Here is a 56306-nt window from a genome sequence, read left to right as displayed (position 1 = left end):
TCGGCATCCCAAATGATCGGCAGCGACCTGGCATCGATGCCTAGCACAGCCATCATTTGCGGCGTCCACCCGGTTTCCATATTGGTCCGCAGCGCCTGAAACGGTTCGGCCGTAGCGGGATGCATTATCCGCGGCCCTGGTTGCGCAGCCTCGGAATCTGGCCCTTCAGGAGGTGGTGGGATTAGGGCCTTGATGAACTGGTGGCCAAAGCCGACCACCTTGTCGGCGCCCATGTAACAGCGGATCATCCCGTCGGGTAAACGCGGTTGGAATGGCTGATCCACGATGCAGCCATCGGGTGTCAAATACACCTCGCAGCGCGCCATGAAATCCGGCAGTGCGAGTTCTTCCGGCGTACTGCCGCGTCGCGCGTGCAGCACCCGAACCGCCGGCTCTCCGCCAGGAAACGAACCGATCAGCTCGACCTTCCATACTCCCTGGCCGCCATTGCCGCGGTTCTGCTTCAGCACCCGTGGACCGGCCGTTCGAAGCCGCTCCGGAAACGCCTCGCGAAAAGCCTCGGCGGAGCCGTAGAGGTAAGTATCGGTTCCCCATCCGAGATGCTTCGTACGGTGCAGAACTTCCTTCACGCCCATTTTCAGGATCACGTCTGGATGTGCACTCACCCAGGGGCCGCGTGCCGCCACGTCGCGCAGCAGCGGGTCAAGCACCGCACGGGTTTTTCCCTCGTGCAAGGGATCGACCCAGACCAGCACGCCGTCCGTCGCCAGGAGCTGGGTCCGAACCTCCTCGGCAAACTCTTCGTCATAAACGGCCGGATCGGCGTGAACACCGATCGCAGCGAGTTCCTCGAACACGCGATGAAACCGGTTGTTCTGCGGTGTCGCCGTGCGACGCGCCTCCCGGTTACCGCGCCAGACCACAGCCACTCGCCTCGTGCCCATTATACCTCGCCTCCTACTTGCTCGCCCATCAGACAGCCCCGATACGAAATAGACTGCGATGCTCGCATCCGAGCAGAAAGATCGGCCTAGATCGAGCCCGCCGCGACGCCGAAAAGCACGCCCAGGATCGAACATGCCGCTAGCACCGGGATCACGCCGACCTTGAAGCGGAATACCGCCAGCATACCACATGAAACCAACGAATTGAGTGACCGAAGCCGGCGGCGGCCTGGGCAACGAGGGCAGATCAAGTCGGCACTCAAATCACCGGCCGCCGCTCGCCGTCGGCCAGGTGGCAGGCCGCGACCCCGCCATGCGGCACCGAGCGCAACATCGGCTCCTCGGCCCGGCAGACATCGATCGCCACAGGACAGCGGGTGTTGAAGCGGCATCCCGGTGGCGGCGCGCTGGGGCTTGGAGGATCGCCCGCGAGGATGATTCGGCGACGGCCGGCCTCGATACGAGGATCCGGCGAAGGAACTGCCGAAAGCAGTGCCTGGCTGTAGGGATGGGCCGGCTCGCGAAACAGCGGCCGCGTCACGCCGGCTTCCGCGATGCGGCCAAGATACATCACCGTCACGTTTGAGCAGACCTCGCGCACGATCGCCAGGTCATGCGCAACGATGACGATGGTAAGGCCAAGCTGTTTCTGCAATGATGTGAACAGGTTGACGATCTGCGCCCGGATCGAAACGTCAAGCGCGCTGAGCGGTTCGTCGCAAACCAGGATCGATGGCTTCAGCGCAAGCGCGCGAGCGATCGAAACGCGCTGGCGCTGGCCGCCGGAAAGCGAACGCGGCAGGCGGTCGAGCACGGTCGCTGGCAGCGCCACCAGATCCAGCAGCTCGCCGATACGGCGCCGGCGCTCGGCCGAAGATCCGAGGCGATGGATCTGCAGCGGCTCTTCCAGCGTCTGGTAGACGGTCTGGCGACGGCTCATCGAGCCCAGCGGATCCTGGAAGACGAACTGGACCTCGCGGCTGAACGATTTGCGGTCCGACTTCAGCCACTGGGCGCGATCCCGCCCCGAGATCAGCACCGTACCCTCAGTCTCCTTCTGCAGGCCGACGACGCTGCGAGCCAGCGTGGTCTTGCCACAACCGGATTCGCCAACGATGCCATGGAAGGCACCACGCGGAATGGTCAGGTTGATGCCGTCGACCGCCCGCACGGCGCCTGTGCCGGAGCGGTTGGCGAAATGGACCTTCAGGCCCTTGACCTCAATCGCCGCAATGTCAGCCATGGACCGCTATCCCTTCCCGCCTCAGCACCACCGGGCATCCCACCTTGTGCGGCGTCCCGCCCGTCGAGATCGTCTGGAGCGGCGGCCGATGCACGTGGCATTCGGGCTCAACCAGTTCGCAGCGGGCGGCGAAACGGCAGCCCGGCTCCAGCCTGATCTGGTTCGGCGGCAAACCTGGTATTTCCTTGGTCGCGGCGCGTTCGTCGGCGCGGAAATCCGGTACAGAGGCAAGCAGCCCGCGTGTATAGGGATGCGTCGGCCGCGTCAGCACATCCATCGCGGTCCCCTCCTCCGCCACCTGCCCGGCATAGAGCACCATGACCCGGTCCGCGACCGAGGCGACGACGCCGATGTCGTGCGTGATCAGCACGACCGCGATGCCTTCCTCGCGCTGGATCTCGCGGATGAGCTCCAGGATCTGCGCCTGCACCGTGGCGTCCAGCGCAGTGGTCGGCTCGTCGGCGATCAGCACGCGCGGCCGGCTTGCCAGGGCCAGTGCGATCATGGCGCGCTGCAGCATGCCGCCAGACATTTCATGCGGATAGCGATCGTAGCGGTCTTCCGGATCAGGGATGCCGGTGCGGGCGAGCAGCGAGACTGCTTCCTTGCGGGCATCCGCATGCGACAGATTGGCAAAGCGGCGCGCCTGGCGCGCCAGTTGCGGTCCGATCTTCAGCATCGGGTTCAGCGCGCTCATCGGGTCCTGGAAAATGACGCCGAAATAGCGGCCGCGAAGGTCAGACAAGCGCCTGGACTCCATTCCGACCAGTTCGCTCGCTTCGGCTCGCGCCGATCCCTTGATATCAACGGTGACGCCCTCGGGCAGCAGGCCGAGCGGCCCAAGCGTCATGACGGTCTTGCCCGAACCGCTCTCGCCGACGACGGCGACTGTCTCGCCGGGACGGACGTTGAACGACACCCCATCGACCGCGCGCACGGAAACGGTCGTGGCGTAGAGATCAATGACCATGTTTTCTATGGAGTAGATCGGCTCGTCGCTCATGGCGCGGCTGTTCCCGTTTCGACGGCGTTCCGCTCCGCTTCCTCAACGGCGCGCGCCTTGCGACGCTTGCGCAGCAAACCGCCGCGCACCGGCCTCGGCACCTTTTGCAACGCGAAGGTCTCGCCCAGCAGATTGAAGCTGACCACCACCAAAGTGAGCGCAAGGCCCGGAAGGACGACCAGCCTTGGGTATTCCTCGATGTAGCTCATGCCGTCGACCAGCATCTGGCCCCATTCCGGCGCCGGCGGCGCGACGCCCAGGCCGAGGAAGCTCAGCGTCGCGATGGCCAGGACAAGGGCGCCAGCATCGGCGCTGGCATAGACCACGACGAGGGCCAGGACATGCGGCAGGATATGGCGCACAAAGATCCACAGATGGCTGGCGCCCATCACCCTTGCCGCTTCGATATAGGGCTGTTGCAATTCGGCGGTGACCACGGCGCGGCTCATGCGGGCATAGTTCGCCCACCACGCCAGCGTCAGCGCCGTGATCATCGACCAGTAGCCGGTGCCGAGAATGCCGATCAGTGCCAGCGCGATCACCAGGCTTGGCAGCGCCAGCGCGATGTCGATGAGGCTGATCAACACCAGCTCGACGCGCCCGCCGACATAACCGGCGAACGAACCGATGCTGACGCCGATGGCAAGTGCGGCCACCAGCACGATCACCATCGCCACCAGCGATATGCGGGCGCCGCCGATGATGCGGCTCAGAATATCGCGGCCGAGATAGTCGGTGCCCAGCCAGTGAGCCCAGCTCGGTCCCGCAAGCGTGACGTCGTAGTCTTGCGCGCCGGGATCGTAAGGCATGATCGAGGGACCGAGCACACCGACCGCGACAAAGAAGACGACTGGCAGCAGCACCAGCCAGGGCCAGTCCTTCATGCTCCTGAACAAGGACGTGTTCATCGGATCAAGCTCCTCTCGCCCTACGCATGCGCGGGTCGACAAACATGCAGATCACGTCAACCATCAGGTTGACGACAACGAAGAACACCACGAACAGCAACAGAACCGACTGCATGCCGACGAAGTCGCGGAAGCGGATTGCATCGATAAAGAAGGCGCCGACGCCGCGCAGCGCAAACACCGTTTCAACCACGATCGAACCGATGATCATCAGCGTGAACTGGGCGCCGAAGGTGGTCAGGAACGGGATGGCGATGTTGGGCAGAGCCTCGCGCATCAGCACCTGTGTCCTCGTGTAGCCCTTCGCGAAGCCCGTCGTGGCGAAGGGTCGCGACATGGCCTCCTGGAGGTTGACGCGGACGACGCGGCTCAGCACCGATGCCGGAAACAGGGCGATTGTCACCCACGGCAAGAGCCACGAGGTGAAGCCGCTGACGCCGAAGGTGGGCAGCCAGCCCAGCATCACCGAAAAGACGATGACCAGCAGCGCCGCCACGAAGAAGTTCGGCGTCGAGGCGCCGACCAGCGAGAAGGCGTGGAGGAACCGGTCCAACGCGCCACCATTGCTGACCGCACCGGCAACGCCGAGCGCCAGCGACAGGAAAAAGGCGAGAATGCCGCCGCCCGCAAGCAGCGCCGCCGTCATCGGGATTCTGGCGGCGAATTCCTGCGCGATCGGCTTGCCGGTGCGCAGCGAGACGCCGAGATCGCCGGTGATGGCGCTGAAAAGCCATCGGCCGTAGCGGACCGGCAGCGGATCATAGAGCCCGAGGTCCTCGCCGATCTTCTTGATCATTTCGGCATCCGCGCCCGGGCCTGCCGCACGCTCGGCCATGAGCGCGGCGACGTTGCCCGGCGCCGCGGCAACCAGGGTAAAGGTCAATGCCGATGCCGCCACGACAAGCAGACAGGCAAGCAACATCCTTCGCAGAATCGTGCGTCTCATCGGAACTCCCCCAGGAGGTTCGAGGCGTTCAGGCCTTCAGCGTGATCGCCTTGAACGGCAGGTCGTAGTCCGTCGCGGGAAGCGCGAAGTTCTCGACGCGAGGATTGTGCGCCCACAGCCGCTGGCTGACAACGAGCGGGCAGATCGCCCGGTTGTCGTGCAGCCAGTCGTAGAGCGCCTGCATCTTGGCTTCGCGTTCGTCGCCGCTCGCTTCGAGCGCGGCCTTGACCACGCCATCAAGCTCCGGGGAAACATAGATCTTGCCGTCCGGCCCGCTGTCGGCGGTGGATACGAACGCGTTGCCGAGCGTGCCGTGCGGATCATAGGGCGCGCCATAGGTGGTGAAGAAGGCAAGATCATATTCGAACGCCGGGCGACGGTCGTGCATGGTGGCGTTGTCGACTGACGAGACCTGAACCTGGAAGCCGACCTCGGACAGCTGCCCCTGGATCATCTCGGCGATGCGGCGCGAACCCGGCAGCGATTCCTCCGATACGAGGAAATCGATCGCCAGCGGCGCGCCCTCCTTGCTCCAGGCGCCTCCGCTTTCGCTCCAACCGCCATCGGCAAGGATTTTCCTGGCCGCGGCGACGTCGCGTACCGGCACGTCATGCCGCTTGCCCGACGAAGGCACGTTGGCCGGGAAGAGATCCGCCGCCGGATCTGCGTAGCCTTCGAACAACACCTTGGCGATCGCGGCGCGGTCGACCGAGACATAGATGGCCTCGCGCACGGCCTTGTCGGCCATCATCTTGGCCTTCGGCGAATAACCGAGCAGCATGGTTGCGGTGCCGGCCTCGGCCACCACTTTCATACCGTCCTTTTCAAGCGCGCGGGCGCGGCGTGGCGACAGCGTCGCCACCCAGTCGCCGCCGATCACGTCGAGGTCGCCGGAACGCAGGGCGTTGGCGCGGGCGAGTTCGTCGGGAACCACCTTCAGCTCCATGCGAGCAAACAGTGGCTTCTCGCCCCAGTATTTGTCGTTGCGCACCAGCACGGTGCCGGAGGAATCGTAGCTTTCGACGATCCACGGTCCGGTGCCGACCGGAGCGGTCTGCTTGCCGCCGGCGTCGACAGCCTTCGGCGATAGGAAGCGCACCGGACGCACGATGGTGAGCTCCAGCAAGGCGGCGGGCACCGGACGCTTCAGCTTGATCGTCAACTTGCTGGGTCCATCGGTGACGATGCTGTCGAATCCGTCGGACACACCGATCCATGAGAAATCCGCGACGCCCAGCCAGCGTTTGAGATTCCATTCGGCGGCGGTCGAATCGAAGGGCGTGCCGTCACTGAAGGCAACACCTTCGCGCAGGTCGAAGGCGATCGAAAGCTGGTCGTCGGCGACAGCCCACTTGGTGGCGAGCCCGGGCTCGAGCGCGCCGTCCTGGCCATAGTGTATGAGGGCGTCGAACACGACCGTGTAGGAACTCAGCGTGGAGACGTTTTGCAGCAGGTCGAGATCGCCGGTTTCGGCGGCAATGGCGACCTTCAACGTTTCATGCCCCTCCGAGTACGCGGCGCGCGGAAACGCGGCAATGAAGGCCAGGCCGGCTGTGGAGGCCAGGAAATTGCGGCGGTCGAGAGTCATCATGTTAGTTCCCCTTTTTGTTTGATTGGCAACGATCATGTGCACGCTTGCTAATTTGTATAGACATAAGACATAAAGTCGGAAAACCGTTTGAGAGTTTTACCCCAGCGACCCACTTGGTCGCGGTTGCGGCCTACAGCCAGTTCAGCACCGCCGCCGAGAGCGCGAGATAGCGGCCGGCTTTCGCCATCGTGACGATCGCAACGAAGCTCCAGAGCGGCTCGCGCAGAACACCGGCCATCATCGTCAGCGGATCGCCGATGACGGGAACCCAGCTCAGCAACAGGCTCCATCGTCCGTAACGGCGGTAGCGCGCCGCGGCGCGATCGAGCGCAGTGGGCTTGACCGGAAACCATTTGCGGTCGCGAAAGCGGTCGATGCAGCGGCCGAGCAGCCAGTTGACAACCGAACCAAGCACGTTGCCGATCGTCGCGACCAGGATCAGTGCCGCCGGTGACTGGCTTCCGGTCAGCAGCAGGCCGGCCAGCACCGCCTCTGACTGCAGCGGCAGAATTGTCGCTGCGGCGAACGAGGTGAGGAACAGCGCGCCGAAGGCACCAACATCTCCCAGCATTGGGGCCGCTCAGCTCGCTTTCGGCCATTTTGGGTGCCTATCGTTAACGACATAACCATGCGCATGCTCGAAGCCTGCTTCGGTCCAGACGGCGTCCTCGAGGTGCGAATGCCCGTCAGACAGATCGTCATGGGCGTGGCTGAGAACGTCGGGATCGTGACGCGGCCACAACCACATCGCGGCAAAGAGTGCCGCGGCGCCAATGACGCCAAGCAGGATAAAGGTGAAGGGCAGGCCCATCGCCGCGCCGACGATTCCGGCGATCGGATAGGTGATGAGCCAGCAGGCGTGCGAAAGCGCGAATTGCGCGGCAAACAATGCCGGCCGGTCGACGGGATCGGCCGAGCGCTTGATCAGCCGCCCAGACGGGGTCTGCGCCAGCGAATAGCCGAGCCCGAGCACGAACCAGAGCGGCAAGAGCAGCTGATAGCTGATGGCGAACGGCCCTGCGAACACGCCGGCAACCAGCAGGCCGGCGCCTGACAACATCGCAACCCGATCCGGGATGCTGTCCAGCAGCCGCGGCAGGACCAGCGCCGCGATCATCGAGCCGCCACCGAAGGCGGCAAGGGCAAATGCCGTGTCGCTCTGGGAAAGGCCGAATTTTGCCTGCACCAGGACCACCGTGTTGACGATCACCATGGCGCTGGCCGCCGCGACGGCAAGATTAAGGGCCAGCAAACCGCGCAAACGCGGCGTCGTCAGATAGATGCGGATCCCGCGCGTCGTGCGTTCATAGATGCCGCGCGGCTCGGAGGGCTGCGGGCTGGGCAGCACCACGGAGACGACCAGCGCCGCTGACGCCAGGAACCCGACAACCGTGCCGGCGAACAGGCTATGGAAGCTTATGACCGAAAGCAGCGCCGCCGCGAGGATGGGGCTGACGACGCTTTCCAGGTCGTAGGCCAGTCGCGAGAGCGACAAGGCCCGTGTGTAGTCCTTCTCTTCGGGCAGCACGTCAGGGATCGAAGCCTGGAAGGTCGGGGTGAAGCCGGCTGACGCCGACTGCAGGATCAAGATGAGAAGATATATCTGCCAGACTTCGGTGACGAAGGGCAGGAATACGGCAACTCCTGCCCTGATGAGGTCGAGCGAAACCAGCATGGTACGGCGTGGTAGGCGCTCGGCGAACGCGGCGGCAACGGGCGCCACGCCGACATAGGCGATCATCTTGATGGCAAGCGCCGTGCCGAGCACCGCGCCGGCATCGGCGCCGGCAAGGTCATAGGCCAGCAGCCCGAGCGCCACGGTGGCAAGGCCAGTGCCAATCAGGGCGATGACCTGGGCCAGGAAAAGATGGCGATAAGTGCGATTGGCAAGGACTTGCAGCACATGTCTGTCTTCTTGGAGGAGCGATGGGTCGTTGATCCGTGGCGATTGAATGGCGGGCCTGATCTCAGTGATGGTGGCCTTCCGGCTCGACCATTTTGAACGGCAGCACCTGCTCGCGACCCTTCGCGGCCAAGACCAGCCTCGCCTGGAACTCATGCGGCTCAGCAGGAGCCACGGTGCTCTCAAGGCGATGATGGTTGTCGGCGACGGGTTCGAGGCGAAGCGTCTCCGGCCCGCCAGGCCTATCGATGATCACCGTTGCCATCAGATCGTCGGCATGCCGGTCGATGGTCAGCCGCATCCGCTCGCCAGCCGGCGTGTCGACGATTTCCAATGTCCCGGCAGCCAGATCGCAGTCGACCTTGAAGGGCTCCGGCGCATGATGACCATGTGAGTGAGAGGGTTCCGTGCCCGTCGCGGCAGACCCGGCCGAACTCTCCAGACGAACATTCGCTTCAGCCAACGCCGGCAAGTGGGCGAACAGTTCCTCCTTGAGGGCTTCGGTGACGCCCATCACGTCCTTGGCCGTCGCCGCGTCGGCGACACTGATAGCGACGTCGGCATGCAGGCGATGGCCGATCCAGCGCGCCTGCACGCTTTGGACACGTTCGATACCGGACACATGCTCGGCGGCATGATGGATTTCATCGACGATGCCGGGCTCGACACCGTCGAGCATGCGCGTGAGGACTGCCTTCGAAGACTGCCAGACGATCGCGAAGATGGCCACCGTGATCAAGAGCCCGATGATCGGATCGGCCAGCGGAAACCCCAGCCATACGCCGATAGCACCCAGCACAACCGCCAGACTGGTAAAGCCGTCGGTGCGCGCATGGTAGCCGTCGGCGATCAGCGCCGCGCTGTTGATCTCGCGGCCGACCCGGATACGGAACACTGCAACGGCCTCGTTGCCTAAGAAACCTATAATGCCGGCTATGGCGACCCAGCCAAGAAATGCGATCGGCTGCGGATTGATCAACCGGTCGATCGCCTCGTAGCCGGCAACGATGGCGCTGAACAAGATGATGAGGACAATCAGAATGCCGGCCAGATCTTCGACGCGGCCCAGCCCGTAGGTGAACGTCTTGCTCGGTTTGCGACGGGCCAGCATGAAGGCGACCCACAATGGGATGGCGGTGACCGCGTCGCCGACATTGTGGATCGTGTCGGCCAGCAGCGCCACGCTGCCGGAGAGGAACACGACCACCAACTGCAGCGCCGCCGTGATGGCCAGAACGACGAATGACCATTTGATCGCCCAGATGCCGCGCGTCGTCGTGGCGATCGTCGGGTCGATGACGCCATGCGTGTGGCCATGGCCGCCCTCGCCGTGATCATGTCCGTGGCCGCCCATGCCTTGCGTCATCGGGCCGAACCCGAACCAATCGCGAACTTTGTCCATCATGGCGCTTCTCACAGGTACTTGGTGATATCCTTGAACTCGTCGATCGAGCGGCGCTGCTCGAGCGCCAGCGGTCCGACGACGTCCTCAAGGCAGTGGTTGAGGTGGTCCTGGATCAGTGTCTTCTTGGCCTGGGCGATGGCCTTCTCCACGGCATGAAGTTGCTGGGCGATGTCGAGGCACGGTCGCCCGGCCTCTATCATCTCGACGATCCCGCGCAGATGGCCGTCGGCGCGCTTCAGCCGCTTGATGATGGCAGGATGGGTTTCGTGGACGTGGGGACGCTCATTCATGCCCCTGATGCTATCCCCCCAGAGAGGATATTCCAAGCCTCAAAGTGGCCTCGATTCTGGTGCATGCCACCATTCGTTAGGATTTTAGAGAATAATCGCTAAGCATGCCGAATTGGATCCCTAGCACAGCCTTTCGTCTCATCGTCGCGTTCGCGATGACTCTCGGCGTGCTGCTCTCCCCAGTGGGTAGTTCGGCCTCGCATAGCCCGATTGCGCTCGCTGCCGCCGAGGCAGCGCGTCACGCAGAGCTGACAGCACAGATCGAAAAACACGGCCACAGCCATGACGATGGCGAAGCCGATGAGCAGAGCTTTGGTCATACCCACGGCCACAATCCGGCCGACCACACCCATGAAACGGCGAGCACGCTTCCGGGCTTCGCGCAGCCAGCACCGCCGATAGGCCGGAGCTGGCTGGTTTACCCGCCTTCGTTTGCCGACCTCGAAATCCGTTTCCGGCTTGAGCGCCCTCCCAGGCAGATCGTCATCGCATGATCGCGGCCGCACGCGCGGCCATCCTCAACGACGACGATTGGAATTCTCATGCAAGGATCCTTCTACAAGGGTCCGCCACGCACGCCTTGCGCGCGCTGGCGGTTGGCCCTTCCTGTGCTCATTGCTCTCCTGACCCTCCCATTGCTTGGGGGGACTGCCCTCGCCCATGCCGTTGCCGAAGGCGACAAGGGCTATATCCAGGAGATCACGGGCATCAATCTGCTGCCCTTCATCTATCTCGGCGCCAAGCACATGGTGACGGGATACGACCACGTCCTGTTCCTGTTCGGCGTGATCTTCTTCCTCTACCGGATGAAGCACATTGGCATCTATGTGAGCCTGTTCGCGCTCGGCCATTCCACGACCATGCTGCTTGGCGTCTATTTCAACGTTGGCATCAACAGCTACATCATCGACGCGATCATCGGCCTGTCGGTCGTCTACAAGGCGCTCGACAATATGGGTGCCTTCCAGAGGTGGCTCGGCTTCCAGCCGAACACCAAGATCGCGACGCTGATCTTCGGCTTTTTCCACGGCTTCGGCCTGTCGACGAAGATCATCGAATACAACATCTCGCCCGACGGGCTCGTGCCCAACCTACTTGCCTTCAACGTCGGCGTTGAGGTCGGTCAGCTTCTGGCGCTCGCTGCTATCCTTATCGTCATGGGCTACTGGCGCCGGACCGACAGTTTCTGGCGCCACGCATACACCGCCAACACCATCATGATGACCGCCGGGTTTGTGCTGATCGGCTATCAGCTCACCGGCTGGGTCGTCTCCTGAACCTCCAAGTAAAGATCAAAAAAGGAATTCTCCCATGTACAACACAGACATCCCGACCCGCGCTGAACTGCCGACATCCATGCAGCTCCTCCGATCTACCCTCATCGCCATTGTCGCGGCAGCGGCCATCCTTGTGACCATCGTGCTGCCGGCCGAATACGCCATCGATCCCACCGGCGTTGGGCGAGCGCTCGAGCTCACCGAGATGGGCGAGATCAAGACACAACTCGCCGAAGAGGCCGAGCAAGACCGCCTTCGCGAATTGCAAAACGGCACGCCGACCGCAGTGCCAGGCCAAGATCAGCAGTCGAGTCTTCTGGAGCGCGTCTTCGCTGAACTGGTGATTGGTTCCGCCTCTGCCCAGGAACTGCGGACGGACGAAATGTCGGTCACCCTCAAGCCCGGCGAAGGAGCTGAGATCAAGCTCGTCATGGCCAAGGGCGCAAAGGCAAACTACTCTTGGACAGCCAATGGCGCGGCGGTGAACTTCGACACCCATGGTGACGGCGGCGGCGAAAACATCTCATACGAGAAGGGACGCGGTGCTGCAGAGGACGAGGGCGTACTTGAGGCAGCCTTTGACGGCAATCACGGTTGGTTCTGGCGCAACCGCACCGGTGCCGACGTCACCGTGACGCTGAAGACGAATGGCGCGTACACCGACATCAAACGCATGATGTGATCGATACGGCACGTCTTATCCGGCGCCGTTTGGCGCCGGGGGAGATCAAGCAGGTGAAATAGCCAACTCGGACCAACACAGTTTGATAATATCCAACCTGTGTTGGTCCCCTTCGGATGTCGTTGGTTAGAATCAGCTCGCAATGATGTAACAGGAGCGTCGCGCTAGCTTCCCCAAAGCGTAATCACGCCGCATTGGCCGCGAGCGCGCTCAAAACCCCTTGCGGCAAAGGGCTTCAAGATCCGTCTTTGTCATTTTCTCGATGCCGAGCCCAGGAAGAATATCATTATCTCCCTTGAGATCCCGGCCATAAGCCGCCGACAATATGGAAATTCCGGATTCATGGAGAACCGCCGGATTTCCGCTGATCTTCCCCAGGACTGCGGTTGGTAACAGGCCGAACGGAACGTCCTCGAGAATATAGCGGCTCTCGATGGTCGTCGGGCCAAAGCCGCCACGACCTTGGCGATCCATCTCCAGGTTCATTTCCGAAACGGTGCTCATGGGGACGTGGAACGACAATGAAAAATGTTCCTGGACGGTACGAACCGCGATACCGAAATTGCCAGCTATGGCCAATCGTTCGGCATCCAGAGCCTCGATGAAGCGACCAACGGCAGGAGTGACATTTCCCCCCTGGCTCCATCGCTCGGCCTTCTCCATTCGTGTGAGATTGAGAAGGGCAATTCCCAGATGGTTCTGCGGATTGAGGTTGCTGAGCGCAATTGCCAGCAGACCATCGCGCTTGACGAAACGATCGCCGAACAAGGCCGTGCAAAGCTTGTACCCTTGATCGAGCGCATCGAAAGGCAGCGTCGCAACATCAAGCTTCTGGCGAATGGAAGTGACCTGGACTTCTGTTGGTCCGAGCTGGCGGCCGGTCAAGAGCGTTGTGCCCCAAACGACGATCGGCAACCTGACCTTGCGCTCGGCTAACCGCTTGGAGAGATACAGCGCGCCGAACGAACTGTGCGAACTGACGATGACAGGAATACCATCTGCCAGGTGAGGGACGGCGGCATCCATCACCATCTTGTGGCCGTAAGCGGGAAGCGCGATCACCACCACATCCGCGTGATCGATGGCATCTTTACAATCATTGGCAATACGCACCGGCACCGTCGCCTCGATATCCCCCGTCGCCTTCAATAATTCGCCAGTCGCCAACGTTCTGGTGCGGTCTCCCGACGGTGACCAAAGTGTTGGCGTATGTCCCGATTGTGCCAAATAGGCCGCAAGGCCATAGGCAATTGCTCCAGCGCCCAGAATACTCACGCGCATAACATTCCTCCTGTCGCCGGCTTTATGGTTCGAGAATCCTTGCCGTCCCCGCCTACAAGTTTTTTCATCGGGAGGATCCGAATTGAAGTCACGTCGGTTGCCATCAGCCGTTTCGATCAGGACTCCGGCTCTGAGCCGGCAAACGCCGCAACGACTATTAGTTTCCGCTTGACATATATCAAAAATGAATGAGACGATGTCAATCATACGAATTACGCATGTAGGGAGAACATGGAAACCCGGGACCTTCAGACCTTCCTTGCGGTTGCTGCCAGCGGCAGCATTACCAAGGCGGCTGACATGCTCGGGCGTTCCCAACCTTCGGTGACACGCACCATTCAGGAGCTCGAGGCCGAACTTGGCTTCGAATTGCTGCATCGGATCGGTCGACGGGTGCAGCTGTCTGAAGAGGGTGTCGCATTCGAGGAGGAAGCGCGGCGATTGTTGATGTCTTTCACCGAACTTGCAGCGCGGGCCAAGATGATCGCCGCCGGCCGTGGGCGGATCCTGCAGATTGTCACAACTTCCGCGATCGGCACCGGCTTGATCCCGGCGGCCCTGGCCGAGCTCAAGGGTGTCGAGCTTCCGCACGAGACGCATCTCGGGCAGTTTCTTCCCTCGATCGTCGCCCAGGAAGTGCGCAGCGGACGTGCCGAGATCGGGTTTTCAAGCCTGCCGCTCGATACGCCCGGTCTGGATGTCCTACGGCTCTATTCGGCGCCTGATGTTGCTGCCGTGCGGGAGGACGATGCGCTGGCTGAACTTGATGTCATACCGCTTTCGGCTTTTGCGGGTCGTCGCGTGGCTACGTTGCTCAATCCGCTGCGGTTTCAGTTGCATGTCGCCAAGGCACTCGCTGCCCGGGGCATCGACACCGGCCCGGTGATCCGGACCAATACTGCCTACGGCGCGTTGCAGATCGTGCGCCATACTGGTGTCGCGGCCGTCATCGATCCCCTCACGGCCTATGGCGTCGCCCTGCCTGGGGTCGTCATTCGCCCGATCGATGTAACCGTTCTCTTTTATTGGGGCGTTGTGGCTGCCTCAAAACGTCCCCTTCGCCCAGTCGCGCAGGCGCTGATGGATGCGGTCGAAGCGGTGGCTGAACGGTCGATCGTCGGTTTCAAGAAGCTCGATCCAGCTTTGGCCAGCCAATTGGTGAACGATCCCGCGTCGGGCACAAATAACGGAACTGGAATATGAAGCATACTCCCACCCCGGCAGCATCGACGGGCCTTGCCGCGTTGGAAGCCCAGCTCGCGCAGGATCTCGACTTTGTCGAGCTGCCCGCCAAGCCCTGGGTCCCCACACGCATGCATGAGGGCGCCCCGGTCCGTGATGTCGTGGTCATTGGCGCTGGCATGTGCGGACTTGCTGCCACGGCAAAGCTGGTGCTGGCAGGGATCACCAATGTCGTCGCCTATGATGCGGCGCCGGCTGGGCTCGAAGGACCGTGGATAACGTTTGCCCGCATGCAAACACTCCGGTCGCCGAAGACCCTGCACGGTCCGTCGCTCGGCTTGCCGCAATTGACGTTCCGCGCCTGGTTCACGGCGCAATGGGGCGTCGACGCCTGGCGGTCGCTGGACAAAATCCCCAAGGGCCAGTGGATGGATTACCTGGTCTGGTACCGCAAGGTTCTTGCTCTGCCTGTGCGCAACGGCGTGCGCATGACCGGCGTCGCACCGGTTGGTGATCTGATTGCGATCGATATCGAAGGCGCGGAATCCGGCCGGGTTCTCACCCGTCATCTCGTTCTGGCCACCGGCCGCTCTGGTCTGGGCGGTTTTGCCGTGCCCGATTTCCTCAGGGGCATCGATCGCGCTTATTGGGCCCATTCTGCGGACGAGATCGATTTCGACGCGCTGCAAGGTAAGCGTGTGGCGGTCATCGGCGCCGGTGCCTCGTCCATGGACAATGCCGCAACCGCACTCGAGGCGGGCGCCGGATCTGTGGACATGTTGATCCGGCGCAAGGAAATGCCGCGCATCAACAAGCTGACCGGAATCGGCAGTCCGGGTGTTGTACTCGGCATGCATCAATTGCCCGATGCCTGGAAGTGGAAGTTCTTCGACTACACCGCCTCAACCCAGACGCCGCCGCCTCGTTCATCGACGCTTCGCGTTTCTCGCCACCCCAATGCCCGGTTCTTTCTCGACTGCGGCATCGTCGCGGTCACGGAAGATGCGGGAGGCCTGCTTATCGAAACCACCCAGGGGCTGATGCGCTACGACTTCCTGATCGCGGCAACCGGCTTTTCAAACGACTTCAACGGCCGCCCGGAATTTGCAGCCATCGCGCCACATATCCGCACCTGGTCGGATGGCCGATATACACCGGACATGGGGCCGGCGCGTGCAGGCATGTCCGACGCACCGGACCTAGGTCCCGCCTTCGAGTTTCGTGAGCGCGTCCCCGGCTCCTGCCCGATGCTGTCGCATATCCACTGCTTCAACGACGCCGCCATGCTGACGCACGGCAAGGTCTCCGGTGATATCCCAGCCGTCAGCGCGGGTGCCGACCGTTTGGTCCGCGGCATTGCCGCATCGCTGTTTGCCGAAGATGTCGAAACCCACTTCGCCAACCTGATCGCTTACGACACGCCCGAACTTCTGGGCGACGAATGGGTCGATTCAACACCCTTGTTGGAGAAGGAGGCCGCGCTGTGATCGACGCAATGGACAAGGCCGCCGGTCTATCACCGCACGATGCGCTTTTCAGCGCGCGTCGGTTTCGGCCTGAATTCGTGCTGGGGGCGGAGGAATGTCGCCTCTCCGTCCTGCAGCCAGCAAACGACCAAGGGCTTGCGCCTAATTTGCGGGTTGCTCTGGCCCGTCGCATGGCCGCTCTGAATGCCGATCCGGTCCTGATGGCCGAATTTGATGTGCAGCTGGCTCAGCTCGATCCGACTGAGCAGCTTCTGGCCTTAGCCCAGGGGGAAACGGATTTGGAAGAGCCATTGGCGACCATCGCACGTCATGTGGACCTGATTACGCTGACACCGAAAAAGGCGGAAGCGGGCCACATCGCCCTGCTCGCCCAAGCTGGATTGAACAATCCTCAGATCGTCGCCCTTTCCGAGCTCATCGCCTTCGTCAATTTCCAGACGCGGGTGGCAACCGGCCTGCGATTGTTGAGGACGGCATGATTTCCGCGGTGCGCCTGAAGCCATTGAATTGGCATCCGTACATAGCGCCGGTCGAGCTATCCGAGGCCACGCCGGAACAGCTTGAAGCGATGAAGGTCACGCCATCAGCCAAGAAAGTTTCGGAATATGTGCGCACCCTTGCGCATGACCCTGAGAGCTACCTTGCCCGCACCATCTTGTTCAACGCCATCATGTATGTCGAAGGCGGGCTTGCCCGCCCTGACCGCGAGCTTGGTGCATTAGGTGCGTCCATCGTCAATGGCTGCAAATTCTGCGCCGTTGTTCACGCCCGCAGGCATGCAGAGCTGACCAAGAACGACGAAGTGGTCACCGCGCTCTATCTCGATAAACCTGAAGCGCTCGGCCCACGCGATGCGGCAATCTACAGTTTTGCCCGCCGCCTGTCGGCGGCCCCGTCGGAAGCGACGACAGACGATATCGCCGCGCTTCGATCAGTCGGCATGGACGACCGCGAGATTATCGACCTGATCCACGCCATATCGATCTTCGGCTGGGCAAACCGGCTGATGCACGTTCTCGGCCATGCGGAGAGCGGGTGATGATGTCGCATGCGGTCGAAGCAGTCCGTCTCACACTTTCCGAAGGGACAACCAGCAATGCTTGAACTCAAAGATGTAAAGCTGTCTTACGGAAGCACGCAGGTTCTGAACGGCGTCAATCTCTCGGTAAAGCGGGGTGACGTGGTTTCGATCATCGGCCCCAGCGGCACCGGCAAGACCACGTTGCTGAAATGCATCAACTACCTGGCCAAGCCGTCGTCAGGAACCATCGCGTTCGATCAGATCCGGATGGATTACCAGCGTGCCGACAAGGTCGCTGTCCAGGCGATCCGGTTGCGAACGGCGATGGTCTTTCAACAATTCAACGTCTTCAAGAACATGACGGTCCTGCAGAACGTGATGGATCCACTGGTCGTCGTGCAGCGCAAGTCCGCGGACGAGGCGCGGGAGATCGCCTTGCGGGAGCTCGAGCGGGTCGGCCTCACCCCGAAGCGAGACAGCTATCCCTCCCAACTGTCGGGCGGCCAGCTCCAGCGCACCGGCATTGCGCGCGCCCTGGCGGTTCGTCCCGACGTGATACTCTTCGATGAGCCTACGTCATCGCTGGATCCAGAACTCGTCGGTGAAGTCCTGAAGGTGATCAAGGACGTCACCTCGTCAGGGATCACTTCGCTGCTTGTGACCCACGAGATGCAATTCGCAAGGAACATCTCCAACCGGATCGTCTTCATGGACCGTGGCGTGGTCGCCGCCGATGGCAGCCCGGCTGATATCTTCGACGCGCCTTCCAGCCCACGACTTGCTCAATTCCTGCAGTCAGAACTCGCTTTTCAATAATCCAACAACAAGGGAACCTAAGAAATGTCTGTAATCACATCCCGCTTTTCCCGTCGTCATGCCCTGGCTGTCGTCGGCGGCATCGCAATAGCCCTTGCAACCGCAGGAGTCAGTTATGGTCAGACCGTTCGGACAATCAAGATCGCGACGTCTGCCGAATCCAAGCCGCTGGCATGGGGCGCGATCGGCGTCGAGCCGCAAGGCTATGAGCCCGATCTCCTGAGGGCGATCAACGCAAAGCTGCCGCAATACAAGTTCGAGATGGAAGGTGTCTCTGACATCGCGCAGGAAACTGGCCTCGCCACGGGCAAGTACGACATCGCGGTGGGTGGCTACTACAAGTCGCCCGAGCGCTCCAAGCAGTTCTTCATTCCGGAAAATCCCATGGGCGCCAGCCTGATGAAGATCTACAGCAAGAAAGACAGCGGCATCAAGGAAATGAAAGACCTGGTCGGCAAGAGGATCGTTCCGACCACGGCCGGCGGTGGAACCTACAAGTTCATCATGAACTGGCAGAAAGAAAACCCGCAATACAAGCTCGATGTCACGGCATCGAGTGCAGGCATTCCCTACCCGAACCGGCTGGACGAAGTTCAGAACGGCAAGTTCGACGCTCTCGTCTTGCCGTCCAATCTCGGTGAGCAGACCGTCATCGAGCAAAAGAAACTCGATATCGTGGCGTCCGAACCAGTGTTCAGCAACAACACCTACATGCTGATCCACAGATCAGACGAGAACAAGGTTCTGGCTGACGATGTGAACAAGGTTCTCAAGGAATTGAAAGACGACGGCACGATCGAGAAGCTCTCGCAGAAGTGGTTCGGCGAGGGCATCGTCCAGTACATGAAATAGCACGGCCGTTGAGGGCCATATTCGCTAGTCAGCGGCAAGGCTGAATTGCAAGAAGGAGCGTTTCAAAGTGGATGTATCTGCTATGATTCCCGAGTTGCTCTCGGCACTGCCGCTGACGCTCGCCATCACGTTTACGGCCCTCATTTCCGGGTTCTGTCTGGCTCTTATCGCGACAACACTCCGTGTTCGCAGGGTGCCACTGATCAGTCACCTGGTGGACCTCTACGTGTCCTATGCCCGGAGCGTTCCTGTCGTCCTGCAGCTGTTCGTCGCGTTTTATGGGCTTCCGCTGTTGGTGATCCTGTTCGGCGCCAAAGATTTTATTTCGCCGACGATGGCTGCCATGGTGGGGTTGAGCCTCTACCATGGAGGATATCTGTCGGAAGTCATGCGGCCTGCATATCTTGCCGTCGATCGCGGCCAGCACGATGCGGCCGATAGCCTTGGATATACGTTCCGGCAGAAAATTACTCGCGTCGTCGGCCCGCAAGCGGTGCACTTCGCACTACCGGGCTACGGGAACTCCGTCATCTACCTGATCCATAACGTTGCGCTGGTCATGTACATCGGCGCCGCCGACGTCATGGCGACTGCGCATTTGATCATGGAGCGCGACTACAATCAGTTCCAGTTCGAAACCTACCTCGTCCTGGCGATCATCTATTCGCTGATGTGCCTGGTCGCATGGCTCATCGTGCGCTTCTTCGAGCTTCGATCACCGATGCAAGCGCCAGAGGCAACGACAACAACTCCGATCAAGAACGAGCTCCTCGCGAGCGTCTGACGTAAGGGTATTCAACCATGTTTGATACCGATATTTTGCTCCAGGACACGCAGGAAATTCTGAGTGCCGTACCCGTGACCGTTGGAATGGCACTCTTGATTTTCGTCCTGTCGACGATAGTCGGCAGCATATTCGCGCTGATCGAATACAGACGGGTGCCGGTGCTGCGAGAGCTCATCATGACTTACAAGATCGTCTTCAAGGGCGTTCCGATGGTCATCGTGATTTTCCTCGCCTATTTCGGTCTGCCGCCCGCATTCCAGTTCCTGTTCTCATTGCTGGGGATCAACTTTAACGCCCACGAAACCCCCAATTGGGTCATCCTTGTAGTTGCGATTACCGGCTGTGTCGCCGCGTTCCAATCGGAGATTATCAAGGGAGCCCTGAATGCATTCGACACCGGTCAGTCGGACGCAGCCCATTCGCTGGGCTATACGGGCGGCCAACTGTTCCGACGTATCCTATTTCCCCAGGTGGCCCTCACGGCAATTCCCGACCTGACGACTTCGATGATGGTCATCATGAAGGCGCTTTCTCTCGGATTCGCCATCGAGGTCGTCGATATCTTCGCCCAGTCCCAGCTGACCGCCGCCCTGAACTACTACTACCTCGAAGCCTTCGTGATTGCCGTCGTGATCTACATGGTGATTGCCTATATCGTCACACAGATTGCCGACAGGCTGGAGCAGGCGCTGAGGGTGCGGACGTGAGGCGGATGTGGGATAGAATCGTCAAGCTTCGGATATCGAGCCGCACCTGGGAGGCAATTCTTTCGGGGATGAAAAGCTTGAGGAGAAACCCAAGTAGCCGATGCATGTACCGCTGAATGCCGACTGAAGCACCGATCGCGCCGACGCAACGTTGCGACTGTGCCGACCAGAGGAATCCGGTCTCCGGCTACTGGCATGGAGATCCCCAAGCCGTATTCGGCGCCGCGAGTACGCATCAATATTGGAGAACCTGGGCCTCTCCGTCTCCCACGCCGGTTTATCCGACTTGTCTCACGTCGTATTCCTGCAGGATACCCGCTTTGATCCGACCAGCGAAATGACAACTTGCGAGATGCGATTCCGACAAGCTGTTGACCGGAGGCGATGTCTCACAAACACTTTGCACGGCAGGGCAGCGCGTACGAAAACGGCATCCGGTCGGCGGATTCACAGGGCTTGGCACATCTCCCTTTAGAATGATCCGCTGACGTTCGCGCTCCTCAACTGGATTTGTCGACGGGACCGCGCTGAGCAGCGCCTGTGTATACGGATGTGCGGGCTGGCTATAGAGCGCGCCGCTCTCACCTTCTTCCATGACGCGGCCGAGATACATCACGTAGACGCGCTGTGCGGCCTGGCGAACGATGGCCAGATCGTGCGCAATGAGAAGACATGACATTCCGAAATCATCGCGCAGCTTCAGAAACAGGTTCATGATCTGCGCTCTGATGGAGACATCGAGCGAACTGACAGGCTCATCGCATATGAGTACGGTTGGGTTGGCAGCAAGCGATCGCGCGATACACACGCGTTGACGTTGGCCACCCGACATCTCGCGCGGATAGCGCTCCAATATCTGTTCGGGCAGCCCCACTTGGTCCAAGAGTTCTTTGACACGTGCCGCCCGCGCGGAATGGTTGTTCTCCCCATTGATGAGCAGCGCTTCATCGATCGCCTGACCAATCGTCTGTCGGGAACTCAGCGAGGAAAGCGGATCCTGAAAGATGTATTGGATCTTGCGCCTTCGTTCGAACAAATGCTTGCCGCTCATAGCCAGGAAATTTTCGCCCTTGAATCGGATCTCTCCGGATTTGGCGCTCTCGAGACCGACGATCGTGCGACCCAGTGTCGATTTTCCGCATCCCGACTCCCCGACCAATCCTACAATCTCGCCCGCGCCAATCTTCAGGCTCACGCCATCACAGGCCTTAATCTCAGCCCCTGTGTGGCGGTCGCGAAAGTGAGTTTTGAGATCGACGATCTCAATGAGGTTCTCAGGCATCTTCCATCACTCGCGCAAGCTTGTTGATGATGACCGGGCATGCGGCGACGTGCGTCGACGACTCTCCTGGTACGGAAAGCAAGTGCGGTTGAGTGGCGCTGCAGCTCTGCAGCGCCGAAGCGCAGCGTGGCGTGAACGCACAACCGCGTATCAACCGAGACAGATCTGGCGGCTGGCCAGGAAGACCAATAAATTTCGAACCAATGTCTGCATTTAGCGATGGAACTGAACCGAGCAGACCTTTGGTGTAGGGGTGGACCGGCGTCATCAGCACGTCGTCCACCGGACCCAGTTCTGACAGCCGGCCGGCGTACATCACCGCCACCTTGGTCGCCATGCCGGAGACCACACCAAAATCGTGAGTGATGATGACGATGGCCATCTGCAGGCGCCTCTGTAGGTCTTTCAGCAGCTCCACGATCTGAGCCTGAACCGTGACATCGAGCGCGGTGGTAGGCTCATCCGCTATGAGGAGCTTGGGCTCGCCGGCAATGCTCATCGCTATGCCAACGCGCTGGCGCATACCCCCGGAAAGCTCGTGCGGATACTGCTGCAGTCGGCTTAGTGGATCGGGTAGCCCGACCAACGCCAGCAGTTCGGCGGCTCGTTTGTCGGCCTGCGCCGCAGTCATGCCAAGGTGCAATTCCGAGACCTCGGCGATCTGCCTTCCAATGCGTCGGACCGGGTTGAGAGAACTCAACGGATCCTGAAATATGACGCCGATCTCGCCGCCACGCAGTTTGCGCATTTGTTGCTCAGGCGCTCGCAGGATGTCGAGGCCGTTGAATTTCACCGTCCCCTCTATTTCAGCGTCGAGTCCCGTCGGAAGCAGAGATAGCGGCGCCATGTTGAGGATGGTCTTGCCGCTGCCGCTTTCGCCGACAATCGCCAGGACCTCGCCTTCGTCCACACGGTAGCTCACGCCATCGACCGGCTTGACGCTGGTTCTCGCCGTATGGAGCGTCACCGACAGATTGGAGACTTCGAGCAATGCAGGTGTTGGGGAACTCCCAGTGCTCATGTCGCGATCTCCTTCATGAACAGTTTCTTGCGGGCGGCCAAGCTCCGCTTGGTCATCCGGCGCGGGTTCTTGGACAGCGCGATCTTCTCGCCGAACAGGTTGAAACCTACGACCATGATGGTAAGCGCGAGCCCCGGAAGGATCACCAGGCGCGGTGCTTCTTCAAGATAGGGTAGGCTCGAAACCAGCATCTGTCCCCACTCCGCTTGCGGCGGCTGCACACCGAGCCCCAGAAAGCTCAAGTTAGCGATCGCGAGGGCCAAAATACCGACGTCCGCGCTTGCGTAGATCAGCACGGATCCCAATGCGACCGGCACCAGATGTTTGAATATGATCCTGAGTCGGCTGGCGCCCAAAACGCGAAGGCTTTCGATATGCGGCTGGTTTACTGCCGCCGCCACCACACCTCGCGTCAGCCGGGCATAGATTGGCGTCCAGGCGATCGCCAGCGCAATGATCATATTCCAATAGCTAGGGCCGAATACACCAACGATCGCCAGCGCCACCACGAGACTAGGCACACTGAGGCCGAAGTCGACCATACGCATGAGGATTTCGTCGATCCAGCCACCGAAATAGCCGGATATGGTCCCAACCAACATTCCAAATATGCCGGCAAGAAACAGGACAATGGTCACACCCACGAGCGTGGTCTGGGCACCCGCAATAAGTCGGCTGAGCACGTCGCGCCCGAGGTTGTCGGTGCCCAGCCAATAGACTCCTGAAAACGATTCAGTTGGAGCAAGGAGGTTTTGCGTATTCGGGTCATAAGGGCTGACCAGCGAGCCGAAGATCGCGATGAAGACAAAGAACCCGATCATCAGCGAGATCGGCCAGCCGACGCTGCGAAAGAATGATTTTATCGAACTCATGATCAGGCCCTCGCAGCCCGACGTTGAAGCGGATCGACGACAATGACGATCAGGTCGACGACGAGATTCACCACAATGAACAGCACGGAGAAGATCAGCAGGCACGCCTGCAGTACTGGGAGATCCCGGAAGCGAGCTGCCTCAACAAAATAGGCGCCAAGACCTTGCCACGAAAAAATCGGTTCGATGATGAACGCGTTAGGCACCATCTGGGCCAGCGCCATTCCAAACGCTGTCAAAACGACCGGGACGATATTCGGCAAGGCGTCGCGAAACAGAATTCTTCGTCTGCTGAAGCCTTTGCTGATCGCGGTAATGACATAAGGCTTGCTCATAGTTTCCTCCAGCACGACCCGCGCGACGCGGCTGAGGAGCGCACCTGGAACAACCCCAATGGCGATGCTCGGCAAAATCCAACTGGAAAGTCCCCTGAAGCCGAAAGTGGGAAACACGTTCCACGTCACGCCGAACGCATAAATGAGCATTGAGGCTAGGAAAAATTTTGGGATCGACACGTTCAAAACGGCGAAGGCGCGGATCATCCGGTCTGTCGTTCCGTTAGGCCACATGGCACCCATGAAGCTGAGCCCGACACCAACGATCAGCATGACAATGCCGCCGCCAGCAATAAGAACCAGAGTGGGCTCAAGGCGTTCCATTATGGCTTCTGAGACCGGCTGACCGGTTCGCAGCGACCTTCCGAAATCGCCCTGCAACACATCGCCGAGCCAGTGCACATATCGCAATGGCAGCGGATCGTTCAGGCCGTATTCGATCGCCACCTGCTCAACGACCTTGTGCGACACAAAGCCGCCTCTCAACTCAGCTATGAGCGCGGCCACGTTTCCGGGAAACGCTGCGATCAAGATGAAAGAGAACACAGAGGCGATGGCGATGAGGATGGCGGCGGAAACACCGCGCTTCATGGCTATTCTCAGCATGGCGAACCTTTGGCTTTCCTGAGACTGCGGGTGCCTCGGCGCGAAGCCGAGGCAGTACAGCTTAAAGAGATATGCCTTTCAGCGGCATCTCGTATTCTGTCGCGGGTATGGCAAAAGCCTTGACGCGATCATTGTGCGCCCAGATTCGCTGGGCGTGGAACAGCGGCATCATCGCCCAGTTGTCATGCAGCCAGGTGAAAACGGCCTGGAATGCCTCAGCCCGCTCGGGCTCCGGAGCCGAGAGTGCCTTGAGGATCAGTGGGTCAACCGCCTTGTCCTCGTAGATCTTTCCATCCGTTCCCGGTTCGATCGTCGAGAGGACCATCAAACCAATTGAATTGAAGGGGTCATACGGCGCGCCGTTGGTTATAAACAGCGAGAGATCATACTTGAACTCCGGAATATCACCGTGACGCGTAGCGTGGTCGACGTTGCGCAACTTCACACCGATACCGGCTTCCGAAAGCAACGCCTGTATAACCTCGCCTAGGGCCCGGGAGCTCGGGACCGCGTCTTCGGATATGACAAGATCGATGTTCAGCTGCTTGCCGTCCTTGGATCGGACAGGCTCTCCAACCCAACCGGCCTCGTCGAGCAGGCTCTTAGCTTTTTCCAGGTCACGCTTCGGAACTTCAAATCGGGTTCCCGAATAGGCGATCACCTCGGGATAAAGGTTCATCGTAGGCGTGGCAAAACCCTTCATCACTGCCTTGCAGATGCCCTCGCGGTCGATAAGCAGGTTGAACGCCTCGCGAACACGCACATCCTTAAAAGTATCGATGCGCGGGTTGAAGCCGAGCACAATCGTATCCGTGCCCGTGTCGGTCACCACGGTCATGCCGGAAGACTCAAGGGTCTTCGCATCCTGAGGACTGACGGGAGCGATGAACTGTCCGCCCACCGCGTCGATGTCGCCTGCTCGTAGCGCCGACATCCGACTGCGTGCGTCCGGCATGACAATCAGCGAAACCTTGTCAACAGAAGGCTTTGCCCCCCAGTACTTTTCGTTGGGAATGAGGTCGGTGCCCTCAGGCGCGTCCTTCTCGATCTTCCACGGACCGGTTCCCACAGGAGATGCGTACTTACCCTCTCCATCAACTGCTTTAGGACTCAGGAACCTTACGGGCCTGACATAGGAAAACTCTACGAGAGCCGTGGGAGTCGGCTGCTTGAAATGGATTGCGATCGTCATCGGGTCGACGATCTCGATCTTGTCGAGATTCGCGCTGATACGCATCCAGTTGTAGTCTTCCTTCGGAAGCCAGCGATCCAGATTCCACTTTGCCGCTTCGGCGTTCCAAGGCTCGCCATCCGTGAACGCCACCTCGGGGCGAAGCTTGAACGTGTATACTTTGTCATCGGGTGACTTGTCCCACGAGGCAGCCAGAGCCGGTTCGATCTTGCCGCCTGAAGAGTAGTGCACGAGCGGGTCGAAGATCATATCCTGCACGGCGAAGATGCCGACATAACGCTGCGGATCGAGATTTCCCGCTGCGCGACCGATCGGCAGTCGCAACGTGTTGCCTTCTTCTGCCGAAGCTTGATTCGTACCAACACCGGTGACCAAGAGGCCGCCAATGGCCGCCGATCCCAGCAATAGAGTTCTGCGTGAAAGAAGTGTCATCTGAGTTCCCCTGTTATGGTTATGACCTGTCTTCTGCGTAGCCTTCGACCCTTGCGCTTCCTTTTGATTGTCGCCCCTTTCCGAGGCTGCGCTCATTTTGTTCGATTCGAATTCCGGACTGGTTGATCTCCTACGGCAGCGCCACATCTCGGTGCTTGACATGCCTGAATGCTCAGTCGTGGCTGGGGCCGGCAACCGCGGATTTGGGTACGACGCTGCCAGGGGCTCCGCCGAAGAAGCGCGCTGGTCTGAACATGGCGAGTTCTTCGCGGATGTTCCCGTGAACAATCTCATCGGCCAGCAACCGGGCCATCTGCGGGGCGATCGTGACACCGCTATGTGTCACGCCAACATAATACCCATCGACTTGCGGCATCGGGCCGGCGCAGGTCAATCCGTCGCCGGGAATCGGACGAACCGTCGTCCTGACGGCCTCGATGCTGACTGCCTCGAGCGCTGGAAGTAGCTCACGTGCAGCATTGAGAATGGTGGTCGCTTCGATGCCATCGGGCCGAAGCAGTTTCGGTTCGGAGAGCTGATCGTCGACTGATATCTTATGAAGCATCAGGCGGCCTGCGCCGTCGGGACGGACATCGAGATCGTCAGCGTGGAACTGCCGTCTCAAGGTCATCGCCACTGGCTGAGTGAACGCCAGAACGCCGATTGACGACTTCATTGGGATGCCGGGAATCTCGCCCAAGCTTTCTTTGGATGCCCCCCCTGCGCAATTCACCACAATGTCAGCTTCGAATCGTTCGCCGGCCGCCGTGCGCACGCCTGAAACGCGTCCAGACCGCGTCTCCAACGACTTGACTTGCGTGCCGGTGTACACCTGCGCGCCCCAGCGTTCGCACGCACTGCGCAACAGGCAAGCTGCGTACAGAACGGGATCGATCCAGCCCTCTTCGGGGTAATAGACGATAGGCGCCTCACCTATCGCCCGAACATCGAGGTCAGGCTCCATCGCGGCAACGTGATCCCGGGAGATGAAATCGACGCCATACCCCCATTCCTGTTCAAGCTTTACTCCCGCCAGCTGCTTTGCCTGTGCAGCCTCCGTGGTCCACCATTCGAAACTGCCTGTTTGGTTGAACCAGCCCGCGCCCTCGAACTCACGGGCGAGATCGATATAGGCGCGCATACCAGCGACATTGAGCGCATGGTATTCGCGAGGTCTTTTGCCGTTGGCATTGGTCCAAGCAAAACTTACCGCGGAAGCACCAGAAGCAACTCTACCCTGCTCAAGGACAGAAACTTTCGCTCCCGCTTTCGCCAACTCGTATGCAACGGAGGTACCAATAACTCCGGATCCTATAACGATAGCACGCATATATTATTGCTCCGAGCGCTTTATCCCAGCAATGCTTTCGGCATCTCAGCATGCAGCCGAGTTCGTCTTGGAAGCGGCTGTCTCTGCTGGCGTATTCTGCTGAGAGCGACATGCATCGTCAACGATCCAGCGACGTGTGGTTTATGCTTTAAAGTTATGAACTTCGCGGATGAGTCCGGGAGTGCCGGTGATAGGCTGCACGAAAATTGCCCGGGGACGCATGCATCATGAGTGCCGATCATCAAGCACCAGCTTTTATGGTGCTCGACAAAAATGCCATTCGAGCTGCGCTCTCGATCGAACTGTCGCTCGAGATCGCAGAAGCAGCGCTACGCAAGACGTCGAACGGCGTTGCGAGCCAAGATGTCCGACGAACGCTGACGCTGCCTGGGTCGGAAGGAACTTGCCTATCCGTAATGTACGCGGCGCTCTCCGACCGCGACCTGTTTGGTGCGAAAGTCCTCTCTATCTTTCCTGACAACTTCGCCCTGGGGCTGCCTTCTCATCGAGGAGCTATCATCCTCTTTGATAAGGAAAATGGCAGTCCGGTTGCACTGGTCGATGGCGGGGAATTGACCGCCTGGCGCACAGCGGCAGCGAGTGCCGTCGCTACCAGAGCACTATCTCGCGCCGACTCCTCAATCCTTGCGATCTTTGGATATGGCGAACAGGCGCGACGCCACATAGAAACGATCTCGAAGGTGCGGCCTATCAAGCGGCTTCACATCTGGGGGCGAAATCCTGGGAAGGCGTCGCGTTTCGCCGAAGAACAGGCGAGCGCAGGCTTTCAGACATTGGTCTTCCCATCCGCAAGAGACGCCCTGGTAGAAGCGGACATTGTCTGCACCACAACCTCGGCGCAGGAGCCGGTACTGTTCGGCGAATGGCTGCCTCCGGGGATTCACATCAACGCCGTCGGCGCAAGCGTGTCTCAATGCCGCGAACTCGACCTGGAATGCGTGCGCAGATCGAGCATTTGGGTCGACTACATGCCAATGGCGCTCATCGCGGCCGGAGAGATGGTCGAAGCTTTCAAGCTCGGGGTTGCTAGCCGAGACGACATCCGCGGAGAAGTCGGCGCGATGTTGGAAGGCGCCATCCCCGGCCGCACTACCGATGCGGAGATCACTCTATACCGTTCTCTCGGCGTCCCGGCGCAGGATATCGAACTTGCGAATTTCGTTTACTGCGTTGCCCGCGAAAAGTCGCTTGGCACGCCCATTGATTTCGAGGTGTGATCGTATGCTGGACTGCCAACGTAATCTTTTCGATCTCCCAAGGTCGATCTCCTATCTCGACGCCGCATACATGTCTCCAATCCCGAAAATATCGCTGCAGGCTGGCATAGCCGGGACGGCGGTGAAGGCGTCGCCCTGGAAGATGTCCATCGGGTCGTACTACGACGAGGTCGAGGATGCACGGACACTGGCCGCTTCGATGATCAACGCGGATGCGGACGATATCGCAATCGTTGCTGCCACAAGCTACGGTACAGCAGTTGCCGCGGCCAACGTGCCTGTGGAGCCCGGCTCGACGATCATCCTCATGGAGAACGAACATCCGTCGCATCGGTATGTCTGGTACGAACTGGCGGAGAAAAAAGGTGCGTCGATCACAATCGCGAAACGGCCCGCCGACAATGACTGGACGTCTGCGATCATCTCGACGATCGGGTCGTCCAGCGTGCCGGTCGCTGTCGTCGCAGGTACGATGGTGCACTGGTTCGAGGGAATGTCGGTTGACCTGGAGGCAATCGCATCCGCCGCACGGGAGGTTGGCGCCTGTGTCGTCGTCGATGGAACCCAGTGGGTCGGAGCGCTGCCTTTCGATGTCAAGACGGTGCGTCCGGATTTTCTCGTTTTCGCGACCTACAAATTCCTTCTCGGGCCATATCGGCTTGCGTTTCTTTACGCGGACCGCCGATGGCATTCGACAGGCAAGCCTCTCGAACACCATTCGTGGAACCGTGTAGGCGGCGATAAATCGGACTTCTATGCGGTAGATGTGGCTGAGTTTCTACCAGGCGCCCGGCGATTTGACATGGGCGAACGCTCCGATTTCGCGGTACTGCCAGTTGCGACCGCTTCTCTTCGCCTCTTGAGTGAGTGGAGCGTCCCAACCGTGTTTTCCCGGCTTGATTACCTCAACCAATTGATCTGGGACGAAGCTGCGAAGCTCGATCTAACGGTGTCTGACAACCGCTTTCGAGCCCCGCATATTGCAATCGTCGATCTTGGCGACAGGCCGATAGAGGGACTTTCCGAGCACCTCAAGAGCCAGGGAATTTTTGCGACCGTGCGTGGAAAGAAACTACGGATCTCTCCTCACGTCTATAACGACGAAGAGGATGTGAAGCGCCTCTTCGCAGCTATTGCATGAATTGCGGGGCCGCAAGACCCCTCCCCTTCGCTGACACGGTCAGACGGCGGCAGTGAATTGGATTTCCACACGGATGTCCGGGAGCGCGAAGGTCGCGCCCACGGTAGCGCGTGCGGGAGGAACCGTGCCTTCGAGCCACGTGATCCACGCCCTGTTCATCTCATCAAACTCGTTGATGTCGCGCATCCAAATTTGCGCTGACAGAATTTTCGATTTGTCCGACTGAGCCTTGCCAAGAAGCGCGTCAGCCTTCCGCAGCACCTGTAGAGTCTGCCCGAAAGCATCGGCACTTCTGTCATCGGCTGTCAGGCCCGAGAGATATGCCACCCCCTGATGGATAACCACACGGCTCAATTTTTCGTTTGTTTCTAGCCTTTGGATGTCTGACATCAATTTGGTTTCCATTGCTGTTGCATCGGCGGCCAGAGCTTGCTGAACTAGCTTTTTGCTGCCGCCAGATGCGGCGACAGTCGCTTCGGGATCAAAATCGGTCAATTGAGTTGGGGCCGCACGCATCGGGCGAAAAGTTATGAACTCAGCGCACGAGGTTCAGGATGCCTTCCTCTACCCCGTTCATATAGCTGCGCGTGCCCTGGATGAGATGTTCGGTGAACGCATCGGCTGCCGTGGATGCGATCACGCCCCATGGTCGATAGACACTGAGATTGAGATCGAGATGAGGCCGGAAATCCCTGATCTCGATCGGTAGGTCGCGCGCCGTCCAGGCGGACAAGCGATCAACGACGGTTACGCCCATGCCGCACGCTACAAGACTGATGCAGGTACTTGAAAGGCTCGACTCCACTTTGAGTGAACGGTTCACCCCACGCTCCACGCACAAGGCGTCGAGTTGCCGCCGCATTGGATCTGATGATCCCATCGAAATGAAGTTGATGCCGTCGAGATCGTCCGCCTGAATGACCTGCAATTGTGAGAGCTTGTGGCCGGCAGGCATCACGCAAACCGGCGGAGTTGCCGTCAAGGCGCGGCGAACGATTGATGGGTTCTCTTCCGATGAGGTAACGCCGATTCCGATGTCCAACTGGTTACGGCTCGCCCGCTGGATAACGGTTATCGAGCTCCGGATCTCCAGCGAGATCGAGACTGATGGATGAAGTTGGGAAAAGCTGGTGATCAGCGACGGAAGTAGCGTGAGTCCAAAGGCTGGTAATGCACATACGTTCAGCCGGCCGCTGCGTAGTTCACGGATATCTCTAGCCGCACGCGAAATACCTCGTGCCGACTCAAAAACCCGTTGCACTTCAGCGTGCAGCATATGCGCCTCCGGCGTCGGAATGAGACGTTGCCGGGTCTTCCTGAAAAGCTGGAAGCCGGCCTTCTCCGCAAGGTGCTGCAGCATCTTGCTAACGGCCGGTTGCGTGATGTCCAGAGCGTCCGCTGCCTTCGTCGTTGTTCCGTGCAGCATAACCGAGGCGAACACCTCGATTTCGCGGGGAGTGAATTCCTCGTGTTTCCCTGGATCAGTGGCACTTCGATTGCCCATCCAGAACCACCCTTGTTATCAAAAACCAGATACTTGACGCTAAGGCCAGGCGAGTGTCTCTACTAATAACTTTGGGGAATAATCTCATGCAAGCAGTTCATAGATAATGAGATCATTGCCAGCCGTTCGTATTTTTGGCCCTTTTTGCAGGCGAACATGAGGGTGCGTTGTGGCCGCGCTGCCTCAAGGATGCGCCCGCAAGCCTTCCGATCCTGATCGGCGATCACACAAAATCGGAGAAAACCTCACGGGCGCTTGGCGCGATGCCTCGCCATTTCGCCTGCCCGTTACCTCGGAGAGCGGGCGGAGGGAGGCCAATCATCCCTGCGGTATGGGAGATTCTGCCAGGGTAAACGCAACCTCATTGCCCCGACTTTATGAACGTCGATGATCCCATCCTATAACCCTCGAGAATAGCTCATGCTGATAAAAATATTAGACGGCATGATCTGCGCCATGTCACCTTCCTTAAAATTACATGTGACAGCTGGAGTGGATACCGGCCGTGCCGAATTGGAAAGAGGTTCTGCCCCTTGGTTCGGACGGCGTTTGCGGAAACGATCGCGGCAACACCACTTCGGCGACTCACCAAAATAATCCGGCAAGAGGAAAGATCGGAACCGCGCGGAGGCAGCCCGTCCGGCTCGCGAGGTAAAATGGGGAAAAGGGCGATGGAGAAAGCTCAATGACACTTACGCGTCGCAACATTCTAACGTCTTTCGCCACTGCACCACTCCTGTTGGGGTTGGACGGCCTGATCAGGTCTGCCATGGCCGACAACCACACGGGAACCTTGCGTGTCGCGGTGGCCAAAGCGTCCGCCAATCTGGACGCGCGTGACTATGTCGCCCAGTTCCAACTGCAAGATCTCATTTACGAGCCATTGATCAGATATGGGGAAAGGGGTGCTCCGGTACCCTGCCTCGCAGAATCCTGGAGCCTTTCCGACAACGACACTCGATTGACGCTGAATTTGCGGAAGAATGTAAGCTTTACCGACGGGCATCCCTTCGACGCGGATTCGGCTATCTGGAACCTGAAACTCTGGATGGGTGTTGCGGACAATTCCTGGATCAACGCCTCCAAGTTTTTCTCGGGTGTCCAGAAGATCGACGAGCACACGATCGAGATCAAGTTTACGCAGCCCGTACCGGGGCTCATGTATGAACTCAGCTATGTTCGGCCCGTACGTTTCCTGTCTCCCATTTCCGTCAAAGAGGACGGAACCCTCAAGGCACCGGTTGGAACTGGGCCGTGGATTGTTCAAGCAAATTCGACCTCCGGCAGTTCTTTCATCCGCAATGATAAATATTGGGGAGATAAGCCATCTTTTTCCGGGATCGAGATTACCGTTATGCCGGATTCTCGTTCCCGTGTTGATGCCATGCGTTCTGATGAACTGGACATTGTCGGCGGCGGAGCCGCTGCGCTGACATCGCAGGAGGCGGACACCTTGCGGCGGGCGGGAATCAACGTCATCACCGCGCAGGGCTCGATGACGATGGTGCTTTCCTTCAATACTCAAAGGAACCCCGCCCTTGCGGAGAAGGCCGTACGACAGGCGATTGATGTTGGCTACGACCGGACTGCCGTATCGGCTGTGCTCTTCAATGGCGACGCCGCTCCGGCTGGTGATCTTCTCGGGCCCACCGTGCCCTTGTCTGGCACGAGGCATGACGCACCCGTTCGCGACGTCGAGAAAGCGAAGCAACTGCTCGAGAACGCCGGTTGGACGGGCGCGCCGTACCGCTCGAAGAGTGGCAAGAACTTGTCCCTGGAGCTTCTAGTTTCAGACGATTTTATCGCCGGCTCCAAGGTGTTTGGCGAAATTCTTCAGCAGCAGCTTGGTGAAATAGGCATAAACGTCACGGTGCATTCCGTCGACCATGCCTCCCGTCATTCCGAGATTCCTAAGCGCGAATATGACATCGCAATCTTTCAGACCTATGGCGCTCCCTATGATCCATTCGGCTCGGTGACACTTCTGTTCCTATCCACGATAGAAAGCGGGTCCGACGGCAAGGTCGCGCTCGATCCAAGTCTGGATCCACTCATCGCAGCTGCCACTGAAGCGGTGGGAGGTGAAGCTCAGTTGGCCGCATTGCAGGTCTTCTACGACAAGCTTCGTGAAGATGTCCTATATTCACCAGTCCTCTACCCGCCGACATATTGGGCAGCTTCGAGTCGGGTCGAAGGCTTCAAGGTCCCTCCCACCGATACAGAATTCCCCTATCGAGGTATCGTGTTGAAGTCTTAGTTCCGGGGAGGTGGCTTGTTCATGTTTATTTATCTGAGGCGCCGATTGCGAAACTCAGCACTGCTGCTGCTGATGGCGTCAGTATTGTGTTTCGGGCTCGTCGTGGCTGCCCCGGGAAACGTCGCGCAGCTCATCGCCGAGCTGCGCTTTCCGGGCGCATCCAAGGCTATGGTAGACCAGGTCGCGCAGGAGCTCGGGCTGAACGATCCTGTTCCTGTTCGCTATTGGCACTGGTTGCAAGGCGTCGCTCAAGGTGACTTCGGCATTGCCTATATAACAGGCGAAGATGTCGGCAACGCCATCAGAGACAGGGTTCCGACCACGATGAAACTCATTCTCGGGGGGAGCATCGTGACGATAGTCTTATCGGCAGCGATGGGACTGATCGGTGCGGCTTGGCCAGGACGTTTCCCCGACCACATAGTGCGGCTCATGGCTCTGCTAGGCGCGTCGACACCGGTGTTTTTCGGAGGCGCAGTTCTGATCCTGATTTTCGCCGTCAATTTGCGATGGTTGCCTTCGTTTGGCGACAGCTCCATTTTGAGTTGGGTACTCCCATCAATCGCGATGGCGGCGCCTTCCGCTGCTGTGCTTTCTCGTGTGCTCCGGATCGGCATTTCCGAAGCGATGACACGGCCTTATGCCCTGACGGCGCGCGCGAAGGGGTTCTCGGTCCTGCATATCATGCTCCGCGATGCCTTACCCAATGCAGTTCCCGCATATGTCAGCGCGCTGGGCAACATGATCGGCTCGATGACTATCGGAGCGATCATCGTCGAACCGCTTTTCGCCCTTCACGGCATAGGCGAGCTCTTTGTATCAGGCGTTCGCACCAGAGATTTCATGGTCATGCAGGCCTGTCTCCTGGCGTTTGTACTGTATGTCTCGCTGGTGAACCTGATAGCCGACTTGCTGATGATTGCGGCGGACCCTAAGCTGCGGAGGCAGGTGGCATGAAGCGCTTTTGGCATTCCGTTGGAGAGGCGTTCAGCAACTTTCCAAAGTCCGCGCTGATTGGGGTAGGTCTGTTTCTCTTTCTAGGAGCATTCGGTCCGTGGCTGGTCCCCCACGACCCCAACCTACAGGATCTTACTGCTCGCTTCGCCGGTCCCTCAGCCGATCATTGGCTCGGGACGGACCATATCGGCCGCGATGTCTTCTCGCGCTTGATTGTATCGGCTCGAACAACAGTCGTCGCAATGACCATTGTCGTGACGTTCAAGCTCCTTATCGGAGTCACGCTGGGTACTTTCGCCGGCTTCGTCAAAGGTCGGACCGAAGAGATCCTGATGCGCTTCGTGGAACTCTTCATGGCGCTTCCGTCGCTCATCATAGCTCTCGCAATCATCGGCATGCTCGGAACGGGCTACTGGAACATGGTGCTGGCGCTGATCCTGGCGTTCTGGGCAGGTTCCACTCGCGTCGCCCGCGGCGTGGCGATCGGGATATTGAACCGGCCGCATATCGAAGCACTCCGGGTTCTTGGGGCCAGCCCGCTGCGAATCTATTTCCGTCATCTGCTTCCATCAACGCTAGGAATGGTGCTGGTCTATGTTTCAGCGGATGCAGGAGGGATTGCACTATCAATTGCGACTCTTTCGTTTCTCGGACTGGGCATACAACCGCCCACTCCGGAGTGGGGGCAGATGCTCGTTGATGCGTTGCCGTACCTCGATCTCAATCCGTGGATGGTATTGCTTCCCGGCTTTGCGATCACAGGAGTCGTCGTCAGCTTCAACTTGCTTGGCGAAGCGATTGCACTGAACCGTGTGCCGCGCGACTTGCGACGTTCGGTTTTGCGGCGCGGCCGGCTTGTCGCTGCCTCATGGGAACGAGCACCAATCGAAGATCCGAAAAAGCGGATTGCGACATGAGCACAGATAAAGTTCTGGAGGTAAGAGACCTCAGTGTCGATCTCTTCACCAAGAATGGTGCACTTAGGCCTGTTGACCGGGTCAGCTACAGCGTGCGCAGGGGAGAGACGCTAGCCATTGTCGGCGAGAGCGGCTCCGGCAAGACTGTGATGAACTTCGCGCCACTCGACCTTATGCCAGTTGGGCTGGCGGTCCAGATCAGCGGTTCATTCAACATCGCCGGTACTAATATTGCAGCCTTGCCGCCTTCCAGCCTGCGCCATGTTCGTGGGAAATCGGTTGGAGTGATTTTCCAAGATCCGATGAGCGCCCTGAATCCGGTCAGGCGGGTGGGCCGACAGATCGCGGAGGTGGCGCAAAAGCAGCTAGGCTTGACCACCCGGCAAGCTGAGAAGCGCGCTGAGGAATTGCTCTCCCTGGTAGGAATGTCGGACCCAGTCCAGCGCATGAGACAATATCCTCATGAACTGTCGGGGGGTCTACGACAGCGCGTCATGATTGCGATTGCGGTTGCGAGCGAGCCGCCTCTGCTAATCGCGGACGAGCCGACAACGGCGCTGGACGTGACGATCCAAGCGCAAATACTCAAGCTCCTGCAAAGCCTTCAGAAAAGATTGAACATGGGTATCGTGCTGATCACGCACGATATGGGCGTCGTTGCCGCCATCGCGCATCAGGTCGCCGTGATGTATGCGGGACGTATTGTGGAGTACGGCCCCGTAGCGGACGTACTAGTGTCACCCTCCCATCCTTATACCTGTGGTTTGGTCGACGCGATTCCAAGAGAGGAAGATCCTTCCGGGTCACCCTTCAGGGGAATTGCCGGGCTTCCGCCGATCATGGGAGCGCCTCTGGAGGCATGCGCATTCGCCGAGCGGTGCGCATTTACCCAGCCGGTTTGTCTCAACGGCCGGCCCCAACTGCACTCCATTCCGCAATCATCTGTTTCGATGGCGTGCACTGTAAAATACGAGCAACTGAGGTAGGGACAGTGAAAAGCATCCTCGAGGTAAAGGACCTGACCACCCGCTATAAAAGCGGGGAACGGGACAAATGGATCACCGCTGTCGATAACGTTTCAGTTCACCTAAATGCCGGCGAGATCGTTGGACTTGTCGGCGAATCCGGGTGCGGCAAATCCTCTCTCGGACGAACCATAGTTGGTCTCGAGAATCATCAGCATGGCAGCGTAGTGCTGGACGGCACCGATCTTTCAACCCTCCGGGGGCGCGCGCTACGAGATCGGCGACGTACAATCCAGTACATCTTTCAAGATCCCTATGCCAGCCTATCCGAACGTCAGACCGTCGGTGAGACCCTGGCCGAGGCACTTGTCATTGCCGGCAAGGTTTCGGCCAAGCAAATCGACACCAAGGTCGGCAAGTTGCTCGATCAGGTTGGGTTACCCTCCCAAATGAATAGCCGGTTTCCTCGCGAACTGTCGGGTGGACAAAGGCAGCGGGTCGCAATCGCCAGGGCCTTGGCGGTCGAACCGAAGGTGTTGATATGCGATGAGCCTGTGTCCGCTCTTGACCTGTCAATCCGGGCTCAAGTCATGAATCTTTTCTTGGAGCTGCAGCGTGATCTGGGGGTGGCGATGCTTTTCATTGCTCACGACCTAGCGCTGGTTCGACAGGCCGTGACGCGGCTCTATGTGATGTATCTCGGGAAAATCGTCGAGGAGGGTACGAGCGAGGAGGTCTATCGGACACCTCAGCACCCTTACACCCGGGCTCTGTTAGCTTCGGTTCTGCAATCGGATCCTCGTGTTGCCGCTGAACGGGGACTTGTCACGCTGGCGGGCGAAATCCCCAGCCCGATCAATCCTCCCTCCGGTTGCCGGTTCCACTCGCGATGTCCGATTGCGCAGAGCATTTGTTCGCAGACCCCTCCTGAGATGAAGAGTGGTGGCCGCGGACGTCAGTTCGCGTGTCATTTCGGCACCGATTTGAAGGCGGCGTGACCGACAGGAACTGTGCGCTTCCAGAATGGATCGCAAATGGGGAGCGGCCTGCTGGCTCCGGTCTCGCCTCGATCGCGTTGTCATGCCTGCGGAGAAAGTCAGGGCGCACCAGCTTTCTCCCCTCTCTCCATGAGTCACGTCGACGACCGGAAACAACTAGCCGTGGACGGCGCTGCGCGGTTCATTTCTCTCGCCGTCGATCAACACCGCGAAGAAGCGCTGCAAATCTTCCTCAAGATCGTCAGGGTGTTCAAGCCCGACATTCAAGCGAAAGAGGTAGTCCGGACCCGTCCAAGGCCGAACCGTTCGCAGTGCCTTCACGGTTGATGGCGCGATCAGGCTCTTGGTTCCTCCCCAAGAAGCGCCAATGGAAATTATCTGTAAGGCGTCCAATGCAGCGAATGCTTGGCCCGCATACTGTTCCTTCAGTATGAACGTGAAGACACCGCAGGAGCCGCTGAAATCTCGCTTCCAGATTTCGTGGCCAGGGCTGCCAGGCAGCGCAGGGTGGATCACCGTTTCCACGCATGGATGTTCGGCTAGCCAAGCCGCGATGCGAAGGCCGGATGTGTCGGATCTTGCGAGGCGTATTGCCAAGGTCTCCAGTCCGCGAGCCAGAAGCACACAGTCGTCAGGCGACGTGCCGATGCCCAGTCTTCCAAGAGAGGCTTTGATTTTCAGGCCTAAGGCGTCGTCCCTTGTGGTGATCGAGCCCAAGACCAGGTCGGAGTGACCGGAGAAATGTTTGCTGAGAGCTTCCGCAACAATATCCACGCCATGGCGGATCGGCCTGAAATTGAGGGGAGAAGCCCATGTGTTATCGCACCCGACGAGTGCGCCTTTGGCGTGAGCTATCAGGACAATCGCCGGAATGTCTTGCATCTCCAGCGTTATTGACCCTGGAGACTCTGTCCAGACGAGGCGCGTGCGCGCATCAATCAGGGAATCCAGTGCGCGCAAGTCGACGGGATCGTAGAAGACGGCCTCAATGCCAAGCGACGCCAACTCATGGGTGGCAAAATCGCGCACGGGGCCATACACGGTGTCGGGTATGAGTACTTTCTCGTGTGCGGCAACAAGGGCCAGCATGGAACAAGCGACAGCAGCTTGACCGGAAGGCACCAGCAGTGTGCGGGCGCCCTCTTCCAGTTCGGTGATCTTCTTCTCCAAGTACCGATGAGTGGGCGTTCCATAGAGCCCGTAAACATATCCATCAGCACTGCGCTCGAACCGGGCGGCGAAGGACGCGGCATCCGGATACCGGATTGTCGAGGCGCGATGTATCGGAACGGTCAGGCTGTCATAGCCTTCCAGGCTCACCGCGAACCTCGCCACCGATCTTGTGTCATCATGCATTCGATCCCGTCTCCGTTAATGACGCCATTGTTGACATGCGGGGATGTATCCCGTCCAATAGCAACAAATGGCGCTGCTATTCTCTTAGGTTATGGGCCTACGGAGTTCTCTGGAGCGCGGGTCGGCTTCAAGTCCGCCATTCGGCGCTTTGCCGTCGCAACATGAGCATGCGATGCATGCGAGTGCTGCACTTAGCAGAAGGCATCATTTCGAGACCTGTTCGCAACAGCTTGAGAGACGCAATTCGAGGTCATCCAGAAGACCTTGCGTGCGGCCCGAGCCAATTGTGAGCCACGATGGGGCACCGTTGGTGTGCCTTCCATTGTCGAGCGCCGAGCCCGTGTAGGAGGTCGTGATCGCGCATCCCGGTGAGGCGACGCTTTCTCAGCCGCCGGCCACCCAATAACCTGACGGAATAGGAGGCCTAAATCTTACCATTGGACGAACCTGTGCGTCCTTCCCATGATGCAGTCGATGGACGAGTGGTGGGAATACTTTCAAGCTTGAGCAGCCGATACTCGCAACGGCACGCCGCTTCTCTTCATCAACTAGTTGGATGCATCTCAGCCGGGAAGCGTGTTGGTGAAAGGTGGGTTGCAGGGTTTCGTGGAGCGGGATGTGAGCCGTGGAAGTGTGATGGAGGGAACTCTTCACGTAAAGGACTGGTCATCGGAGCAGGCAAGAGCCGATGCAGATCCACTCACCCGGAAGCAACCTGACGCACGAGTGTGTTCGACCATTTCAGATCGCGGCTCGCAAATCCTCGAGGAACTCCGCAATAATACGAGAGGGGAGACGATTGGGCGGCCTGATCAAGAGGGTTCGAAAGTAAAGTGCGGGCTCGAACGGCCGCAAGGTCAGCCCGCGGCCCTCATACGGCTGTGCGGTCAAAGGATCGACAAGGCCGACGCCGACACCAGCAGCCACCATCGCACAGATCGTTGTCGAATAGGGCGTTTCCATCACAGTTCGCACCGCGACGCCGGCTTCCTTGAGAACGTGCTCGGCGTCGCGTCGGGTCGTGTCTTCCGGGGCGAGAGCGATAAATGGACAGCCGGCAAGATCGATTGGGCGGATGATGTCCAAGGACTCGAGTGGATGTCCCTTGGGCACCGCCACGGCTACTGGAAACTGCGCAAACTCGCTCACCTCAACACCCGTGCGATCGATCTCGTCAGCGACAATCCCGAGGTCGAACTGGCCGGAAGCGACGAGGTCGCGCACATTAGAGGACATGCGCGTCTGGAAGGTGACGGCGATGTTCGGATTTCGATCCATAAAGGCGCGAAGGGCGCGCGGAAGAACATTGGTCGAGAGCGCCGAAAGACAAGCGATCCTGAGTTCGCCGGAGCCGTAGTCTCGAATGCGGGCGGCCGCCCCCCTGAGATGGCTGAGGCCAACAAAAGCCTGTTCGACCTCGCGGAAGAAAAGCTGTCCCTCGGGAGTAGGGTGGAGTCTACCCTTGATCCGCTGGAAGAGATCGAAACCAAGCGAGCGTTCCAGCTCTTGGATCATCTTGCTGACCGCTGGCTGGGACACATGCAAAACGTCAGCCGCGCGGGCCGTGGTACCGTTGGTCATCACTACCCGGAAGACCTCAACCTGCCGAAAATTCATCGATGCCGCCACTTCAATTCAATAACTCACGCGAATAGATGTGCGGAAAATTCGCGTCCTTTTCGATCGAAATCCGTACAGCGTTCACAGTGGTTTGGAAAGGCGCTCTCATCCAATTCGTTGTTACACCCGAAGGGCCAACCGAGGACTTTGCATCTCTTGGTGTTGGAGTGCATCCAGCGCCTGTCCATCGACGGCTTCCGAAGCGCGACGTCATGGCCAGGGGCCCGACGCAACATTGCGCCTGAGTATCGGCCTGGAGGACGAAGGCGAGCTCTGGGGCGATATCAAGCGCCTCCTGGCAACAAGCATGGGATCAACGGGAACGAAAAGCGCGAGCGAAGGATCTCTCAAGGTCGTCCGCTGCGTCTGACGGCGTCCGCGATATAAATTTTTGCGCACTTAAGGTGATCAACATGCCGGATGTGGAAAATGTGCTCCGTGACATTGACGACAATTTTGAGGTTTCAGTCCGCAAACTTCTGGAGTTAATCTCTATCCCGTCGGTTTCGAACGAGATTTCGGGCGAACCAGAAATTCTTCGCGCGGCTCACTGGCTCAAGTCGGAGTTGTCAGCGATCGGGCTTTCCGCGGAGATCATCCAGACCAACGGTCACCCGGTTGTCCTCGCCAGTTCTCCCGCAGGCTCCATGATCGAGCGCCCACGTTTGCTGTTTTACGGACATTACGATGTGCAGCCGGTCGGCGACTTGAAACAATGGACGCATTCGCCGTTTGAGCCGCGCGTGATCGAGGAAGAAGATGGCGCTCATCGCTTTTATGGCCGAGGTGCATCGGACAGCAAAAGCCAGCTCTGGACGTTCATCGAGGCTCTCCGTGCATGGAAAAGTATCGAGTGCAGTTTTCCAGCCGACATCATCGTGATGCTGGAAGGGGAAGAGGAGTCGGGGTCGGCAAGTTTGCCTGCCTTCATCGAAGCGCATCGGCATGATCTTCAATGCGACGTCGCGTTCATCTGCGATGCAGAGATGTGGTCGCCCACCCAGCCAGCCATCACGACACGACTCAAGGGGCTGGTCCACGAGCGAGTGACCATCTCGGCGCCCAATCCCGATCTTCATTCAGGTCACTACGGTGCCGTAGCCGCGAACCCCATCCGCATACTGAGCAACATTCTGACAGACATTCATGACAAAGCTGGGCGAGTGCGCATTGAGGGGTTTTACGACGGAGTTCGCGAGATTCCGGATAATCTGCGTCGGCGATGGCGGGGGCTCGAACAAGACGCAGGCCGGTTTGAAGAGGTCAACCTGAGCGGGGGCATAACGGAAGAAGGATATACCACGCTGGAAGCAATGTGGGCACGCCCCACCGTCGACATGAACGGCATCACGGGGGGCAATCAAGGACCGGGCGGACGGTCAGTTTTGCCTGGAAGTGCAACAGCACGTCTCAGCTTCCGGCTCGTCGATGCACAGGAACCGGGGAAGATCCGTGCCGGGTTCAGGGCCTACGTTGAATCGAAGCTTCCGAATGGTTGCACTGTGGAATTTGAGGGTGATGACGGCAGTCCGGCGGTAGTCCTTTCGCACGACAGCCCTTTCGTAGCTGCCGCTGCGCACGGACTGGAACGCGAGTGGGAAACACCTGCCATTCTGAGAGGGACAGGTGGTGCGATACCCTTAGTCCACCAGCTAAGCGAGGTTCTTGGCGTTGAGTGCGTCGTCATCGGCTTCATCTTGCCCGGTGACGCCATCCATGCGCCAGACGAACACTACGATACGCGACGTCTACGAAAGGGCGTTCGCAGCTGGGTTAGGATCTTTGAAGAAATCCAACTGCGGATCGCAGGATAGACGCCGGAACGCGTGAAAGCGCCGGTAGCGGTCCTCCGCCGCCGGTTCTCAAAATGATCGCAGTGGGGCCTCAAACGGACTGGCCGTTTCGAGGCTCGGATTGGCAAGAGCGGACCTTCAAGGCGGCGACCCCCTGATGCTTGCGTGCTGCCCTCGAAGAACTGTAGCGCCATGTTTTTCGCGAAGCGATAAACACTACTCTTCTTTGTGACAAGGCGTGCTGTTACTGTCGCCGCAGCGTTCTAGCAAAGCGGAGGGGGCATGCGTGCATGGAATAGCAACGGGCCGATCGCGGTCACGGCGGTCGCTGGCACCTACGTGGTCACGCTGGGCTTCGACCTTGCCGAACTCGAGTGCGAGGGCCTGCTGGGCTTTTCTGTCCACCGGATCGATCACGAGGAAAACGGGGCCTATTTCCTCGAGGGCATGAAGTGTTTCGCCGAGACCGATCCCGGATTTCCGGCGGGCGCTACCTACCCCACCAATGAGCAGCCCATCCAGAGCTTCCAATGGGCCGACTACACAGCAAAACCCGGACACCGCTACACCTACACGATCACCGCGCTCAAAGGGGCGCCGCCCTCCCTCACCGCGTCGGCCGATGTCGCGGTGGAGGTAACGACGGAAGGCCCTGAGAATGGCGACCACGATGTCTACTTCAATCGCGGCGTGGCCGCCTCACAGGCTTACGTCGACCGTTTCGGCAATCGCCGGCCGGAACAGGTCCAGAATGGGCAAGCCTGGATCTGGCTGTCTCGAGGCCTCTATGAGGCTATGACCGCCTTCGTCGAGGCGGCGGTGCCCGGCACGCACACGCTGCGCGTCGCAGCCTACGAGTTTCACTACGAACCCTTCCTGAAATTGCTGAAGGACGCCATCAACCGCGGCGTGGATGTCAAAATCGTCTACGATGGCCGCAAGGCCAAGCCGGGGGACAATAACCGCGAGGCTATCGCCAAGGTCGACGAAAACGGCGGCGAGGCGCTCGCCGATCACTGCAAGGAGCGTAGGAGCAACAAGTCGTACATCTCCCACAACAAGTTCATCGTGAAGCTGGAGAACGGCGCTCCCGTGTCGGTCTGGACAGGCGGCACGAACTTTTCGGATGGCGGCATCTTCGGCCACTCCAACGTCGCGCACGTAGTCGAAGATCCCGATACGGCCGACCTCTATCTCAAATACTGGACGGCCCTGCGCGAGGATCCGACCAATGGCAAGCTCAACGATATCACGGAGGATCTGACGCCCCTTCCCGCCATGCCGCCGCCGAGCGGAACGAGCGTCATCTTCAGCCCGCGCTCCGACCTCACCGCGCTGCAGTGGTATGCAGACCTTGCCATGATTGGCCGCGAAGGCGTGTTCATGACATTTGCGTTCGGCATGCACGATCTGTTCAAGGACGTCTATCGCAACAGCGCGGCCCCGTTTCGTCTCGCCTTGCTCGAGAAGGCGACCCGACCGTTGAAGGAAGGCAGTCCGGAGCGCGAAGCGGAGGAGGAAGCTATCCAGCTCCTGCGCAACATGCCCGCGAATACCTTCGCCATCGGGTCGCTGATCGCCACCAACAAGATCGACGGCTGGGTCCAGGAGCACCTGTCCGGATTGAACCGCAATGTCAAATATGTGCACAACAAGTTCATGCTGGTCGACCCGATGTCGGACAAACCCATGGTGGTCGCCGGCTCGGCGAACTTCAGCGACGCCTCGACTGACCAGAATGACGAGAACATGCTCGTCATCGTTGGCAACACGCGCGTCGCCGACATTTACCTCGGCGAGTTCATGCGCCTCTATTCCCATCACGCCTTTCGCGAGTCGCTGGCCTGGCGCGATCCCAGCGATCCACCCAAGCCTTTGCGGACCGATCGGTGGTGGTCGGACTACTTTGGAAACACGGAACGTTCGGTTCGCCGCCAATTCTTCGCCCGTCGATTCTAGGAGGTTCTCGTGACACATGCCCGGTTGGCCGCCGTTTCGGTCGCCATGCTCATCGCCTGTATCGGCCAGGTCTCGGCAGCCCAAATCCGCATCGCGAACTGGAACATCCAGACGCTGGTCTATGCCGGAGATCCCCACACCGTCTTCCCGGGCGACCACGTGCGCCAGCCAGGCGACTTCGCTGATTTGCGTGCATGGCGCGACAAGGTCGACGCGCCGGTCTTCTTCCTCCAGGAGGTGACAAGCCCCGCCGCGCTCGATGAGGTGTTTCCGGTCGTGAATGGGTGGGAACACTGCATCAGTGGCCAATTCGCCGAGGACGAGAAGCTGGCGCCGGGTCCGATCTGCACTAAGGCTGGGGGTTCCCTCGTCAAGCCGGCGGGAGAGACACGGACACAGTACACGGGCGTTGCGTGGCGCCCCTCGGCTGGAGTTTCCATCGACTCAGTCGTTGACGTTGCCGATCTGAATGTTCGCTCCGACGACCCTGACGGGATCCGCAACGTCAGATGGGGGCTCGACGTCACCCTTCACAGCGGAGGAACGGCACTGCGGGTGCTCATCGTTCATCTCAAGTCCGGCTGTTTCGACGATTTCATGGATTTCCGGTTCTTCACCGTCGATCCGGCCACCACGTCGCCCGAGCGCAACAGCTGCAACACGCTCGCGAGGCAGATGTACCCGCTTCACAAGTGGCTTCGCGCCCGGGAGGAGGCAGGCAATGCCTGGATGATCGTGGGCGATTTTAATCGTCGGCTCGACGCCGGCGCCGGGACGTTCCAGGATGAGATGTGGCAGGCGTTGTCGGCCTATTCCCCCGGCTCAAGCGGGATCGATCGAGACACCCGTCCGGACACCGAGTTGTTCCGCGCTCCCTACAAGAAATCGTCGCAGTGCTGGGCCGACATGGCCACCGCCTATCCCGCAACGCTCGCGGCGGCAGACAAATACAACATGGTTCCGATCGAATTCTTTGTCTTTGGGAAGAGAGCCGTTGAACTAGTCGCCCGAGGGACTGAGGAACAAATAGTGTGGACGCCCGCGACGCCCGCCGATCCAAAACGCCTCTCTGATCACTGTCCAGCACGAATGACACTCGATACGAATTAGAGCCGAGCAGACTCCTTGGTTTGTTCGTTCGAAGCGTGATCTCCCATGAGCCTAATTGGCGTCCGAACACTCGCTGCCGCCTTTTGACGCCACGGCATTGCTACGCGCTGCTCCCGGCGCCTGCCACTCGTTACATACTCGCACGTTCGGAGGCATGTCGAGGGCTGGACGGCTGCATGCTATCACGCGGCGCGAAATGTCCTTCCCCCAAGCCGGGAGAAATCTGATTTGTGCCTTGCGGAGTGTTTAGGGGCCGATTGCCAACCCGCCACATGCTCTCTGACCACCGGCACGGCGTAGTGCGGCAGGGCGACGTCCACGTCGGCGGTGCCCGGAAGGGAGCCGAAAGGACTTGTGCTGCTGCCGCCGTGTTAGCTGGATCTCAATCCCTTCAGAGGGCACCTAAGGGCTGACAGGGCTCCAGCGCGGAGAAAACTCAGGCCTGCTGCGCGATAGCTCGTGCCGCCGTCTCTAGGCTAGCACACGCTCCGTCAAAGTCCGCGAAAGCTCGGATTAAGGCGATACGCGTTCGCTCGGCCGAAAGCATGGCCTCGCTGACCGCCGGAGGAAATGACTGCGCAGTGTTGTCAAGATCCAATGAACTCAATTGTGCAACAACGAATTGGTTCTGTTTCCGGAACTGCCCTGTCCTTTGCGCCACCGCGAAGCAGGCTTGGCGCAAGGCTGGAGGAACAACATGTGGAACGTCCATTGCCGCAGTAAGTTCGAGACCCCGATCAGCAAGCGCTGCCAAATCCGGCAACGCTTCACCCCCGCGGCTCGGCAATGAAAGCGACAGCACCGACTGACCGTCAACCGGCACACAGCTGTTGAGATCGATCGCTCCACTCGGCTTAAGGTTACAGACATGGAGCCTGCCTCTAATAATGACTTGGACCTTTCCGCGATCGCCATCCGCACCAGCCATCTCGATGACGGAAGCTGCGGCACTTCGTTTGCGGGGCTTCTTGGGTGCTTCGCTGTCCTGCGGCATTACGGGCTAATCCTCCCCGAATTGATTTGCGAGTTAATTTGTGAGGCGAGGGACGAGAATTGGCCGGCTGGCCCTAACGCGCTCGGATCAGTGAGATCGGCCGGTGCCATTGTGATCACCAGCTGCTGCACCCGGTCGCGTTGACCGAAAACCAATGGATTCTGTCCCGTACCAAACTCGACCAGCTTCCACACCGGCGCGACGCCGCCTGACGACACGATCAGAAACTTCACGTCGTGAGAGATTGTGTCGGCCTTGCCCCCGAATTTGGGGTGCACGGGGAACTTACTCGACGGGCCGTTGCTAACAGCAACATTCAGAGATGCAGATAGCCAATCCTCAATCTTGAGATTGCTTTTTACAAAAAGCGTCCCTCTGTAGGTTCCGCCGTACTCACAGCGTTCGAATTTCTTGCCGACAAAATCCTTGATCCTGTAGGTCATACTGACCTTGTCGATACGCGTCGCCTGATTCTTGTAGTTGCCGGACAGCCCAAGAGTAAACGTTTCGCTGTCGACGAGCGGGTGGAGTTTGCTGACAAATGAGGGAGTCGGATTAACACTGGATTGCTCATCCACCTGAAAAGTGAGCGCGACCTGTGCATTCCATTTGTTGAGAAAACCGTAGTCACCGGCCAATTGAGGGTTCTTATCTACCACGGTAGAGATGTTACTGACCGCGTGACCGAGCTCACAGGCGACGAGGGTCATGACCTCAGACTCCATCGCTTCGGCGTTGAGAGGGCTACCCCAGAATTCTTGAATATTCGGCGTTACCGTACCGCAAGCTGAGAGGCATGCTGCGGAAGCGATAAGGAAAGGAAGAGTTTCGAGTATTTTGAACATTGCCCCCGCCCATGATCGACGCCTTTTCAGTCATATACGCACGACTCCGCCACGCGGCCCGCGAAGTAAGCGACCACAGCAAGACTGGTATATCTAACTGCCGAATTGAAACCCCATCTTAGGCGAGGAGAGGCTCGGATGACTTGATAGTCAACACGTGTGCTTGACATTGACTGTGCGAGAATAACTTATGCACAGAAATTTGTGCTACGTCGTTCTTCAAGAACTGGAAATCAAGTATTGTGGGAAAGCGATGATTTTTTCCGGCCCCGCGACCCGCTCATCAAACTTCGGTGCTCATTCACATCAACGATGCCATTGTTCACCCAGCTGTACCGATGACCTGAACGAATGACAGCCTGCGGCATCAGCATTTGCGGTATTGAACGGCTGGTATGAAGCGCGTTACTGCCCGGCCGCTACTCGCCTCGTTGCGGTCGTTAGCCCTTCGCTCCGGCACGGAATGCTCCTGGCTTAAGCTACCACTCGAACGAGCATTCAATGCCGCATCGGGGGCCTCCGATCCCGACTGCATTCACGATGGCCAAAGCGGCTTCGCCCGCTCAATGCGATATCTTTTCTCGAACTCACGGAGCAACATTTCGAGCGTTGCCTCAAAAGCTCCCTGATCAAACATCATCGATTTCTTCGCCTCATGAAGGTAGCGCCAGTCGGTGAAGGCATCTTGGTGCTGATGCAGAATGTGACGAATGCCGTAGTCGATGTAGAACGCATTGGGATGATACGGGACCACTGACCTTTTGAACTCAGCGTCGAGTTTCTCTTGGCTTTCGGGCTTAAGGCGATCAAACAGCTTCATCAGGTTGTGCGATTTGACAACTCTTGGATCGTCGTGGTCGAAGACGAACCACGCTTTGAGTGCCAGCTCCATCGAAAGCGCCAAAAGCATCGGTTCAACACCGACGTGTTCGCGTTCGCTCAGGTCTGCATGCTCTCCGAATTCTCGACTTGGAAAGCTCTGAGTTTTTCGAAAGATCGCCTTTGCGGCTTCCCCGATCCTAATGGCAGTCGATAAGCGCGCACCCATTAGAGATCCATTGGTGGAAACTGGCTCTGGAACTTGACCTGAGATATTGCAAGTACGCAGTCGCTTAGGCTAGGTGGCAGGAATTACAACCTAGCGGCAAGTTAGAGTTGAGTTAACTGCCGGCGACCTGTTTTTCCTACCTCTTTGGGGCGCGAATGCTATCTGGTTGTGGTCCTGGTTATCTGAGCCAAGGTCTTTAAATTGTGGAGCATCCGCGCAAGCTTGCCGCGCTATATCAGATCGTCTACATTCAAATGCTGCGTCCGGCTAATGAGCAGACTGTCCGCCTTCAGGAACGACCGGAATGAGGCGCGAAGCGCTCGTTCGCGTCGCGGAAAACGTTCGTCGGCTTCGGGCTAGACTTTGCCGTTCCCCACCGATCTTTGCAGCACCAAGACAGGTCCATCACGCCCCACACCGTAGAAAATACCGCAAGTCTTCTGAGTGGGGGGAAAGGCGGTAGCGCTCTCCCGCTACCATCTTAGACCCACTATCGTACGCAATAGTGGGATTTTGCCTGTCGCGCTTCTCGGCCACCGCGCGTTCTCCAGCATACCGCGCTTGGGGAAGGTATTGCCACCGATGAGGGCGGCAAGCTTGCCTTTGATCTCGACCTCAATACCCTGTCGTGCTCATTTGGGATGAACCGTCACACTGTGAACGAGCGCGCGGAAGCTCTTCACCAGCGCGCCCTGATCGTCATTTGCCTCGGCGTGATGAGCTAAGACCGAAGCGAGCTCATCGACCGTTTTGACATACCTTTCTATCGTCGCTGGATGTACGGCAAGGGTTGATGGCGCCTCTTCAAGATTGGCGAGTTCTGCCTCAGCCTCGATGCGTCGACCTTTCAGTTCGGCAATGCGTTCTCGGGCGTCATCATCACCGATGATTCCCTTGACTAACAAGTCAATGTTGCGTTGTCGCTCGGCTTCAATCCTTGCGATCTTTGTCTCAAGGGTGATCCGAGCATTGGTCGCACCGGCTGCCAGCCGTTGACGCTCTTGATTATAATTCCGCACGTAGATCTCAATGAGACGCGGATCCTTCAGCTCATCACGCATTCCATCCAATACAGCATTCTTGGAGCAGCTGCCGCTCTCACGAACTGTCGAACAGCGGATTCGTGTCTTGCCGGTCTTGTCGCGGTCGTGCACCGACATGCCCGAACCGCAGCAACCACATCGCAACAGGCCCGAGAGGAGATGCGGTGGACGTAGTGCCCGATGCCGAAACAGGTGCACCTGGCACTGGCCGACGTGGGTGGCCTGCGGCGCGCTTGCCAAAGTGCACCGCGCCTATGCGAGGACAATCCACCTTCGGCAACCAGAGCCGGCGTTATTGGCAAGATCGCGCCGGCGCCGTTGCCCTCCACAAGGATTAGCTACGGGATCCAAAACGTCCGCTCGTCGTCACAATCAATCCTCAACCAACGAACGGGGCCTATATCAGCCAACAAAGCTGTGGCCAACCGACGTTGCGCACTCTCAACGATGTCCGCGTCACACCAGCAACTGTAATCTCGGTCTGAAAACCTCGGCCGAGAATCAGCTGGGGTGGCGGGCGGCTGATCTTGGCAACAGTTAACGAGCAATTCCTGGATTTCTTCGACTGGTGGCTCGACGAGCTGCGAGGGGTCTGGACGCGGGTTACGCTCAAGCAAAAGCGATCTTACACCGGCGAGTGGATGATCGGCATGGCGGATGACGGCATCCGAGTGCGCGCAGCAGGCGCACCCGAATTTCAATCCAGCTCTTTGGCACTCAACGCCTCGGCGGATGAGATCTCCGCGCTGCTCCAGACCGGACGTCGGCGGAAACGGCCGACCTTCGACATCCTGATCGAGCCGGAGCTGCATCTTACGCGGCAGTTGGCGGGACGACGGCTGCCGCTTCGGCAAGCGAGAAGCATGGCCGAACTCGACCTTCTGGCATCAACGCCGATCGATCCGGCGCAGGTGCATATTGTCTTTGCGGAACACTCGGAGCAGGACTGTTCCTACCACGTCGTGAAAACCAAGACGCTCGCGGCCGTTCTGGAAGCTATTCGCCGCTCCGGTGGAACGCTTGGCTCACTGTCTGTGGCCGATGCGGACCGGGTGCGACAGGCAGATCGGTTAAGCTTGGCTGCCATTTGGCCACCGACAAAGCGCGACAGCCGCACAAGACTCGCCTGGACGGCGGCATGTTTGATCTTGCTTGGCGCAACACTCGTCACCTTCGGTCATGCGCAATGGCGTTGTTGGCAGGCCGGCACGGAGCTGGACGCGCAAATCGCCGATGCTCAGGTGCAAGCCAAGGCGGCGCGATCGTCGCTGCAGAAACGCCAGACTGCCATGGCGCAGGTTGAAACAATCCGGAACGAGAAGAAAACGTCCGCCTCGCTGGTTCACGTCTGGGCCGAGCTGACGCACCTGCTCCCCGACACGGCCTGGCTAACCGACCTGTCAGCCAAAGGCGGCGATCTGACCATCACCGGATTTTCAACCTCGGCTGCCGAACTGATCGAGCCACTGGACGCATCGGCGCTGTTTTCAGCGCCAGAGTTCGCGGCCCCCGTGGTCAAGGTTCCGGGCCACGACGGCGAGCGCTTTACCATCACAGCAAAAATCGGAGCGCTTTGACGATGCTTTCCACCATCCTCAACGCACGCCCGATGGTCCGTCGTCTCATCGCTCTGGCCATTGCGGCAGCAGCTGCCTGCATTGCCGGCTGGGTGGTGCTCATGGCATTTGACAGCGTCACGTCGGCAAAGGCCGGGATCGAGGAGAAACGAGAGGTTCTCGGCCAGTTGCAGGCTGTGGCGGCACTTTCCAAACGCCTCGACAGCGCCTCAGATCCTGCCGCGGCTACAAACCCTGAATTTTTGACCGGGGAAAGCGAGGCGGTCATTCGCGGCGGGCTTCAGACGCGGTTGAACGCGATTGCCGCATCGAATGGGGTGACGGTGCTGTCGGCCGGCAACGCGCCGGCGCTCAGCGAAGCAGGGGTGGATTTCATTGGGTTGCGGGCAAACCTTTCGGGGCCTCTGCAAGGCGTCCACAATGCAATCCTCGGCATCGAAACCTCATTTCCGGTGCTGTTCATCCGCGAGGCCACCTTGCGAGCGACTGACGTCGGACCGGCCGCTGACCGAACGGCGGATCCGGAGCTTTTTGCCGAGATTCTGTTCTACGGGCCGCTGCAGACAAAGGTGGTGTCCCCGCCAGCCGGGGCGAACCCATGACCGGCAAATTCGCGGGGCTAGCCTTGGCTGCGGCGATTGCGGGCCTCGTTGCCGTCAATTTGGTGCTTTACGATACGCCTGTCGACATCGCACCGATCGTTTCGGCAAAGGGGCGCGATGGGGGGTTGGCACCGAGCTCGCCGGGATCGCTTCAGATTCCGGAGGCAGGTGATTTCAGCGAAACCTTCGAACGGCCGCTGTTCAGCCCAACCCGCCGAAAATTCGTGCCCGAGCCGGTACAGCCGCCGGCAGTCGAAGTCGCCTCCGTAGCGGTCGAGCAGCCACCGCCGCAGAATCTTGCGCCAATAGTGGCGCCATCGCTTCTGGGGATCAGCATTCACGGCGGAGCGGCGAAGGCACTGCTGCGGATCGCGGGGGCCGATGCGGCTGTCTGGTATGGCAACGGCGAGATCGTCGATGGCTGGACGCTTTCCGCTATCGACAAAAACCAGGCCGTACTGGAGCGGGACGGCAAGGTCACCCGTATCTCGCTTTATCCTTCAGTCCAGGATGGCCAGCCTGTCGGGAGCGTTGGCCAATGAGTGGCGATCGTTTTGACGACGAAAGCACGAGCGCCGGCTTTTCGCTCGTCGCGTTGCTGGTCTTCATGCTGATCGTCTCCGCCATCGTGGTTCCCTTTGCCGTGACGGCAAAGACAAGGTTGATGATCGCCAACAATGAGGTCGAGCAGGAGCGGCTCTCGCTGCTGGCCGAAGGCCTGGCCAATGTGGTTTCGAGCGAGTTGGCCGACGGTTTTGCGACGGAAAAGCTGCCGCCGAACTCCACGCCGACAGCCTGCCGGTCGGGGGAATTCACCTTCGATGTCCGGATACAGGACCATAGCGGGCTGATCGATCTCAATGCCGCGGATGCTTATCTGCTGTCGCTGGGTTTTGCCTCGCTCGGTTTCGATCGGCAGACGTCCGAAGAACTGGCCGAAGCCGCTATCCAATTCCGGGGCAGCATCAATGCTTTCGCCGCGCAGGCCGCCGAGCCTACAACTTCGGTCGGGCCGGCTCAAAACAAGCAGACGCCGTTCGAATCCGTCTCCGAATTGCAGGAGTTTTCCGCCCTTGCTTCGACGCCGCTGCATGATCTCCATGATGTCTTCACGGTTTTTTCGAAGCGCGGCACGCTCAGCCTCGACCGTGCTTCTAGCCGCCTCCGAACAGTCCTTGCCGGTGCATCAGCGAGTAGCGCTTCGATCACGCAAGGTGCTACCGAGGCTTCAGCCTATTCGGTCGAAGTCATAGTAAGGCGAGATGGATCGGGAATTACAGGCCAGGTCGGATTTGTCGTCGAGAAATTCCCGGCCAGCGCGGCAGGCTTTCGGCGTCTTTCACGAACTCCCGCCGCGGAGATCACCGACCTCGCTGCGACGACATCCTCCAGGGATTGCGACGCGCTTTTCGGAAGTGCGGCAGCGCAGATCCTGAGGGGATGGGCGTCATGAACCCGGCCATCCGGACCTCCGGCGTCGAGGCATTTCTTGCTTTTCTCGAAACCGAGAAAGTGCTGAGCGCGCATGCAACCCAACGCGCTTTGGGCGCGTCGAAGACATCGGGGCATCCGTTCGACACGGTGATGACCGAACTCGGGCTGATTGGCGAACAGGAGCTTGCCGACAATCTCAGCCGCTTCATGAACCTACCGTCGCCTGTCGACATACCGGAGCAGTTCAATCCCGAAGTGTTTTCAAGCGTTCCACTGAACTATCTCCGTGAGAACGCGATCCTTCCCTTAGCGATTGATGCACAACAACTGGTTGTCGCCGTCGCCGATCCGTTCTCGTCGGCTATGATCGATGCGCTGGCCTTTCACTGTGAGCGGACACCGGCGCTCAGAGTACTGCCAAGGCGGGTGATTGCCGAATGCATCGACCGGATCGAGCAGTCCGCCAAGGGAGCTGTGTTATCTGATGTAGACGGTGCAGCCTCTTCGGATTTCGGCCCTGATGATCTCGAACGGTTGAAGGACTTTGCCCGTGAGGCGCCGATCGTCCGCTTTGTCGCCGACACGATCCACAAGGCGGTCGACGCGAGAGCCACCGATATCCACATCGAACCGCTCGAGGATCACGTCCGCATCCGCTTCAGGCATGACGGCATGCTGTCCACCGTCGATACGGCATCTACGGCGATGCTCTCCGGCATTTCGACGCGCATAAAAATCCTGTCGCGGCTCAATATCGCCGAACGGCGGCTGCCGCAGGATGGACGGATGCGCATTGCGGTGCGTGGCCGGGATATAGACCTTCGCGTCTCGGTCATTCCGTCCATTCACGGTGAAGCCATCGTGCTCAGGATTCTCGACCGCGCCGGCGTCGAGCTGCGGCTGACAAAACTCGGCTTCGACGATGCCGCACAGGCCAAGATCAGAAGCATGTCGCAATCCGCCAACGGCATCGTGCTGATCACCGGGCCGACCGGCAGCGGCAAGACGACCACACTCTATTCGATCCTCGCCGAACGCTCGCGGCCAGATGTGAAAATTTTCACGGTCGAGGATCCGGTCGAGTACCGGATGGCGGGCATCACGCAGTTGCAGGTCAATCCGGCGATCGACCTCGATTTTGCCGCAGCGCTCCGTTCGATCCTGCGACAGGATCCCGACATCATCCTGCTTGGCGAAATTCGCGACCGCGCGACGGCGCAAGTCGCGGTCCAGGCGGCTTTGACCGGCCACTTGGTATTTTCGACACTGCACACCAACAGTGCGGCCGGAGCGCTGACGCGCCTTCGCGACATGGGCATCGACGGCTATCTGCTCGGGGCGACTGTCCGAGGCGTCATCGCGCAACGGTTGCTGCGCCGCGTCTGTCCGGCTTGCCATGGGACGGATCAAACAGGTTGCACCTGCCGCACCTGCGATGGTTCTGGCTACAGCGGCCGTACAGTGACCTACGAAATGCTGCAGGTGTCGCCGCGCATCGCCGAGCTTATCGACCAGGGCGCCGGCGAAATGGAAATCGGCAGGGTTGCAGCGGAAGACGATCTCGTTCCGATGGCGGTCCATGCAAAGGCGCTGGCGCAATCGCAAGTGACGACAATGGAAGAAGTCCGGCGCGTCATCGACCTCAACGGAGGCGGTTGATGCCGGCCTTTGCCTATCGTGCCTATCTTGTCGATGGAACTCGGGAGAGCGGCGTTCTCGACGCGTCGACCAAACAAGATGCTGCCCGCAAACTGGCGCAACAGGGACGTCGGTCCTATCATCTCGCTCCCGTAGGCAGAGCAAAGCAATTCATTCGGCTGCCGGGACGCGGCGCGCTGACATTTACACGACGGGTCGATCTCGACCGTCTCTTCTCCGAGCTTTCGGTGCTCTTGAACGCGGGTTTCACCGTCGATCGCGCCTTGAGCGCGGTGATTTCGGGCGAAGGCAACCATACCCGACGCCAGCAATTGCAGTCCGTGCTCGACCTCACGACCGGCGGCCGCCCGATTGCGGAAGCCTTTGGCAGCCTGCCGTGGATCACATCCGACGTTGCGGCCTTGCTCGCCAGCGGCGAACGCAGCGGCAAGATGGCATTCATCTGCCAAAGGCTGGCCGATACATTCGAAGCAAAGGCAAAGCGTCATGCCGCGATTATCGAGGCCCTGACTTACCCGGCATTTCTTCTGGTCGCGATGAGCGGGGCGCTGGTCATTCTGGCCACGGTGCTTGTGCCTGCGCTGGAGCCGATCTTCGAAGGCTCGTCGGCAGCAAAACCGTTCACCATGAAGATGCTTTCCGGGCTCGGCACGGTCTTCACCGACTATCCCTTCGTGTTCCCGCTCGCGGCAACCGTTGCTTTGCTCTTCTCTCTTTCTTTCGCGGTCGGCGGGGGCGAAGGCGTTGTTGTCGCGCTGGCTGCTGAGAATTCCGTTAATCGGGCAGTTGGTCAAGGAAACGGTGATAGCGCGCTATCTTGAGACTTTGTCCCTTCTTCTCGGCAACGGGGTGGCGATGACCGAAGCGCTTGGCCTGTCGGCGAATGTCACCCGGCAGAGTTCACTATGGGCAAGTTTTACTGCGATCGAAGACGACGTGGCCAATGGCGCCCGCCTTCATAGTGCGATCATCAAGGCCGGCATTTTCGACAATGCGACGATGTCGCTTATCTCGCTCGGCGAAGATGCGAACGCGCTTCCCGTCGTGCTGGATCGCGCCGGAAAGATGCTCCAGGCCGCGCTGACACGGCGGATCGACGCCGTGCTGAAACTGTTGACGCCGGCGTTGACGATTTCGCTCGGCTTTCTCGTCGGCAGCCTTGTCATTTCAGTGATGACGACGATCCTCAGCATCAACGATCTGGCCCTGAAATGACGGCCGCGCCGATACCCTCCGGCGAAGGCCGCCTTGCGAGAGGACGGCACGGTAGCGAGGCTGCGCTCTTAAGGTCGCCCTTACGAGCGAAGTTAGCAGCACAGCATGAGCCATGTGACGTTATTGACCGGGCCTGAGCGTCGTCGTCGTTGGCGTGAAGAGGATCAGTGCCGGATACTGGCCGCGGCATTCGCGCCCGGGGCCACAGTGGCGGCGGTAGCGCGTCAGTACGATGTCGCGACCAGCCTGATCTATAAGTGGCGCCGCACGGTGAGAGCCCGCGAGACGGGCTTTGCCGAAGTTGTCGTGGCTCCCGATGAGCCTGTCGCCGTTTCGCGGCCGGCGGCATCCCCAGCGGTGATCGAGCTGGAGGTCGCCGGCAAGGTGCGGCTGCGGATTCCGCTGACCACGCCGCCAACACTGGCGGCAGCGATGGTGAAGGCGCTGGGCGTTTCATGATCCCGGTTCCGAGCCAGGTGCGGATCTGGTTGGCGGTCGGCCGGACCGATATGCGTCGCGGGATGCAAGGCCTCGCTCTGCAGGTTCAGGAGACGCTGGGCCGGGACCCGCATGCCGGCGATATTTATGTCTTCCGCGGCCGCAGCGGCAATCTGATCAAGATTATCTGGCATGATGGGCTCGGCATGTCGCTGTATGCAAAACGGCTCGAGAAGGGCCGGTTTCTATGGCCGTCGCCGGCGGACGGCACGGTTTCCAT

Annotated in this window: 55 protein-coding genes (1 of these 55 running past the window's edge); 30 read left to right on the top strand and 25 right to left on the bottom strand. The window is 59.4% G+C overall.

What is annotated here, in order from left to right:
* From NKJ15_RS10135 to NKJ15_RS10090, 10 genes are all read right to left on the bottom strand, one after another.
* Positions 1 to 905, bottom strand: the 5' portion of a protein-coding gene (locus NKJ15_RS10135; RefSeq protein WP_352815059.1) for a Cj0069 family protein. The gene continues 133 nt to the left of window position 1, outside the view; 905 of the gene's 1038 nt are visible here — the first part of the coding sequence; the start codon lies at positions 903 to 905; the stop codon falls past the left edge of the window.
* Between the two features lie 259 nt (positions 906 to 1164).
* Positions 1165 to 2148 carry an ABC transporter ATP-binding protein gene (locus tag NKJ15_RS10130; protein WP_023696818.1) on the bottom strand — a complete coding sequence of 328 codons (984 nt, stop codon included), beginning with the start codon at positions 2146 to 2148 and terminating at the stop codon, positions 1165 to 1167.
* Positions 2141 to 3151 (bottom strand): ABC transporter ATP-binding protein, encoded by a 1011-nt coding sequence (locus NKJ15_RS10125; protein ID WP_031201713.1) that lies wholly within the window; start codon positions 3149 to 3151, stop codon positions 2141 to 2143. The genes NKJ15_RS10130 and NKJ15_RS10125 overlap by 8 nt, the downstream gene beginning before the upstream one ends.
* Complete coding sequence (locus NKJ15_RS10120; RefSeq protein WP_023669882.1) at positions 3148 to 4059, bottom strand: ABC transporter permease; 912 nt, start codon at positions 4057 to 4059, stop codon at positions 3148 to 3150. The genes NKJ15_RS10125 and NKJ15_RS10120 overlap by 4 nt, the downstream gene beginning before the upstream one ends.
* Before the next feature lie 4 nt (positions 4060 to 4063).
* Positions 4064 to 5005, bottom strand: coding sequence for an ABC transporter permease (locus NKJ15_RS10115; protein ID WP_023703912.1), 942 nt, complete (start codon positions 5003 to 5005; stop codon positions 4064 to 4066).
* A gap of 28 nt (positions 5006 to 5033) precedes the next feature.
* Complete coding sequence (locus NKJ15_RS10110) at positions 5034 to 6596, bottom strand: ABC transporter substrate-binding protein (protein ID WP_023683322.1); 1563 nt, start codon at positions 6594 to 6596, stop codon at positions 5034 to 5036.
* A gap of 130 nt (positions 6597 to 6726) precedes the next feature.
* Positions 6727 to 7167, bottom strand: coding sequence for a YqaA family protein (locus NKJ15_RS10105; RefSeq protein WP_352815056.1), 441 nt, complete (start codon positions 7165 to 7167; stop codon positions 6727 to 6729).
* 9 nt (positions 7168 to 7176) lie between these two features.
* A complete protein-coding gene (locus NKJ15_RS10100) occupies positions 7177 to 8499 on the bottom strand; it encodes an MFS transporter (RefSeq protein ID WP_352815054.1) in 1323 nt (440 codons plus the stop codon).
* Positions 8500 to 8563: 64 nt separating this feature from the next.
* Positions 8564 to 9904: a cation diffusion facilitator family transporter gene (locus NKJ15_RS10095; protein WP_023686263.1), complete on the bottom strand. Its 1341-nt coding sequence runs from the start codon at positions 9902 to 9904 to the stop codon at positions 8564 to 8566.
* 8 nt (positions 9905 to 9912) lie between these two features.
* On the bottom strand, positions 9913 to 10194 hold the full coding sequence (locus NKJ15_RS10090; protein WP_023669876.1) for a metal-sensing transcriptional repressor: 282 nt from the start codon (positions 10192 to 10194) through the stop codon (positions 9913 to 9915).
* Positions 10195 to 10298: 104 nt separating this feature from the next.
* Between NKJ15_RS10090 and NKJ15_RS10085 the strand changes: the two genes are divergently transcribed.
* From NKJ15_RS10085 to NKJ15_RS10075, 3 genes are read left to right on the top strand one after another with little or no spacing between them, the layout of a single operon-like run.
* Positions 10299 to 10688: a hypothetical protein gene (locus NKJ15_RS10085; protein ID WP_023683326.1), complete on the top strand. Its 390-nt coding sequence runs from the start codon at positions 10299 to 10301 to the stop codon at positions 10686 to 10688.
* Between the two features lie 48 nt (positions 10689 to 10736).
* On the top strand, positions 10737 to 11471 hold the full coding sequence (locus NKJ15_RS10080; protein WP_031202371.1) for a HupE/UreJ family protein: 735 nt from the start codon (positions 10737 to 10739) through the stop codon (positions 11469 to 11471).
* A 34-nt stretch (positions 11472 to 11505) separates the two neighbouring features.
* Positions 11506 to 12153 (top strand): hypothetical protein, encoded by a 648-nt coding sequence (locus tag NKJ15_RS10075; protein WP_023669873.1) that lies wholly within the window; start codon positions 11506 to 11508, stop codon positions 12151 to 12153.
* A 210-nt stretch (positions 12154 to 12363) separates the two neighbouring features.
* Here NKJ15_RS10075 and NKJ15_RS10070 read toward each other — a convergent pair whose 3' ends face one another.
* Complete coding sequence (locus NKJ15_RS10070; protein WP_031201715.1) at positions 12364 to 13434, bottom strand: NAD/NADP octopine/nopaline dehydrogenase family protein; 1071 nt, start codon at positions 13432 to 13434, stop codon at positions 12364 to 12366.
* Positions 13435 to 13665: 231 nt separating this feature from the next.
* Between NKJ15_RS10070 and NKJ15_RS10065 the strand changes: the two genes are divergently transcribed.
* The 8 genes from NKJ15_RS10065 to NKJ15_RS10030 all read left to right on the top strand — a co-directional run bounded on the left by NKJ15_RS10065 (position 13666) and on the right by NKJ15_RS10030 (position 20286).
* Positions 13666 to 14637 (top strand): LysR family transcriptional regulator, encoded by a 972-nt coding sequence (locus NKJ15_RS10065; protein ID WP_023669872.1) that lies wholly within the window; start codon positions 13666 to 13668, stop codon positions 14635 to 14637.
* Positions 14634 to 16103, top strand: coding sequence for an NAD(P)-binding domain-containing protein (locus NKJ15_RS10060; RefSeq protein WP_023669871.1), 1470 nt, complete (start codon positions 14634 to 14636; stop codon positions 16101 to 16103). The genes NKJ15_RS10065 and NKJ15_RS10060 overlap by 4 nt, the downstream gene beginning before the upstream one ends.
* Positions 16100 to 16582 carry a CMD domain-containing protein gene (locus NKJ15_RS10055; protein WP_023669870.1) on the top strand — a complete coding sequence of 161 codons (483 nt, stop codon included), beginning with the start codon at positions 16100 to 16102 and terminating at the stop codon, positions 16580 to 16582. Before NKJ15_RS10060 ends, NKJ15_RS10055 begins: the two co-directional genes overlap by 4 nt.
* Complete coding sequence (locus NKJ15_RS10050) at positions 16579 to 17142, top strand: peroxidase-related enzyme (protein ID WP_352815052.1); 564 nt, start codon at positions 16579 to 16581, stop codon at positions 17140 to 17142. The genes NKJ15_RS10055 and NKJ15_RS10050 overlap by 4 nt, the downstream gene beginning before the upstream one ends.
* A 57-nt stretch (positions 17143 to 17199) precedes the next feature.
* Positions 17200 to 17940: an amino acid ABC transporter ATP-binding protein gene (locus tag NKJ15_RS10045; RefSeq protein WP_023669868.1), complete on the top strand. Its 741-nt coding sequence runs from the start codon at positions 17200 to 17202 to the stop codon at positions 17938 to 17940.
* 24 nt (positions 17941 to 17964) lie between these two features.
* Positions 17965 to 18792: a transporter substrate-binding domain-containing protein gene (locus NKJ15_RS10040; RefSeq protein WP_023669867.1), complete on the top strand. Its 828-nt coding sequence runs from the start codon at positions 17965 to 17967 to the stop codon at positions 18790 to 18792.
* A 67-nt stretch (positions 18793 to 18859) separates the two neighbouring features.
* The gene (locus NKJ15_RS10035; protein WP_352768689.1) at positions 18860 to 19576 is read left to right on the top strand and encodes an amino acid ABC transporter permease; all 717 of its coding nucleotides are present in this window, start codon (positions 18860 to 18862) and stop codon (positions 19574 to 19576) included.
* 17 nt (positions 19577 to 19593) lie between these two features.
* Complete coding sequence (locus tag NKJ15_RS10030; RefSeq protein WP_023669865.1) at positions 19594 to 20286, top strand: amino acid ABC transporter permease; 693 nt, start codon at positions 19594 to 19596, stop codon at positions 20284 to 20286.
* A gap of 277 nt (positions 20287 to 20563) precedes the next feature.
* On the opposite strand, the gene NKJ15_RS10025 is transcribed toward NKJ15_RS10030, so the two are convergent.
* The 6 genes from NKJ15_RS10025 to NKJ15_RS10000 form a co-directional block, all read right to left on the bottom strand.
* Positions 20564 to 21568 carry an ABC transporter ATP-binding protein gene (locus tag NKJ15_RS10025; protein WP_352815050.1) on the bottom strand — a complete coding sequence of 335 codons (1005 nt, stop codon included), beginning with the start codon at positions 21566 to 21568 and terminating at the stop codon, positions 20564 to 20566.
* Complete coding sequence (locus NKJ15_RS10020; protein ID WP_031213837.1) at positions 21561 to 22589, bottom strand: ABC transporter ATP-binding protein; 1029 nt, start codon at positions 22587 to 22589, stop codon at positions 21561 to 21563. Before NKJ15_RS10020 ends, NKJ15_RS10025 begins: the two co-directional genes overlap by 8 nt.
* Complete coding sequence (locus tag NKJ15_RS10015; RefSeq protein WP_023703918.1) at positions 22586 to 23461, bottom strand: ABC transporter permease; 876 nt, start codon at positions 23459 to 23461, stop codon at positions 22586 to 22588. Before NKJ15_RS10015 ends, NKJ15_RS10020 begins: the two co-directional genes overlap by 4 nt.
* Before the next feature lie 2 nt (positions 23462 to 23463).
* Positions 23464 to 24402, bottom strand: coding sequence for an ABC transporter permease (locus NKJ15_RS10010; RefSeq protein ID WP_352815048.1), 939 nt, complete (start codon positions 24400 to 24402; stop codon positions 23464 to 23466).
* A gap of 61 nt (positions 24403 to 24463) precedes the next feature.
* Positions 24464 to 26026: an ABC transporter substrate-binding protein gene (locus NKJ15_RS10005; protein ID WP_352815046.1), complete on the bottom strand. Its 1563-nt coding sequence runs from the start codon at positions 26024 to 26026 to the stop codon at positions 24464 to 24466.
* A 172-nt stretch (positions 26027 to 26198) separates the two neighbouring features.
* Entirely contained in the window at positions 26199 to 27356 is a 1158-nt protein-coding gene (locus tag NKJ15_RS10000; protein ID WP_352560420.1) for an NAD(P)/FAD-dependent oxidoreductase, read from the bottom strand.
* A gap of 227 nt (positions 27357 to 27583) precedes the next feature.
* Between NKJ15_RS10000 and NKJ15_RS09995 the strand changes: the two genes are divergently transcribed.
* Both NKJ15_RS09995 and NKJ15_RS09990 read left to right on the top strand, forming a co-directional pair.
* The gene (locus NKJ15_RS09995) at positions 27584 to 28594 is read left to right on the top strand and encodes an ornithine cyclodeaminase family protein (RefSeq protein ID WP_023683339.1); all 1011 of its coding nucleotides are present in this window, start codon (positions 27584 to 27586) and stop codon (positions 28592 to 28594) included.
* A 4-nt stretch (positions 28595 to 28598) separates the two neighbouring features.
* The gene (locus NKJ15_RS09990) at positions 28599 to 29735 is read left to right on the top strand and encodes an aminotransferase class V-fold PLP-dependent enzyme (protein ID WP_023725094.1); all 1137 of its coding nucleotides are present in this window, start codon (positions 28599 to 28601) and stop codon (positions 29733 to 29735) included.
* Between the two features lie 39 nt (positions 29736 to 29774).
* On the opposite strand, the gene NKJ15_RS09985 is transcribed toward NKJ15_RS09990, so the two are convergent.
* Complete coding sequence (locus tag NKJ15_RS09985) at positions 29775 to 30230, bottom strand: RidA family protein (RefSeq protein ID WP_245275023.1); 456 nt, start codon at positions 30228 to 30230, stop codon at positions 29775 to 29777.
* Positions 30231 to 30270: 40 nt separating this feature from the next.
* Positions 30271 to 31239 (bottom strand): LysR family transcriptional regulator, encoded by a 969-nt coding sequence (locus NKJ15_RS09980; RefSeq protein WP_023683342.1) that lies wholly within the window; start codon positions 31237 to 31239, stop codon positions 30271 to 30273.
* A 685-nt stretch (positions 31240 to 31924) separates the two neighbouring features.
* On the opposite strand from NKJ15_RS09980, the gene NKJ15_RS09975 reads away from it, so the two are divergent.
* The 5 genes from NKJ15_RS09975 to NKJ15_RS09955 are packed head-to-tail and all read left to right on the top strand — an operon-like array spanning position 31925 to position 37333.
* Positions 31925 to 33496, top strand: coding sequence for an ABC transporter substrate-binding protein (locus NKJ15_RS09975; RefSeq protein WP_352815044.1), 1572 nt, complete (start codon positions 31925 to 31927; stop codon positions 33494 to 33496).
* Positions 33497 to 33517: 21 nt separating this feature from the next.
* On the top strand, positions 33518 to 34453 hold the full coding sequence (locus NKJ15_RS09970) for an ABC transporter permease (protein WP_023683344.1): 936 nt from the start codon (positions 33518 to 33520) through the stop codon (positions 34451 to 34453).
* On the top strand, positions 34450 to 35370 hold the full coding sequence (locus NKJ15_RS09965) for an ABC transporter permease (RefSeq protein WP_023683345.1): 921 nt from the start codon (positions 34450 to 34452) through the stop codon (positions 35368 to 35370). The genes NKJ15_RS09970 and NKJ15_RS09965 overlap by 4 nt, the downstream gene beginning before the upstream one ends.
* Positions 35367 to 36356, top strand: a complete 990-nt coding sequence (locus tag NKJ15_RS09960; RefSeq protein WP_023696840.1) for an ABC transporter ATP-binding protein — start codon at positions 35367 to 35369, stop codon at positions 36354 to 36356. Before NKJ15_RS09965 ends, NKJ15_RS09960 begins: the two co-directional genes overlap by 4 nt.
* A gap of 5 nt (positions 36357 to 36361) precedes the next feature.
* Positions 36362 to 37333: an ABC transporter ATP-binding protein gene (locus tag NKJ15_RS09955; RefSeq protein ID WP_031198302.1), complete on the top strand. Its 972-nt coding sequence runs from the start codon at positions 36362 to 36364 to the stop codon at positions 37331 to 37333.
* 156 nt (positions 37334 to 37489) lie between these two features.
* Here the strand turns inward: NKJ15_RS09955 and NKJ15_RS09950 are convergent, their stop codons facing one another.
* Both NKJ15_RS09950 and NKJ15_RS09945 read right to left on the bottom strand, forming a co-directional pair.
* Positions 37490 to 38689, bottom strand: coding sequence for a trans-sulfuration enzyme family protein (locus NKJ15_RS09950; protein ID WP_023683349.1), 1200 nt, complete (start codon positions 38687 to 38689; stop codon positions 37490 to 37492).
* A 741-nt stretch (positions 38690 to 39430) separates the two neighbouring features.
* Entirely contained in the window at positions 39431 to 40306 is an 876-nt protein-coding gene (locus tag NKJ15_RS09945) for a LysR substrate-binding domain-containing protein (RefSeq protein WP_023686274.1), read from the bottom strand.
* Between the two features lie 416 nt (positions 40307 to 40722).
* Here NKJ15_RS09945 and NKJ15_RS09940 point away from each other — a divergent pair, with 416 nt between their 5' ends.
* From NKJ15_RS09940 to NKJ15_RS09930, 3 genes are all read left to right on the top strand, one after another.
* Positions 40723 to 42123, top strand: coding sequence for a M20/M25/M40 family metallo-hydrolase (locus NKJ15_RS09940; RefSeq protein WP_352815041.1), 1401 nt, complete (start codon positions 40723 to 40725; stop codon positions 42121 to 42123).
* 261 nt (positions 42124 to 42384) lie between these two features.
* Positions 42385 to 44061 (top strand): phospholipase D-like domain-containing protein, encoded by a 1677-nt coding sequence (locus tag NKJ15_RS09935; RefSeq protein WP_352815039.1) that lies wholly within the window; start codon positions 42385 to 42387, stop codon positions 44059 to 44061.
* A 9-nt stretch (positions 44062 to 44070) separates the two neighbouring features.
* On the top strand, positions 44071 to 45171 hold the full coding sequence (locus NKJ15_RS09930) for a hypothetical protein (RefSeq protein ID WP_352815038.1): 1101 nt from the start codon (positions 44071 to 44073) through the stop codon (positions 45169 to 45171).
* A gap of 436 nt (positions 45172 to 45607) precedes the next feature.
* Here the strand turns inward: NKJ15_RS09930 and NKJ15_RS09925 are convergent, their stop codons facing one another.
* From NKJ15_RS09925 to NKJ15_RS09910, 4 genes are all read right to left on the bottom strand, one after another.
* Positions 45608 to 46165, bottom strand: a complete 558-nt coding sequence (locus NKJ15_RS09925) for a hypothetical protein (RefSeq protein ID WP_352815037.1) — start codon at positions 46163 to 46165, stop codon at positions 45608 to 45610.
* Positions 46165 to 47010, bottom strand: a complete 846-nt coding sequence (locus tag NKJ15_RS09920; protein WP_352815035.1) for a hypothetical protein — start codon at positions 47008 to 47010, stop codon at positions 46165 to 46167. The genes NKJ15_RS09925 and NKJ15_RS09920 overlap by 1 nt, the downstream gene beginning before the upstream one ends.
* A gap of 535 nt (positions 47011 to 47545) precedes the next feature.
* On the bottom strand, positions 47546 to 48058 hold the full coding sequence (locus tag NKJ15_RS09915; RefSeq protein WP_352815033.1) for a hypothetical protein: 513 nt from the start codon (positions 48056 to 48058) through the stop codon (positions 47546 to 47548).
* A gap of 632 nt (positions 48059 to 48690) precedes the next feature.
* Entirely contained in the window at positions 48691 to 49218 is a 528-nt protein-coding gene (locus tag NKJ15_RS09910; protein WP_352815032.1) for a hypothetical protein, read from the bottom strand.
* 410 nt (positions 49219 to 49628) lie between these two features.
* Here NKJ15_RS09910 and NKJ15_RS09905 point away from each other — a divergent pair, with 410 nt between their 5' ends.
* The 9 genes from NKJ15_RS09905 to tnpB all read left to right on the top strand — a co-directional run.
* Positions 49629 to 50678 (top strand): PilN domain-containing protein, encoded by a 1050-nt coding sequence (locus tag NKJ15_RS09905; protein WP_352815030.1) that lies wholly within the window; start codon positions 49629 to 49631, stop codon positions 50676 to 50678.
* 2 nt (positions 50679 to 50680) lie between these two features.
* The gene (gene gspM, locus NKJ15_RS09900) at positions 50681 to 51280 is read left to right on the top strand and encodes a type II secretion system protein GspM (protein WP_352815028.1); all 600 of its coding nucleotides are present in this window, start codon (positions 50681 to 50683) and stop codon (positions 51278 to 51280) included.
* Complete coding sequence (locus tag NKJ15_RS09895) at positions 51277 to 51822, top strand: hypothetical protein (RefSeq protein ID WP_352815027.1); 546 nt, start codon at positions 51277 to 51279, stop codon at positions 51820 to 51822. The genes gspM and NKJ15_RS09895 overlap by 4 nt, the downstream gene beginning before the upstream one ends.
* The gene (locus NKJ15_RS09890) at positions 51819 to 52733 is read left to right on the top strand and encodes a hypothetical protein (RefSeq protein WP_352815025.1); all 915 of its coding nucleotides are present in this window, start codon (positions 51819 to 51821) and stop codon (positions 52731 to 52733) included. The genes NKJ15_RS09895 and NKJ15_RS09890 overlap by 4 nt, the downstream gene beginning before the upstream one ends.
* Positions 52730 to 54373 (top strand): GspE/PulE family protein, encoded by a 1644-nt coding sequence (locus tag NKJ15_RS09885; RefSeq protein WP_352815023.1) that lies wholly within the window; start codon positions 52730 to 52732, stop codon positions 54371 to 54373. Before NKJ15_RS09890 ends, NKJ15_RS09885 begins: the two co-directional genes overlap by 4 nt.
* Positions 54373 to 55194 (top strand): type II secretion system F family protein, encoded by an 822-nt coding sequence (locus tag NKJ15_RS09880; protein WP_352815021.1) that lies wholly within the window; start codon positions 54373 to 54375, stop codon positions 55192 to 55194. Before NKJ15_RS09885 ends, NKJ15_RS09880 begins: the two co-directional genes overlap by 1 nt.
* A 34-nt stretch (positions 55195 to 55228) precedes the next feature.
* Positions 55229 to 55588 (top strand): type II secretion system F family protein, encoded by a 360-nt coding sequence (locus NKJ15_RS09875; protein ID WP_352815019.1) that lies wholly within the window; start codon positions 55229 to 55231, stop codon positions 55586 to 55588.
* A gap of 105 nt (positions 55589 to 55693) precedes the next feature.
* Positions 55694 to 56047 (top strand): IS66-like element accessory protein TnpA, encoded by a 354-nt coding sequence (tnpA, locus tag NKJ15_RS09870; RefSeq protein WP_031239744.1) that lies wholly within the window; start codon positions 55694 to 55696, stop codon positions 56045 to 56047.
* On the top strand, positions 56044 to 56306 hold a 263-nt coding region (gene tnpB / locus NKJ15_RS09865), incomplete at its 3' end, for an IS66 family insertion sequence element accessory protein TnpB (RefSeq protein ID WP_352808960.1). The genes tnpA and tnpB, both read left to right, overlap by 4 nt.

Source organism: Mesorhizobium sp. M0207 (assembly GCF_040321995.1).
In the GTDB taxonomy this organism is placed as follows: Bacteria; Pseudomonadota; Alphaproteobacteria; order Rhizobiales; family Rhizobiaceae; genus Mesorhizobium.
The sequence above is the reverse complement of the archived record's forward strand: the minus strand, read 5'-3'. Positions and strand labels throughout refer to the sequence as shown.

What these genes read in the sequence shown, in the direction of transcription:
- NKJ15_RS10095 (WP_023686263.1), bottom strand. Translation starts at nt 9,904, where the DNA reads ATGATGGACAAAGTTCGCGATTGGTTCGGGTTCGGCCCGATGACGCAA.
- NKJ15_RS10010 (WP_352815048.1), bottom strand. Translation starts at nt 24,402, where the DNA reads ATGCTGAGAATAGCCATGAAGCGCGGTGTTTCCGCCGCCATCCTCATC.
- NKJ15_RS09995 (WP_023683339.1), top strand. Translation starts at nt 27,584, where the DNA reads ATGAGTGCCGATCATCAAGCACCAGCTTTTATGGTGCTCGACAAAAAT.
- NKJ15_RS10105 (WP_352815056.1), bottom strand. Translation starts at nt 7,167, where the DNA reads ATGCTGGGAGATGTTGGTGCCTTCGGCGCGCTGTTCCTCACCTCGTTC.
- NKJ15_RS10125 (WP_031201713.1), bottom strand. Translation starts at nt 3,151, where the DNA reads ATGAGCGACGAGCCGATCTACTCCATAGAAAACATGGTCATTGATCTC.
- NKJ15_RS09880 (WP_352815021.1), top strand. Translation starts at nt 54,373, where the DNA reads ATGCCGGCCTTTGCCTATCGTGCCTATCTTGTCGATGGAACTCGGGAG.
- NKJ15_RS09885 (WP_352815023.1), top strand. Translation starts at nt 52,730, where the DNA reads ATGAACCCGGCCATCCGGACCTCCGGCGTCGAGGCATTTCTTGCTTTT.
- NKJ15_RS09915 (WP_352815033.1), bottom strand. Translation starts at nt 48,058, where the DNA reads ATGGGTGCGCGCTTATCGACTGCCATTAGGATCGGGGAAGCCGCAAAG.
- NKJ15_RS10025 (WP_352815050.1), bottom strand. Translation starts at nt 21,568, where the DNA reads ATGCCTGAGAACCTCATTGAGATCGTCGATCTCAAAACTCACTTTCGC.
- tnpA (WP_031239744.1), top strand. Translation starts at nt 55,694, where the DNA reads ATGAGCCATGTGACGTTATTGACCGGGCCTGAGCGTCGTCGTCGTTGG.
- NKJ15_RS10015 (WP_023703918.1), bottom strand. Translation starts at nt 23,461, where the DNA reads ATGAGTTCGATAAAATCATTCTTTCGCAGCGTCGGCTGGCCGATCTCG.
- NKJ15_RS09945 (WP_023686274.1), bottom strand. Translation starts at nt 40,306, where the DNA reads ATGAATTTTCGGCAGGTTGAGGTCTTCCGGGTAGTGATGACCAACGGT.
- NKJ15_RS10130 (WP_023696818.1), bottom strand. Translation starts at nt 2,148, where the DNA reads ATGGCTGACATTGCGGCGATTGAGGTCAAGGGCCTGAAGGTCCATTTC.
- NKJ15_RS09970 (WP_023683344.1), top strand. Translation starts at nt 33,518, where the DNA reads ATGTTTATTTATCTGAGGCGCCGATTGCGAAACTCAGCACTGCTGCTG.
- gspM (WP_352815028.1), top strand. Translation starts at nt 50,681, where the DNA reads ATGCTTTCCACCATCCTCAACGCACGCCCGATGGTCCGTCGTCTCATC.
- NKJ15_RS09980 (WP_023683342.1), bottom strand. Translation starts at nt 31,239, where the DNA reads ATGGGCAATCGAAGTGCCACTGATCCAGGGAAACACGAGGAATTCACT.
- NKJ15_RS10045 (WP_023669868.1), top strand. Translation starts at nt 17,200, where the DNA reads ATGCTTGAACTCAAAGATGTAAAGCTGTCTTACGGAAGCACGCAGGTT.
- NKJ15_RS10030 (WP_023669865.1), top strand. Translation starts at nt 19,594, where the DNA reads ATGTTTGATACCGATATTTTGCTCCAGGACACGCAGGAAATTCTGAGT.
- NKJ15_RS10070 (WP_031201715.1), bottom strand. Translation starts at nt 13,434, where the DNA reads ATGCGCGTGAGTATTCTGGGCGCTGGAGCAATTGCCTATGGCCTTGCG.
- NKJ15_RS10090 (WP_023669876.1), bottom strand. Translation starts at nt 10,194, where the DNA reads ATGAATGAGCGTCCCCACGTCCACGAAACCCATCCTGCCATCATCAAG.
- NKJ15_RS10120 (WP_023669882.1), bottom strand. Translation starts at nt 4,059, where the DNA reads ATGAACACGTCCTTGTTCAGGAGCATGAAGGACTGGCCCTGGCTGGTG.
- NKJ15_RS09895 (WP_352815027.1), top strand. Translation starts at nt 51,277, where the DNA reads ATGACCGGCAAATTCGCGGGGCTAGCCTTGGCTGCGGCGATTGCGGGC.
- NKJ15_RS10110 (WP_023683322.1), bottom strand. Translation starts at nt 6,596, where the DNA reads ATGATGACTCTCGACCGCCGCAATTTCCTGGCCTCCACAGCCGGCCTG.
- NKJ15_RS10005 (WP_352815046.1), bottom strand. Translation starts at nt 26,026, where the DNA reads ATGACACTTCTTTCACGCAGAACTCTATTGCTGGGATCGGCGGCCATT.
- NKJ15_RS10000 (WP_352560420.1), bottom strand. Translation starts at nt 27,356, where the DNA reads ATGCGTGCTATCGTTATAGGATCCGGAGTTATTGGTACCTCCGTTGCA.
- NKJ15_RS10115 (WP_023703912.1), bottom strand. Translation starts at nt 5,005, where the DNA reads ATGAGACGCACGATTCTGCGAAGGATGTTGCTTGCCTGTCTGCTTGTC.
- NKJ15_RS09965 (WP_023683345.1), top strand. Translation starts at nt 34,450, where the DNA reads ATGAAGCGCTTTTGGCATTCCGTTGGAGAGGCGTTCAGCAACTTTCCA.
- NKJ15_RS10075 (WP_023669873.1), top strand. Translation starts at nt 11,506, where the DNA reads ATGTACAACACAGACATCCCGACCCGCGCTGAACTGCCGACATCCATG.
- NKJ15_RS09950 (WP_023683349.1), bottom strand. Translation starts at nt 38,689, where the DNA reads ATGCATGATGACACAAGATCGGTGGCGAGGTTCGCGGTGAGCCTGGAA.
- NKJ15_RS10020 (WP_031213837.1), bottom strand. Translation starts at nt 22,589, where the DNA reads ATGAGCACTGGGAGTTCCCCAACACCTGCATTGCTCGAAGTCTCCAAT.
- NKJ15_RS10040 (WP_023669867.1), top strand. Translation starts at nt 17,965, where the DNA reads ATGTCTGTAATCACATCCCGCTTTTCCCGTCGTCATGCCCTGGCTGTC.
- NKJ15_RS09920 (WP_352815035.1), bottom strand. Translation starts at nt 47,010, where the DNA reads ATGTTCAAAATACTCGAAACTCTTCCTTTCCTTATCGCTTCCGCAGCA.
- NKJ15_RS09940 (WP_352815041.1), top strand. Translation starts at nt 40,723, where the DNA reads ATGCCGGATGTGGAAAATGTGCTCCGTGACATTGACGACAATTTTGAG.
- NKJ15_RS10050 (WP_352815052.1), top strand. Translation starts at nt 16,579, where the DNA reads ATGATTTCCGCGGTGCGCCTGAAGCCATTGAATTGGCATCCGTACATA.
- NKJ15_RS10065 (WP_023669872.1), top strand. Translation starts at nt 13,666, where the DNA reads ATGGAAACCCGGGACCTTCAGACCTTCCTTGCGGTTGCTGCCAGCGGC.
- NKJ15_RS10085 (WP_023683326.1), top strand. Translation starts at nt 10,299, where the DNA reads ATGCCGAATTGGATCCCTAGCACAGCCTTTCGTCTCATCGTCGCGTTC.
- NKJ15_RS09925 (WP_352815037.1), bottom strand. Translation starts at nt 46,165, where the DNA reads ATGCCGCAGGACAGCGAAGCACCCAAGAAGCCCCGCAAACGAAGTGCC.
- NKJ15_RS09890 (WP_352815025.1), top strand. Translation starts at nt 51,819, where the DNA reads ATGAGTGGCGATCGTTTTGACGACGAAAGCACGAGCGCCGGCTTTTCG.
- NKJ15_RS09910 (WP_352815032.1), bottom strand. Translation starts at nt 49,218, where the DNA reads ATGTCGGTGCACGACCGCGACAAGACCGGCAAGACACGAATCCGCTGT.
- NKJ15_RS09960 (WP_023696840.1), top strand. Translation starts at nt 35,367, where the DNA reads ATGAGCACAGATAAAGTTCTGGAGGTAAGAGACCTCAGTGTCGATCTC.
- NKJ15_RS09990 (WP_023725094.1), top strand. Translation starts at nt 28,599, where the DNA reads ATGCTGGACTGCCAACGTAATCTTTTCGATCTCCCAAGGTCGATCTCC.
- NKJ15_RS10080 (WP_031202371.1), top strand. Translation starts at nt 10,737, where the DNA reads ATGCAAGGATCCTTCTACAAGGGTCCGCCACGCACGCCTTGCGCGCGC.
- NKJ15_RS09875 (WP_352815019.1), top strand. Translation starts at nt 55,229, where the DNA reads ATGACCGAAGCGCTTGGCCTGTCGGCGAATGTCACCCGGCAGAGTTCA.
- NKJ15_RS09935 (WP_352815039.1), top strand. Translation starts at nt 42,385, where the DNA reads ATGCGTGCATGGAATAGCAACGGGCCGATCGCGGTCACGGCGGTCGCT.
- NKJ15_RS10060 (WP_023669871.1), top strand. Translation starts at nt 14,634, where the DNA reads ATGAAGCATACTCCCACCCCGGCAGCATCGACGGGCCTTGCCGCGTTG.
- NKJ15_RS09975 (WP_352815044.1), top strand. Translation starts at nt 31,925, where the DNA reads ATGACACTTACGCGTCGCAACATTCTAACGTCTTTCGCCACTGCACCA.